Origin of the sequence: Alteromonas sp. CH_MED4-4 (genome assembly GCF_037029575.1) — a bacterium.
In the GTDB taxonomy this organism is placed as follows: domain Bacteria; phylum Pseudomonadota; class Gammaproteobacteria; order Enterobacterales; family Alteromonadaceae; genus Alteromonas; species Alteromonas macleodii.
The window spans coordinates 1-57,671 of the sequence record NZ_JAYMEU010000015.1; the positions used below are offsets into that span (position 1 = coordinate 1).

40 protein-coding genes (1 of these 40 running past the window's edge) are annotated in these 57,671 nt (G+C 44.0%); 10 read left to right on the top strand and 30 right to left on the bottom strand.

Features of this window, described 5'->3' with window-relative positions; translation table 11 throughout:
• Positions 1 to 285: 285 nt before the first annotated feature.
• Positions 286 to 1,128: a DUF6279 family lipoprotein gene (locus tag WA381_RS11770; RefSeq protein WP_156086429.1), complete on the bottom strand. Its 843-nt coding sequence runs from the start codon at positions 1,126 to 1,128 to the stop codon at positions 286 to 288.
• A gap of 177 nt (positions 1,129 to 1,305) precedes the next feature.
• On the opposite strand from WA381_RS11770, the gene WA381_RS11775 reads away from it, so the two are divergent.
• The gene (locus WA381_RS11775; protein ID WP_014949508.1) at positions 1,306 to 2,310 is read left to right on the top strand and encodes an ATP-dependent 6-phosphofructokinase; all 1,005 of its coding nucleotides are present in this window, start codon (positions 1,306 to 1,308) and stop codon (positions 2,308 to 2,310) included.
• Between the two features lie 111 nt (positions 2,311 to 2,421).
• Here the strand turns inward: WA381_RS11775 and WA381_RS11780 are convergent, their stop codons facing one another.
• From WA381_RS11780 to WA381_RS11795, 4 genes are all read right to left on the bottom strand, one after another.
• Positions 2,422 to 3,249 (bottom strand): LytR/AlgR family response regulator transcription factor, encoded by an 828-nt coding sequence (locus tag WA381_RS11780; RefSeq protein WP_014949507.1) that lies wholly within the window; start codon positions 3,247 to 3,249, stop codon positions 2,422 to 2,424.
• Position 3,250: 1 nt separating this feature from the next.
• The gene (locus WA381_RS11785) at positions 3,251 to 4,324 is read right to left on the bottom strand and encodes a sensor histidine kinase (RefSeq protein WP_014949506.1); all 1,074 of its coding nucleotides are present in this window, start codon (positions 4,322 to 4,324) and stop codon (positions 3,251 to 3,253) included.
• Positions 4,325 to 4,471: 147 nt separating this feature from the next.
• Entirely contained in the window at positions 4,472 to 4,933 is a 462-nt protein-coding gene (locus tag WA381_RS11790; protein ID WP_061485882.1) for an Mpo1 family 2-hydroxy fatty acid dioxygenase, read from the bottom strand.
• A gap of 60 nt (positions 4,934 to 4,993) precedes the next feature.
• Positions 4,994 to 5,677, bottom strand: a complete 684-nt coding sequence (locus tag WA381_RS11795) for a PilZ domain-containing protein (RefSeq protein ID WP_014949504.1) — start codon at positions 5,675 to 5,677, stop codon at positions 4,994 to 4,996.
• Positions 5,678 to 5,869: 192 nt separating this feature from the next.
• On the opposite strand from WA381_RS11795, the gene WA381_RS11800 reads away from it, so the two are divergent.
• Complete coding sequence (locus WA381_RS11800; RefSeq protein WP_156086428.1) at positions 5,870 to 7,696, top strand: M61 family metallopeptidase; 1,827 nt, start codon at positions 5,870 to 5,872, stop codon at positions 7,694 to 7,696.
• Positions 7,697 to 7,792: 96 nt separating this feature from the next.
• Here WA381_RS11800 and WA381_RS11805 read toward each other — a convergent pair whose 3' ends face one another.
• From WA381_RS11805 to yejK, 3 genes are all read right to left on the bottom strand, one after another.
• Positions 7,793 to 8,701: a M23 family metallopeptidase gene (locus WA381_RS11805; RefSeq protein WP_061485880.1), complete on the bottom strand. Its 909-nt coding sequence runs from the start codon at positions 8,699 to 8,701 to the stop codon at positions 7,793 to 7,795.
• 38 nt (positions 8,702 to 8,739) lie between these two features.
• Entirely contained in the window at positions 8,740 to 9,615 is an 876-nt protein-coding gene (locus WA381_RS11810) for a 6-carboxytetrahydropterin synthase (RefSeq protein WP_014949501.1), read from the bottom strand.
• A 66-nt stretch (positions 9,616 to 9,681) separates the two neighbouring features.
• Complete coding sequence (gene yejK, locus WA381_RS11815) at positions 9,682 to 10,788, bottom strand: nucleoid-associated protein YejK (RefSeq protein WP_061485879.1); 1,107 nt, start codon at positions 10,786 to 10,788, stop codon at positions 9,682 to 9,684.
• Between the two features lie 159 nt (positions 10,789 to 10,947).
• Between yejK and WA381_RS11820 the strand changes: the two genes are divergently transcribed.
• Both WA381_RS11820 and WA381_RS11825 read left to right on the top strand, forming a co-directional pair.
• Complete coding sequence (locus tag WA381_RS11820) at positions 10,948 to 11,166, top strand: DUF1414 domain-containing protein (RefSeq protein WP_014949499.1); 219 nt, start codon at positions 10,948 to 10,950, stop codon at positions 11,164 to 11,166.
• Positions 11,167 to 11,174: 8 nt separating this feature from the next.
• Entirely contained in the window at positions 11,175 to 12,701 is a 1,527-nt protein-coding gene (locus WA381_RS11825) for a DUF3413 domain-containing protein (protein ID WP_061485878.1), read from the top strand.
• A 535-nt stretch (positions 12,702 to 13,236) separates the two neighbouring features.
• On the opposite strand, the gene WA381_RS11830 is transcribed toward WA381_RS11825, so the two are convergent.
• From WA381_RS11830 to WA381_RS11840, 3 genes are all read right to left on the bottom strand, one after another.
• Positions 13,237 to 14,085, bottom strand: coding sequence for a putative RNA methyltransferase (locus tag WA381_RS11830; RefSeq protein ID WP_069944330.1), 849 nt, complete (start codon positions 14,083 to 14,085; stop codon positions 13,237 to 13,239).
• Positions 14,086 to 14,221: 136 nt separating this feature from the next.
• Positions 14,222 to 15,352 (bottom strand): enoyl-CoA hydratase/isomerase family protein, encoded by a 1,131-nt coding sequence (locus tag WA381_RS11835; protein ID WP_061485876.1) that lies wholly within the window; start codon positions 15,350 to 15,352, stop codon positions 14,222 to 14,224.
• A 59-nt stretch (positions 15,353 to 15,411) separates the two neighbouring features.
• Entirely contained in the window at positions 15,412 to 16,566 is a 1,155-nt protein-coding gene (locus tag WA381_RS11840; RefSeq protein WP_039227752.1) for an acyl-CoA dehydrogenase family protein, read from the bottom strand.
• A gap of 259 nt (positions 16,567 to 16,825) precedes the next feature.
• On the opposite strand from WA381_RS11840, the gene WA381_RS11845 reads away from it, so the two are divergent.
• Complete coding sequence (locus tag WA381_RS11845) at positions 16,826 to 18,409, top strand: response regulator (RefSeq protein WP_081106139.1); 1,584 nt, start codon at positions 16,826 to 16,828, stop codon at positions 18,407 to 18,409.
• A gap of 145 nt (positions 18,410 to 18,554) precedes the next feature.
• Here the strand turns inward: WA381_RS11845 and WA381_RS11850 are convergent, their stop codons facing one another.
• On the bottom strand, positions 18,555 to 19,430 hold the full coding sequence (locus tag WA381_RS11850; protein ID WP_061485873.1) for an NAD(P)-dependent oxidoreductase: 876 nt from the start codon (positions 19,428 to 19,430) through the stop codon (positions 18,555 to 18,557).
• A gap of 88 nt (positions 19,431 to 19,518) precedes the next feature.
• On the opposite strand from WA381_RS11850, the gene WA381_RS11855 reads away from it, so the two are divergent.
• On the top strand, positions 19,519 to 20,004 hold the full coding sequence (locus tag WA381_RS11855) for a glutathione peroxidase (protein ID WP_156086427.1): 486 nt from the start codon (positions 19,519 to 19,521) through the stop codon (positions 20,002 to 20,004).
• Positions 20,005 to 20,178: 174 nt separating this feature from the next.
• Positions 20,179 to 21,219: a 2-hydroxyacid dehydrogenase gene (locus tag WA381_RS11860; RefSeq protein ID WP_061485871.1), complete on the top strand. Its 1,041-nt coding sequence runs from the start codon at positions 20,179 to 20,181 to the stop codon at positions 21,217 to 21,219.
• Between the two features lie 94 nt (positions 21,220 to 21,313).
• Here WA381_RS11860 and WA381_RS11865 read toward each other — a convergent pair whose 3' ends face one another.
• Positions 21,314 to 22,060: a methyltransferase gene (locus WA381_RS11865; RefSeq protein WP_039232909.1), complete on the bottom strand. Its 747-nt coding sequence runs from the start codon at positions 22,058 to 22,060 to the stop codon at positions 21,314 to 21,316.
• 15 nt (positions 22,061 to 22,075) lie between these two features.
• A complete protein-coding gene (locus WA381_RS11870; protein ID WP_061485870.1) occupies positions 22,076 to 22,837 on the bottom strand; it encodes a Nif3-like dinuclear metal center hexameric protein in 762 nt (253 codons plus the stop codon).
• A gap of 230 nt (positions 22,838 to 23,067) precedes the next feature.
• Here WA381_RS11870 and WA381_RS11875 point away from each other — a divergent pair, with 230 nt between their 5' ends.
• Positions 23,068 to 23,415 (top strand): hypothetical protein, encoded by a 348-nt coding sequence (locus WA381_RS11875; RefSeq protein WP_061485869.1) that lies wholly within the window; start codon positions 23,068 to 23,070, stop codon positions 23,413 to 23,415.
• A 175-nt stretch (positions 23,416 to 23,590) separates the two neighbouring features.
• Here the strand turns inward: WA381_RS11875 and WA381_RS11880 are convergent, their stop codons facing one another.
• From WA381_RS11880 to WA381_RS11895, 4 genes are all read right to left on the bottom strand, one after another.
• A complete protein-coding gene (locus WA381_RS11880) occupies positions 23,591 to 24,214 on the bottom strand; it encodes a TetR/AcrR family transcriptional regulator (protein ID WP_014949468.1) in 624 nt (207 codons plus the stop codon).
• Between the two features lie 101 nt (positions 24,215 to 24,315).
• The gene (sohB, locus tag WA381_RS11885) at positions 24,316 to 25,362 is read right to left on the bottom strand and encodes a protease SohB (RefSeq protein WP_039227763.1); all 1,047 of its coding nucleotides are present in this window, start codon (positions 25,360 to 25,362) and stop codon (positions 24,316 to 24,318) included.
• Positions 25,363 to 25,481: 119 nt separating this feature from the next.
• On the bottom strand, positions 25,482 to 28,004 hold the full coding sequence (locus WA381_RS11890) for an acylase (RefSeq protein ID WP_156086426.1): 2,523 nt from the start codon (positions 28,002 to 28,004) through the stop codon (positions 25,482 to 25,484).
• Between the two features lie 239 nt (positions 28,005 to 28,243).
• Entirely contained in the window at positions 28,244 to 30,841 is a 2,598-nt protein-coding gene (locus WA381_RS11895; RefSeq protein ID WP_156086425.1) for a VolA/Pla-1 family phospholipase, read from the bottom strand.
• 320 nt (positions 30,842 to 31,161) lie between these two features.
• On the opposite strand from WA381_RS11895, the gene WA381_RS11900 reads away from it, so the two are divergent.
• Positions 31,162 to 31,905 carry a YciK family oxidoreductase gene (locus tag WA381_RS11900; protein WP_156087342.1) on the top strand — a complete coding sequence of 248 codons (744 nt, stop codon included), beginning with the start codon at positions 31,162 to 31,164 and terminating at the stop codon, positions 31,903 to 31,905.
• 95 nt (positions 31,906 to 32,000) lie between these two features.
• Here the strand turns inward: WA381_RS11900 and glnS are convergent, their stop codons facing one another.
• Positions 32,001 to 33,668 (bottom strand): glutamine--tRNA ligase, encoded by a 1,668-nt coding sequence (gene glnS / locus WA381_RS11905; protein ID WP_156086424.1) that lies wholly within the window; start codon positions 33,666 to 33,668, stop codon positions 32,001 to 32,003.
• Positions 33,669 to 33,963: 295 nt separating this feature from the next.
• Here glnS and WA381_RS11910 point away from each other — a divergent pair, with 295 nt between their 5' ends.
• Positions 33,964 to 34,986 (top strand): LacI family DNA-binding transcriptional regulator, encoded by a 1,023-nt coding sequence (locus WA381_RS11910; protein ID WP_039227862.1) that lies wholly within the window; start codon positions 33,964 to 33,966, stop codon positions 34,984 to 34,986.
• Positions 34,987 to 35,074: 88 nt separating this feature from the next.
• On the opposite strand, the gene WA381_RS11915 is transcribed toward WA381_RS11910, so the two are convergent.
• The 11 genes from WA381_RS11915 to WA381_RS11965 all read right to left on the bottom strand — a co-directional run.
• Entirely contained in the window at positions 35,075 to 36,772 is a 1,698-nt protein-coding gene (locus WA381_RS11915; protein WP_156086423.1) for an alpha-amylase family glycosyl hydrolase, read from the bottom strand.
• Between the two features lies 1 nt (position 36,773).
• Positions 36,774 to 38,255, bottom strand: coding sequence for an MFS transporter (locus WA381_RS11920; RefSeq protein WP_156086422.1), 1,482 nt, complete (start codon positions 38,253 to 38,255; stop codon positions 36,774 to 36,776).
• A gap of 38 nt (positions 38,256 to 38,293) precedes the next feature.
• Positions 38,294 to 40,234 (bottom strand): glycoside hydrolase family 13 protein, encoded by a 1,941-nt coding sequence (locus tag WA381_RS11925; RefSeq protein ID WP_156086421.1) that lies wholly within the window; start codon positions 40,232 to 40,234, stop codon positions 38,294 to 38,296.
• Positions 40,235 to 40,390: 156 nt separating this feature from the next.
• On the bottom strand, positions 40,391 to 42,343 hold the full coding sequence (locus WA381_RS11930) for an alpha-amylase family protein (protein ID WP_156086420.1): 1,953 nt from the start codon (positions 42,341 to 42,343) through the stop codon (positions 40,391 to 40,393).
• A 122-nt stretch (positions 42,344 to 42,465) separates the two neighbouring features.
• A complete protein-coding gene (locus tag WA381_RS11935; protein ID WP_014949457.1) occupies positions 42,466 to 43,362 on the bottom strand; it encodes a PEP-CTERM/exosortase system-associated acyltransferase in 897 nt (298 codons plus the stop codon).
• Positions 43,363 to 43,458: 96 nt separating this feature from the next.
• The gene (locus tag WA381_RS11940) at positions 43,459 to 43,947 is read right to left on the bottom strand and encodes an RNA methyltransferase (protein ID WP_207198495.1); all 489 of its coding nucleotides are present in this window, start codon (positions 43,945 to 43,947) and stop codon (positions 43,459 to 43,461) included.
• Between the two features lie 789 nt (positions 43,948 to 44,736).
• Positions 44,737 to 45,597 carry a patatin-like phospholipase family protein gene (locus WA381_RS11945; RefSeq protein ID WP_014949455.1) on the bottom strand — a complete coding sequence of 287 codons (861 nt, stop codon included), beginning with the start codon at positions 45,595 to 45,597 and terminating at the stop codon, positions 44,737 to 44,739.
• A gap of 166 nt (positions 45,598 to 45,763) precedes the next feature.
• A complete protein-coding gene (locus tag WA381_RS11950; RefSeq protein ID WP_197044406.1) occupies positions 45,764 to 50,095 on the bottom strand; it encodes an alpha-1,6-glucosidase domain-containing protein in 4,332 nt (1,443 codons plus the stop codon).
• Between the two features lie 83 nt (positions 50,096 to 50,178).
• Complete coding sequence (locus WA381_RS11955) at positions 50,179 to 53,238, bottom strand: TonB-dependent receptor (protein ID WP_156086418.1); 3,060 nt, start codon at positions 53,236 to 53,238, stop codon at positions 50,179 to 50,181.
• A gap of 290 nt (positions 53,239 to 53,528) precedes the next feature.
• Positions 53,529 to 55,049, bottom strand: a complete 1,521-nt coding sequence (locus WA381_RS11960; protein ID WP_014949452.1) for a tryptophan halogenase family protein — start codon at positions 55,047 to 55,049, stop codon at positions 53,529 to 53,531.
• Between the two features lie 130 nt (positions 55,050 to 55,179).
• Positions 55,180 to 57,671 carry the 3' portion of a TonB-dependent receptor gene (locus WA381_RS11965; RefSeq protein WP_156086417.1) on the bottom strand. The gene runs 370 nt beyond the window's last position, so only the last 2,492 of its 2,862 coding nucleotides appear in the window; its start codon lies beyond the right edge, outside the window; the stop codon is at positions 55,180 to 55,182.

A 57,671-nucleotide genomic window follows, 5' to 3' on the forward strand; every position in this document is an offset into this window, starting at 1 on the left:
TTTTATTATCGAGTTCGAGGAACGCCTCGAAAAGCATATTAACTAATGGCAGTTACACAGAATCTGTTACAGGCTCAACAAAAAAACACTAAATTGACCGAACTTCCCCTTTTCGTTGCTAACGAAGAAGGTAAAGTTCTTAAAATCGACTGGAAAGAATTATAACTTAATGCCTTATTTAGTACTGAGTTCTACCACCATAAGTCGGAGCTTTCTTCTTGTATTACGAGAAGGCCAGTACTGTATCGACCGAGCTGAATGAGTACTGAGCCAAAGTATTACTAACTAATCCATAAAATTATCAACCGTTTCGATTAGCTCATCCACGTTTTCAATCAGTGTTTGACGCTGTTTCTCTGAAAGAGTTGAAAATATCTCGGCCAGTAGCGTTGCTGTCACAGTCATATTATGAGCACTACTTTGCTTGTACACATCGCTTTTATAATTATCCGGATTTTGCATTAGCGACACCAATTCTTGCTCAAACCTTTCGTTTTGCTTGCGCGAAACGAATAGCTTTCTTGCCGCATTTTGAATGTTTCTGCGATACGTTATCCAAGCGTCACCTGTAGAAATAAATTGTTGTGCGTAGGTGCTAACAATTTGTTTTTGCTCTTTACTTAGATCTCCAATACGCTCACTTATTGTTTCTTGTATTCGCTCAATTCTATCTTTAAGTCTCTCTGCTTCAGACTTTTCCAGCGCCTCTTGTCGCTCTTCCTCTTCTTCTTTATTGTCTTTTTCTAATGCCGCAAATAGGGTGACAACTTGTTCATCATCGAGTGTTTTAGCAATAGCCGCTAATTCAGGACTGACCTCGTCTCGTACGCGCTCCCAATGCGATCTAGCTAGCTCAAGGTTGTTATAAACAATACTCGAATTAAGGGTGTCATTCTGAATCTGCTTTTTTATATCCTCTAATTGCGCTTTATAACGAGTAAGTTCACTCTTCTTGTGCCAGCTCAACCAGTTTTGTAAATGCGCATCAAACTTCTCCTCTTGCTCACCTTTAAGCTCGATGTAGTCGTCCATGTACCAATACACCCACCAATCCAGGTTGTTATAGGCCAGCTTAGAACTGCATGAAGTAAGAAAAATAATAAAGACAACAACCAACAATGAACGCATAGTATTTCCTTTTTTTACGTTAGTTACGTCGTGACAAGCAAAAACGCTTATTGCTGTGTACTGAAAAATTGAATTTTACTTTGATATTACGCAATAAATATCCGCAATAGAGAACTTTACGTTGCACAGCCTTTACTCTACTTTAATGGCATTGCCTGTAAAAAGAAGGACTTTAATGTGTCAAAACGTGTCGCAATTTTAACCTCTGGTGGCGACGCCCCAGGTATGAATGCATGTATACGTGCCGCAATTATTGCGTGTCAGAAAGCTAATTTTACCTTACTTGGCTACAAGCACGGCTACAACGGATTACTACAGCAAGAGTTTATTCCTCTATCTCTTGATTCAACGCACAATCTTATCCAGCAAGGCGGCACCATACTACACAGCGCAAGGTGTAAAGAATTTAAAAATCGTGAAGGGCTTATCAAAGCGGCTGATAACTTGAGACAGGCAGAGATCGACACACTTATTGTAATCGGTGGTGACGGATCTTTTCGCGGCGCAGCAAAGTTGAGCGAACTATGGGATGGCCAGATTCTTGGTATTCCTGGAACAATTGATAACGATATAGCGGGCACTGATGCCACTATAGGCTACTTTACCGCAATAGATACCGCCATGAGTTCTATCGATAAAGTTCGTGATACAGCTGATGCGTTCGAACGTATTTTCCTTGTAGAAGTAATGGGTCGCAATGCTGGCTTTTTAGCATTAAATGGTGCCCTTTCCGCGGCTGCTGACTATGTGGTTGTTCCTGAGTTTTTTGAATCCGCTGAGACTGAAATCAAAAAGATCGTAAACCAGATAAAAGCGCAGCGTGCTTTGAAAGGGCCCGTCAGTTTTATTGTTGTAGTAGCTGAAAACGTTTGGCCTAATGGCTTAACAGGATTAACCGAAGCTTTGCAGTATCACAATATCAACGACGTTAGGCCAGTAACCTTGGGACATGTCCAACGTGGCGGCTCGCCGGTAGCACAGGACCGACTGCTCGCCACTACTCTTGGCGAATTCGCCATAAGCTTAGTAGGAAGCGACGTCACCAACATAATGGTTGGTGAAGTTAATCAACGCCCTATTACCGTACCTCTACCCAAAACTTGGGAAGAAACAAAACCCCTCAATCAAGCCCGGGTTGACGCTATGCGTACCCTAATGAACGAAAGATACAGCTGCGACTAAGTAAGATGGTTCAGACGCTGTTTAACTTGAAACTTTTATAGATTGTAAAAACAAAAAAGGCGGTGCTTTATAATAAAACACCGCCTTTTAGTACTTAATGCTCAAGCTTCTTTACATCTTCATTGCCGCTTTCACTTTATCACGATGACTGCGACTCACTTTAAGTTCTGTATCATTTTGAAGTATTAAATGATATTCGCCACTAATATGGCTCACTAACTTTTTAACAAAACGGATATTAGCAATAGCTGAACGGTGCACTCGAACAAAGAACTGTGGGTTGAGTTCCTGCTCAAGTTCTTTCATGGTTTTGCGCATTATATGCATGCCATCCAGTGCGTGAACGCACATATAATCACCTGCAGCATCAATCCATTGAATGTCTTGAACGTTTACGCGCGTTACTTCTGAGCCATCTTTAATAGCCAATACATCTGGGTATGGATTGGTTTCAACCGGCTCACCATTAGCTAACTTGCGTAAAATCTCTTCGCAATCATCGCCTGTAAGTTCAGCAACAAGGCTTACCAATTTTTGGGACTGCTCATCTTGATGCTGAGTTGAGTAATATTCACGTACTTTGTTTAACGCCGCACCTAAGCGCTCGTCGTCTGCTGGCTTTAACAGATAATCTAAAGCATGCACGTCAAATGCTTTTATTGCGTAGCTGTCATAAGCAGTTACGAAAACGATCATGGGAATGGGCTGTTTCAGTTCGCGCAACTTGTGAATAACCTGAAAGCCGTTTAAGCCAGGCATTTGAATATCTAAAAACACCAAATCTGGACGATGTTGAGAAATGCTACTTACAGCCTCTAGGCCGTTCTGACACTCTGCAAGCACCTGCACATCATCATGACGCTCTAACCTGGCACGAAGGCCCTTGCGTGCTAAAGGTTCGTCGTCCACTACAATGGTTTTAATCACTTGCTTTGTCATGTTATACGTCCTTAACTTCATAGGGAATGCGTATTCTAACTCGCACGCCTGAAGGCTGATTGTGTTCTATAGAGAATGCAAAATTACGATGATAGAGGGATTGCAAACGCTCTTTTATATTGGCTAGGCCTACGCCGTTTTCTCGACTAAGTGTTCCGTCTTTGATATCTGCACCAGGTCCGTTATCGGCAACATCCATTAACAAATCATTGCCAAATGTACGTGCCGTAATCGCTATACGACCACCATTTTCCATCTTAGATATGGCGTGCTTTATTGAGTTTTCAATAATGGGCTGCAAGATCATGCTCGGCACAAGTGCACTTTCACACCCTTCATCGATGTCCCATAGTACTTCTAGACGATCGTCAAAACGTACCTTCTCTATCTCTAGATAGAGTCGTAATGCCTTTATTTCCTGACCTAGCGGTACTCGCTTTATCGGGTCGTTGTCTAATGAATAACGTAGAAAGTCACTCAAACGCGACACCATCGCTTCTGCTGTGTCGTTCTCTTTTAAAAGAATAAGAGTTGAGATAGCGTTAAGCGTATTAAAGAGAAAATGCGGGTTGAGTTGATAGCGCAACATCTTTATGTGAGCTTGGTGCGCCATGGTACTCGCCTTTAACGCGTTCTGCTTCTCTTTTTGAAGCATTTGGAAGTTCTTGATGCCAAAGTACACACCACTCCAACACCCCACCATTATTAGCGAGTTAATGGTGTTGGTAAAATACATATACCATTCGTCTGGGCGATATCCGTGCTTGTAGATTTCCCAGTAGTTAATGTTTTTCACCACGGCCCATAGCAAAGCAATTAAGTAGCACGACACAATCACTATGATGATCATGTTGAGCGGTGATTGCTTTCTTGCCCATCGATAGATGTAGCGAAGCGGAATGGTTAGCAACCATCCTGCATAGGCATTAAGCATGATGATGAAAACCCAAATGGGTCGAACATCATGGAGAAAAGATCCGATGTAATAAATTATTGCGAACCCTGCCCAGCCTGCACTGTGCAATGTCCAAAATAAACGTTCATTACTTTCTATTACACGCTGAAAGCGACTCACAATATTACCAATTTAAAAACTTATAAGAAGATTATACGCAAGCCTTGCCACGACCCAAGCGCCTTGGTCGTGCCCCTTATGCTTCTTGTCGCAGGGCAAAATCTTGAAATTAGACATGTTTTGGCTATATCAATTCGCTGATTAAGCTCAGTAACTGATATTCATTCTTTTCAGCCAGTGCACCCACCACCAGGCTGGGCCAACCAGCAAGAAGCGCAAATCGTCAAAAAACGAAGGCTTTTTGCCCTCGATATGATGGCCAATAAACTGCAAAATCCACATAACGACAAACAGTACAAGAGAAAATAACCATACTGAGATACTGAAGTGGTCTAGGGTATTAACTGCACCGAAACACAGTATAGTTAAGAGGGTCATTGCAGCCCCAATCGGACCAGACAACATAAAATAATAATACAATACGGGAACCGCTATGATATGCGCCCACGTTATATCGAACTGCGCTATCATTTCAGGTACCGGCAAACTCCAAAGCAAACCTATCATTACGAAATAGATGCTGGGTACGGCAATAGCATGGATGATAACGTTGGTCTTGTTTTGGTGGCTTTCACCGTACTGCATTAAAAGTCGCTCAATACTTCTCATGTAGATCCCCTTAGCCTGTTATTTTGATTATTATCTAAAGAGCACCCAACTATTGTTTTCCTACGTTAACAATGTGTGTCGGGACAACAGCGTTTTTATCAATTTTTCTTCACAGGTAAAGGCGAGCCCATAATAAACCACATCACTATCAAGCTTATGATTTTTAACTTTTGCAGTAAGCGCTACTTCTTTACCGTCCAACGAATAGTTTAGCTTAACCTCAGCTTCATCGAGCATTACCGGCCAATTTGGCTTGACCTGTAACGCTACTTTGCACCCTTTTTCACTTAAATCTATGATGATCCCCGTTACGTTTTCGTCACTGGGATAAACGTCAGCTTCTAACGTTACTGAAACGCCAAGTTGAGCACGCTTTACAGCGCGAAGCCCTATACTTTCAATACGTTTTGGGAAGGTTGTAATAAGTAAGCCTGATGGCTTTGAAAGCAATTTGAGTACTTTCACTTTAAACGCAATAACCTGGCCAGTATCGCCCTCAAGCACAGAACGCACCACGATATCGTTGCCAACAGTCAGAGCATCCCTAACGGTAATCCACTTCGCCGATGTTGGAATATGAAAAAGCAAACATTCATCAATAAGCATGCCTATGTAGTCAGTCTTCACACGCTTTGGCGCTGCAGGCATAGCAATTTGTAAATCTACTGTATCGCCGGGTACCAGCGTACGCAACGATTCCAAATTATCTTCGCTTAGTAAATTGCTTTGTATTTTTTCAGCCATTTGTATTTGTTATTGCTGGATTTAATGTCATTTAACTCAATGTACGCATCAAACAAAAACTTATCAATACTACGATTGAAAACCATGTTCAATAAACGTAAAAATTGCCTCTTAGTAGCAGGCAATCTATTGGGATTAACTCAATAGGTTGATATAGTTGAGGGATAGTTTTGCTTATCTTTTCGGACGTTTATGACCTCTGCTCTTCGCTATACGTTAACTATTTCCAATTGGCGTGCCCATCAATTTACTGTCGCGCTGCAAATACCTGAGCATTCTGGCTCATCAATTGAGCTTAGCCTTCCAAGCTGGATCCCGGGAAGCTACATGGTGCGCGATTTTGCAAAAAGCATTATCGAGCTAACTGCAAACACTTCTGAAGGTCATAGTACTGAAAATGTTGGCGATAGAAGCGTTTATAGCCTTTCGGTAACTAAGCTCGATAAACAAACTTGGCGTGTAGACACAGATGGAAAACCATGTACGGTCGTTTACTCGGTTTATGCCAACGACTTATCTATTCGCTCTGCTTTTATGAACGACCAATATGCGTTTATAAATGGAACCAGTGCGTTTCTAAACGTTTCCGGCTTCGAGAATGTGCCGTGTGAGGTGGACATTGAGCTGAACGACAGCGATTCTGCAACCTCGAATTGGAAGGCGTATACGTCAATGCCTTCTCGTTGTGAAAGTACAAGCCCGTCTCGGTGGCACTTCGTTGAAAAAAATTACGATGAGCTCATTGATCATCCCATTTATGTGGGCATTGCAGACACACACAGCTTTGAGGTTGACGGCATTACGTTTACGTTACTTTTCTCAGGTAACAACAATATTGATTATGAGCGCATAGCAAGTGACTTAACGCCAATTTGCAAGCACCACCTAGATTTGTTTGGTGCTCCACAACCTATTAATAACTACCTGTTTATGACGCTGCTTGCCGACAATGGGTTCGGCGGTTTAGAGCATAAGTATTCTACTGCCCTTCTTTACCCTCGCTTCGACCTTCCTCAAGTTGGTGAAAGTGAGAAAAAAACCGACAGCTACATTACGTTCTTAAGTCTGTGCAGCCATGAATTTTTCCACACATGGCATGTTAAGCGCATTAAACCTAGCGTAATGGTGAAACCAGACTTATCTCAAGAAACATACACGAATCAGCTGTGGATTTATGAAGGCTTTACCAGTTTCTATGATGACGTCACCCTTGCTAGAGCCGGCGTTATTGAACCACAGAAATACCTCGATATTGTTGCGCAAAATGTCAGTCGACTTTTGCAAAACGCTGGTCGCTTTAAACAAAGTGCAGCTGAAAGTAGTTTCGACGCATGGACAAAATTCTATAAGCAAGATGCGAGCGCTACTAACAATATCGTAAGTTATTACACCAAGGGAGGCATTATCGCCCTTGGGTTAGATTTACTCCTTCGTAAGCAGTCAAACGAACAAGTGAATTTAGATACCTTGATGCAGTTATTGTGGAAACACTATGGCGTGGATGAAAAAGGTACGCCTGATGACGTGATCCAAAATCTATGTACAACGCATTTTGGCATTGATGTTTCAGAATACTTAAATCGCGTGGTGTATGGCACAGACGATGTAGAATTGGCTTCGTTAGTATCTGAAATGGGCGTTAACTATGCGGTTCGTGCTCGCGTGTCAGGTGAAGATAAAGGCGGTGCCTCCTCGCTGCCTGCTATTAAAAATCAGCTTGGCGCCACGTTAAAGCCAGCTACCTTCGGACTTACGGTAATGCAGGTATTTGAGGGTCTTGCCGCAATGAAGGCAGGTGTTCTTTTAAACGATGTCATCATTGGGTTAGACGGTCATATCGTCAATGCCCAGAAGCTTCAGCGCCTATTAGATAATGCCCAAACGTCGCAGGTGGAGTTAACGCTTATTCGAGACGGGCGGCTTCTAACCCTGCCTCTTGAGATAACTCAGGCAAGAAAAGAAATGGCTTACTTTGAAATCACTGATGAAGAAAAGCTTAATCAGTGGCTGGGGAAATAACTCCGCCCTGTAGCGTAAAAACTAAAAAGGCGCTTTGAGAGTTTACCTGAAAGCGCCTTTTTCTTTATGACTGTTAAAACTAAATCAAATTAATGATTACTCTTCGGGAGACCCCGAAATGATAGTCTGTGGGTCTAAACGAGTGTTGCCCAAATTAATACGCCAATCCAGATGCGGGCCTGTAGAGCGCCCTGTTGAACCTATCGTTCCAATCTGCTCGCCTTGCTTAACGGTTTCACCCACTTCTACCGTTATAGTGTCCATATGAAGAAACGTTGAAAACACGCGCATGCCGTGGTCGAGAATCAAGGTGTTACCCGAATAATAGAGATCATCAGCCATTGTTACCACACCATCAACAGGTGCATACACAGGCGTGCCCGTTTCATTGGCGATGTCCAAACCATAATGCGGCCATTTCGGCACGCCATTTAGAATGCGCTGACTACCGTAAACACCGGAAATAACGCCTTTCGCAGGCCACTCAAACCGGGTGAATAATGCATCTAAATCAGTATTACCGCTTCGCGCGTTAGCTACGTTGATATTGTCTTGCTTAATACGCGCCGTCACTTCTGCTGGCGGAGAAACCATTTTTTGCTCTAGCCCGTCAATTCGCTGAATGTTGTATTCGCGTTTTTCAAGGGTAATGTCTCGCTGCCACTTTTGGCCGTTGTCTAATTTTACAACCAACGTTTGCTGCAGTGGCGCTTCTCGTTCAAAGCCAACAACAAATTTTCCGTCTTTGTTGGTTTGAACAGTTTCGCCATTAAGCGTTACTTTGGCTCCAGCGGGAGCTTGCCCGCGCAGTAAGGCACCTTGCGTAAACTTACCGTTCAACACTACGTTTACTTGCTCTTGACTAGATAACGCTTCTTTTTGGCCGTTTAACTCTACATCTGCATAAGCAAATGGCATAGAGGCAACTGTGCTAATTGCCACTACACAACTCATTACACGAGATAGTGCGCTATGCAATGCGTTTTTTGAAAGCGTGAGTGCCATAGTTGTTTCCTTTCCCTATAACGAGCTGTGGTCAAATGTTAACCCTTTACTGTGGCGCCTTTACCTACGCCCTCATAAGCGATAACTTGGCAAACGCCATCAGGCGTGCGTTTCTTCTGCTCTTCAAGCAGATACTGCGCCAAACACTCAACTGTAGAGTCGGTTTCGATGACTTCACAATCTGACTTAGGAATTAATAGTTCAAAATAGCCTTGTGACGACTCGTAAGCAAAACAGTAGTAATCCGCTTCATTTGAAACTTGACCTTTAAGCTTTCTGTCGCTGTACGCTATTTCGTCTTCACGGGTTGCTATATATATGTCGGCCCAACGGTCAGCCCAATACTGCTGACTTTCAACACACACTTTGCCGTCAAGGATAATATCAATACGCGAACGGTGACCGTGCGCTATGCGCTGACAATTACCGTCGTGCTTTTTAAGCCCGTGGGTATAGTGATAATACGGAGAATTAATGACTTCCTCACGTAAATGCAGCGTGATGTTTTCAACGTTTTCTGGAAGATGAGTCGCCAACACTTCTTTTAAGTAAACGCCGACAGATTCCATGTTTATCTCATCAGAATAAACAAATGCATAAGCTTCAGCGGGGCAATGTAGCATGATACTACGCCCATCAATGCAGGTGAAGCGCGCTTCTACCTGTTCAGAATCGTCGTCGTGAATAACCTCTGAACCACTGTATTCAGCAGGTACAAGCAACTTGTGATCAACATATTCGTCGATTAGTCGCTTTAAGTTCTTTTTCACGTGACCAAAGTCTTGAACCATGCTCTCTTCGTTGAGCTCACCGTCCAAGATCACATCGACAATCCAGCTTTCCCCTACCATGCCGCGTTTTGGGCAAAGGTAAGAGAAGTCCATCACTGTCAAATCATTTACAAATAATTGCATAACACCCTTGAGTCGAGTTTATATTCTACTAACTAGTATACGTTTTTTATCTTTGCTTCGCAGCGACTAGTCCATTGAAGATTGGCGATTAAGCTGATCTTTTAAATTAGGTGGAATTCCACGGATTGTTAGCGTATCAGTAGCTGGGTCGTAAAATACCCGATCGCCCATTAATTTGCGTTCGAAGCTAAGCGATATACCACCGCCCTGACCGGTAAATTTAGCAAGTTGTTTCAGCGCTGCAGGGTCTGGCTGAATTTCTTTTTCAAGCGGTACTTCCATAGACTGTGTAAACGCAGAAAAGTTACTGCTAGTTTCTTCATTTTGTGGAAGTCGGTTAGCCAGTTCATCTACCGATAAACTCTCGCCCGCATCAATCTTTTCTTTAAAGTACGATTTAACTTCTTCTCTATGCTGGTGCTGCTCTTGCGGGTCTAGTGACTCACTGGCTAGGTAGGCATCGACCGTAGAAATCAGTTGTTTATTTTGCTGTTTAACATCAACCAGCTCTTCGCAGCCTACAAACTGCATAAAGAAGTCTGATACCTTACGTCCCATTCTACCTTTAATAAAACTAACGTAACGCTGCTGCTCTGGTTGAATATCCCACTGAGTTAAATCGAACCGCACAGCGAGCTGCATTTTTGCTAAATCCAAGTGTTCACGCGCAGAAAGGTCTAAAGAGTTTGTCACTTCAACGTGCGAGCGGGTATTTAACAATGCAATCATCAAATACTGTGTGGCTAAATACTCATACTGGCAGAAAATAAGAAAACCGGTCTCAACCGTACCCGTTTCTGCCAAAGTGCGAACTAAGCGATTGGTCGCTGATACCGAAAACGCATGGAATGCATCTTCAACGTTATCACCCGCCGCTTTTTGAATATCCATGTATTGCTTAAGGCCTTCCGCGAATTCTTCTACGTTCTCGGTGCTTTTTTGCGTAGTCGCTTCGCCTTCTTCGTTTTCCACGTTTGCTTCACGGGTAACTTCCGTCACGAAGTGGCCAACCCCTTTTCCAGGTTTAGCATTGAAACTGTGGTTTATTTGATGGGCAAGAAGCTCGATTTCCGGAGTAACAGCTAAGCAGTTGTCACGTGGAATTGCTTCAATTTTCTCTTCTTTGTTTACAATCAAACGATGTACAACAAAGTGATGAATCAGTGCACTCATAGAGTATCGGGTGTCCTGTTGCTTAAAAAGTGTCAGAAATATCCAAAGAATTGCGGGATTTTAGAATGAATGATTGTACTCACTCAAACAACGATTATAATCATTTTACGTGTAAAACCATTCTTTTTATCAAAGAAATCATAAAAAAGAGGCGTAGCAATGCCCCAACAGAGCCGCTATAGCAACGACGAATTCGAAACGCTAATGAATAACGTTATTCTAACCCTTGAAGAAGGCGGTGCAAACCGCGATCTTTCACTTATGGTATTAGGAAATGTCATTACGCACATTTTAAATACTCAGGTAGCCCCTGAAAATCGCGAAGCCATGGCAACGCAGTTTGCCGACGTACTCAAGAAAAGCGTTAAAAATAGCTAAGGGATTGCATGATACTTGCCGAATCACCTCGTCGCCAGCGTGTTACTAAACTGGTAAATTGGGGGCATTGGTTTGCCTTGGCGAACATTATCATCGCCATAGTTATTGCCTCGATTTTTGTTTTCTCATCACCTATGCCTGGCACAGGTGTCGGCACCTTGTATCTTCTAGCCAACTGGTTCGGTCATATTGGTTTTATGACCTTTTTTGGCTTTGTTATTTTTATCCTCCCTCTTTGCTATTTGGTTAACAACCCCAGAGTCATAAAGGTCAGCGCGTCTATTATTGCAGCTGTGGGGCTAGCGCTCTTGGCTTTCGATGCGTTGCTATTTAATCGCACAGGCTTCCATATTAGCTTTCACGCCGCGGATTTACTGCGCAGTGAAGCTCAGTCAACAATGGCGATAGAAAGCTGGCAACAGTGGGCATTTTTATTTCTTCTGTTTATCGTTTGGCTTGGCTTCCAGCTGGTCTTAGCCAATGCAATCTGGAAACGTGTTGAACGCTTCACTCGCCATAAAGTGGGCATCCCTGTTACTACATTTTTTGTCAGCTGTTTTGTTACCAGTCACGCTGTACACGTGTGGGCTGATGCCAAGTTGTATCAACCTATCATAAAGCAGGACAACATGTTTCCGCTTTCTTATCCTGCGACTGCTAAAACGACGATGTCGCGTTATGGCTTGCTTGACTTAGCGGCTTATGAAGAAAGAAAACAACTTCAGTTCAACCCTGATATTCACAATATTACTTATCCAGCCGAGCCGGTTTATTGTTCTATTGAAACAAATAGAAACTTAACCGTGGTTGTCCAGACTGATAACGAACAGGCGGTGGACTTAAGTAACATTAAGCGCAACACCTTAAACAAAGTAGCCAATTACTATTCGACGGCCAGCAGCATAGAAGGCTTAATGACTACTACCCTATTTGGTGTTCCCGAAATATACCAAGACGCTTTATCTCAAAAGCGTCCGGTGTTATTAGCACTTCCATTGGGGTCTGGCATGCCGGTCTCTATTCACAGCGATGAAGCGTTGCCGTTGCCTCAATTAGCGGGATATTTGCAACCACTGAGCAACAATCATGATGGTTTGCATATTGCGTTTTTGAAGAGTGCTGATATCGAAAGCTATGTGAAAAACACGTTAGCGCGTAAACACGATGTGATTGTTGCAACTGGCTTTGGTAGCGAAAGTGGCAAAGGCACGCTGTACAGTACCCTTAAACTGAATGCTAGCTTAGCCAGCACGGAAGATTTAGCGCCTACCATTTTAGGAGCATTGGGATGTAACGCCCCTGCTACGTTTTATTCTACTGGCCAAAGCTTACTTTCTCCTTCAAGACCATGGCTAGTTAGCACCTCTGGTGAACGCATTGTTGTGTTCCATGACAATAAGCGTACTGACGTACTTAGTAACGGCAGCTATGAAATAAGCGACATGGCGACCGGCAAGCGCAGTAAAGAAGCGCTAAATGTCGATTTATTAAGTCAGGCTATTAAACACCTATCACGATTCTCAACACAGAATTAAAATTCTGGCGGCAGACTAAGGAAAGTCTGCCGTTAAGCGCTTCTGTGTTATGTACAACCACTCAAGATAAGTTACGCATAACCACCCATCTAATTGTTTTGCATAACTAATATAGAAAACCAGCACTTTACGAAACACCGGCCCAAACGGGTTCTCGCAACACTCTGTGTTAAGGACGCAAACTAATAAAGACTATAGTTTTAGGCCATCTAGCTAGAGGTGTGGATGCCTACCCCCCATTGAATCCGATGGGTAATCCACTATATACCAATCCGCAAAGATAATTGCCCACTCAGAAGGCGCTGGCAAGTTTCCTAGCGAAGCGTGGGAATGCAGGAATGGCTGTTTCCTTTCAAATTCCCAGAATGAAGCTAGGAAGCTTGCCAGACCTTCCCGAAGGGCGAGTTTAAAATGTCCGTACACTTTGTTGTGTTACCTCGATGTAGAACCACTATACCTGCGGTAACACGCCGCGATTACGAACATTTTAACTCTCGCTGAGTGGGTAATGATCTATGCGGACTGGTATTAAATATTACTGTGGTGTTTTTTGCCATAGCTGAATATGGAAGTCTGCGGTTACGCTTTTCAACGTTTCAACAATCTCATCGATTTTGCCGTTTGGCAGTTTCCAGTAAAACGGCGTCATTTTGATAAGTGCCAGCGCATGTTCTTCGCTTTCGAAATGGATAGGAAAGGAAAAACATTCATTGTAAACCCGTGTAAGCCCATCTCGTTCTTGGTTGTCGATTTCATGCTGTCTTGGATTGTCGTACACCTGCTGTTTAAGCTCAAACAGGTGTTCAGGCGCAGGATCGACCGTCACTAAAAGGCCATTGTTTTTAAGAGCCCTCACATATTCTTCATTACTCCCAGGTGCGAAAACCTGAATCATCACGTCTTGCGAGTTACCGCTTAGGGGTAAATCGAAACTGCTAGCAACAACGAACTGTGCTTGTTTGTACGCTTTAGCTGCCAGCTCTACTGCGATTTTGGCGATATCGCTACCTGCTCCTTCAACCTTTAAGCCACTCGCTGAAAGTCCTTGTACCATCGCATCCAAGTAACTCCCCTCACCACAACCCGCGTCATAAACCTTTATGGCATTCTTTGATGCTTCTTCATTGGCTGCCGTTTCATTTAGTACCTTTTTCACCAGCGTCACTAATTTATCTTTCAACGGCTTATAGGCATTTAATTGGTGGAATTCCCTTCTGGCTCTCACCATTGCTTTGTCGTCACCCGGAAGTTTCGATTTTTTAAATTGAACGGGCAAAAGGTTAACGTAACCAGACTTCGCTTTATCGAAGGTATGGTTGTTTTCGCAGCGAATAGGCGTTGTATGTAATGAGATAGGGAGTTTACAAAGTGGACAGTGCCACATGACAGGTTCTTTTTACTGAGAATTTGCCGTAAAGGATATCAAACCCGACACCTTTACGGCAATAAGCGTAACAACTTCACACGCCGAGTTAACACTAATACTGGGCGCTTTCGTGCTTATTTGGAGAACTTTTACACTACAGCTTTGCCAATGGATGTTGCTCTTCAGCCCATGGAGAAGTGAAGAAATGTGCTATTGCGCTTTGCGGCACTTCATCTACTGTTTTGTATTTCCACTGTGGTGACATGTCTTTATCAATCAAAAGCGCTCTTACACCCTCTTGGAACTCTCCACTTTCTCCACATCGACAGGACATATCAGCTTCCATTCTAAAACAGTCAGCCAACGTCATATTCGCACCTTTCTTACATTGCTCGAACACCAAATGCATAGTGATAGGAGAACCTTTGGCTAAAGTGCTTTGCGCTCTCTGTAACCACTTATTCTCACTCATGTCTGCGTTAAGAATGGCATGAACTACATCGGTAACATTGTCAGCCGAACACAAGTCATTAATAAGTGCCATATTCGGCTCAACGTTGCCATTGGGAAGTTCTTCAGGCGTTTTCATTGTGTTGATAATGTGCGAAACACTAGAAGCCAAACTTTCGCTGTCGGTCTTTTCCCACGTGTATTCTACGAGGGTATTAAGCAAAGTGTCTTTTTCGGTACTCGCCAGCAAACTGTCTGCAAGCCCTACAAAGCAAGCATCGGAGCCATTCATTTGGCCGCCAGTTAAACCTAGGAAGAGACCTGCTTTTCCTGGTAAGCGAGGTAGAAAATAGCTTCCGCCTACGTCCGGGTACAAACCTATCGTAATTTCCGGCATAGCAAGACGAGAGGTTTCGGTTACTATTCGATGGCTTGCACCGCATAGAAGCCCCATGCCACCGCCCATAACAATACCACTGCCCCAAACAACAATAGGCTTACTGTAATTGTGAATAGTATAATCTAGCGTGTATTCAGTTTCGAAAAATGTTTCTAAGAAAGCTGGAATTTGCCCATTAGCTTCCACCATCGATTTGTACATAGACACTATGTCACCACCGGCGCAAAATGCCTTCTCGCCAGCAGCATCGATCACAACAGCTACGATATCGTCGCGAGACTGCCATCGCTGAAGCGCGTCAAGCATGATGCCAGCCATTTCCAAATCCAATGCATTTAATGCCTTTGGCTTGTTAAGCGTTAAACGGCCTATTGTGTAGTCATTGCTAGACGTCTTGATTTCATCAACAATGACTACCGATTCCACATCTGTCATTTTCACTCCTTCCCATAGTCCATTAAATCGTGCCTGAATTAGTTCGTTAGCGAAGTGTACTACAGTACACTTCTCTCATCTGACAACAAACGTCTACCAATGATAACGCGCATAATTTCATTGGTGCCTTCCAATATTTGATGTACGCGAACATCTCTGAAGTGACGCTCCAACGGATATTCTTTGATATAACCGTACCCGCCGTGTAGCTGAAGGGCATCGTTACATACATTGAAGCCAACATCTGTCGCAAACCTTTTCGCCATAGCGCAATAGGTGGTTTTGTCTGGGTCGTTATTATCCAGCTTACAAGCCGCCATACGTACCATTTGTCTCGCTGCAACAAGTTCAGTAGCCATATCAGCTAATTTAAACTGTAATGCCTGGAAACCTGCAATAGGTTTACCAAACTGCTCACGTTCATTCATGTAGTCGCGCGCAACGTTTAGCGCCTGCTGTGCAGTTCCTACCGAGCAAGTTGCAATATTGATTCGGCCGCCATCAAGCCCTTGCATGGCCATTTTAAAGCCTTGTCCTTCCTCGCCAAGTAACCAACTAGCATCTAATTTCACGTTATCGAACGTGATCATACGAGTGGGCTGTGCATTCCACCCCATTTTTTCTTCGGCTTTACCGTACTCAATCCCGTCGGCATTAGCCGGAACCGCGAATGCAGATACGCCCTTAGGACCATCTTCCCCTGTACGCGCCATTACAACAAGAACATCCGTACTGCCAGCACCAGAGATAAACACCTTAGACCCGTTAAGGACATACCCACCGTCAGCTTTCGTCGCCTTTGTTTTTAGCGACGCTGCATCAGAACCAGCGCCAGGCTCGGTTAGGCAATATGATGCCAGCTTGTCACCGGTTACCAGTTGGTCACACCACATATCTTTAACTTCACTGGTGCCCCAAGTAGCAATCATCCACGTTGCCATGTTATGTATGGTTAACATAGCTGTAGTCGTGGTACATCCCATTGAAAGCTGCTCGAAGATTATGGAGGAATCGAGCCTGGATAAACCCAGCCCACCTGCACTCTCAGGCGCATACAATCCACAGAAGCCTAATTCACCCGCTTTCTTTATTGCTTCTACTGGGAAGTGATGTTCTCTATCCCACATAGCGGCGTTAGGTGCTAGCTCTTGCTGAGCGAATTGACGGGCGGTGTCTTCAAAGGCTAACTGGTCATCGGTTAATTCAAAATTCATTAGGCATACCCTCAATTGATTTGCTTTTGAACTACAATAACCAATACTTACCCCTTACGTAAACGTAAAGGTAAATTTTTATTTAAAAACATTGAGGGTTAACGTAAATATTTTGTGACGAGAAATGCTGTTTCTTTATAGACTCCAGCACGAAGCAGAAAAAAGTTATCCTTTTTAATAATGCACTTTTATCTCGCCGCTGATAAGCTAGGTTGATGTAAGTAAACCTTGTTTGGTCGCCGTGGAATTCAGAATAGCTATAGTAGAAGACAATGCTACTGCTCGGACTGCGCTTCGAGGACATTTAATGTCAATTGCTAACTTATCGGTAAGTAGCTTTGCATCTGGTGTAGAACTGAAAGCGGCACTTAAAAAGCAAAACTTTGAACTCCTGTTAATGGACTATCACCTAGGTCAAGGCAAAACAGGCGTGGAATGGATCCAGAGTTTAAGAGAGGCAGGCTTTATAAGACCTAGCACAGGCATTATTTTCTTAACGTCTGATCGCTCACCGCAAATTATTGGCCGTATAATGGATTTACAGCCTGACGTTTTGCTTATTAAGCCATACACCATTGCTTCACTAACCCGCCAAATTAACCATTACTTAAGTTATCGAGACTTTGTTAAAAACGTATTGCACGCGCTGGATAACAAACAACTTGACCGAGCAATTAGTGTCGTTAGAGCCAAGATCACCGAAGGCATTCCTCCTCGGCTTGTTGCTGAAATTAGAAAGCTTTATGCGCGTCTTCTTTTCGAGAATGGTGATTTACAACGAGCGTTGAGTATTTATGACGACGTGTTAACCCGCTCTGACAAAGTCCTTTGGGCACAATGGGGAAAAGTAAAGTGCCAGTACGCTTCGGGTCAATGGCCACATTGCAAAAGCCATTTGAGCCAAATGGTTAACTCTAGCTTGGCTCGAGACAAGGCATTTGAATGGCTTGCATCCATATCATTTGAACAAGATTCCTACGATCAAGTAGAAAAATACTTAAATGAAATTAAGTTTAGTGAATTAAGCCTACCAGCTGCAAAGTTAAAAACCATTGCCTATCAAAAGCAGGACAAGGTTGTAGAAGCCATCGATCTCTTACAGAAGAAACGGGCTATGCATCGCAGTGCAAAAGACAGGTTCAATGACTTTACGTTTGAGCTCGCTGAGTTCTATTTGTTTCTTGCAGAAGAGTCGCCTGAAACCAATAGAAAAGAAAGCTTGTCTCAGGCTAGAAAATTAGTAGGCATTGCCGGAAGAAGTCAGGGCGACCCGCAAACTTTACAAAAAAGAGACTACCTTCTGGCTTTCTCGGCTGTGCTGGACGGCGACTTAGAAAAAGCAGCACATTTGCTTGAAAGCGACTACGTCGACAACTACCTTCGCACTGAGCCGTCTATCCTCGTTATTGCCGCAAAAGTACATCACGGTCTTGGAGATGAACGCAAAGCTGGTGAGTTACTCTTGATGGCTAAGCGCAAAAACACAGAGTTACAAGCTATTTCAGAACAGGTTATGAATGACGAGCTGATTTTTTCGGGTGGAGAAAGGTTAGGTTTAAATCACGAACAGGCCATTTCTATAAACGAGGCCGGCACACAACTCTTTATCGAAGGCTTATTCAACAAGGCAATGAGGCATTTTTATGATGCTTTCCAACTCTCCCCCGATACCGCAGCATTTGGCTTAAACCTTCTTCAGTGCATGATTGAGTCAGACACAGGTGTTTACCGAAAATTTAACGTCAGACAGCTACTCGACAAGATAATGTCACTCCCCTTGAATGACGTTAACAAGGCCCGTTTGGAACAGCTTACTCTATCTGCTCAAGAACAGGCGCTGTAATGTTTAATTAGCAAATTACTAAAGCAACATCCATAACCTGCGTTATGGATAACAACGCACCGCTTCCAGAACGCCACTGTATTTCGCTGTTTATTACAACTTATTGTAAACCAGCGGGCCTTTTATTCTTGTTAGTCTGTTAGCGTTATTTTAGTCGGGTAAGTAAACTCGATGTATCCCAACGGCCGCCACCAAGCTTTTGAACATCTGCATAATATTGATCAACGAGTGCCGTAAGCGCCAAAGTCGAACCGTTCTTACGCGCTTCATCCAATGCAATGCTTAAGTCTTTACGCATCCAATCAACAGCAAAACCAAAATCAAAGCTGTTATTTAGCATAGTGCTGGCTCTGTTTTCCATCTGCCACGACTGAGCTGCGCCTTTGCTAATAACATCGACAACCGCATTACAATCAAGCCCAGCACGCTGGCCAAAATGCAATGCTTCGGCCAAGCCTTGTACGATGCCGGCAATACAAATCTGATTCATCATTTTTGCTAGTTGACCGCTGCCACTCTTACCAAGTAGCTGACTGTGTCGTGCATAATGTGCCATTACCGGCTCAACCGTGCTGTATACGTCTTCATCGCCGCCCACCATAATGGTCAGCTGCCCGTTCTCAGCCCCAGCCTGGCCACCAGAAACCGGTGCATCCAAGAAGCCAACTTGCTTATCTTGGCAGCTTTTATATAGTTCTCTGGCAATATCTGCTGATGCAGTCGTATGATCGACCAGCACACTGCCCGTCTTCATCACTGCTAACGCCTGTGTGCCCACATCTCTTACATCGTTGTCGTTACCCACACACATAAATACGATGTCAGCGCCTTCACACGCCTGCGCAACGGTATTGCTAGCACTGACTTTAGCGTCACCAGTGTTATAGGTTGAAAGCCAATCCTGCGCCTTTTGAGAGGTACGATTATAAACAGTGACCGAATAGCCAGCTTTGCTCAAGTGCCCTGCCATAGGATAGCCCATTACACCCAAGCCCAAAAAACTCACTTTCAAATTACTCATACAAAATATACTCTAGATACTTAACAAAGATGGTTGGATTACCTAAGAGTAACAGACTTAACAACAACAAAAATATAGGAAAATAATTTTGGCGCTCTATGAACACGCTATTACGTTGAACAACGGTGAACAAACTACCCTTGAACAATACAAGGGTAAGGTATTAATTATTGTTAATACGGCAAGCAAATGTGGCTTTACTCCTCAATATGAAGGACTAGAGTCGCTCTATAAAAAATACAACGATAAGGGCTTTGAAATTTTAGGGTTTCCCTGCGATCAGTTCGGACATCAAGAGCCAGGTAGCGACGAAGATATTGCGCAATTTTGTAGCCTTAATTTTGGCGTTTCATTCCCATTATTTAAGAAAACAAATGTAAATGGTCCAGATGCCAATCCGCTCTTTGAGGAATTGAAAAACGAAGCCCCCGGTCTTCTTGGCACAAAACGTATAAAATGGAACTTCACTAAGTTCTTAGTTAATGCTCAAGGCAAGGTGCTAAAACGTTATGCGCCTACTGTAAAACCAGAAGCCATTGAGAAAGACATCGCTAAGCTTTTATCAGCGAATTAGTACGCTTTGCAGTTTAGATAGTCGCCGACATGGCGGCAGCGAACGAGCGTTTTGAAATATACCTAATGCGTTAGTGCTCAATACATCCCGCTAGATTTATTGATCTACATCTATGTAGTTTGAATGTGAATGTGGTAATTTTTTGCCGTCTAAGTGACTTAACTGGGTACTAAAATGAATACCTCTGCACGTAAAAAAGCGCACGATAACCTCGGCGACCAACAACACAAAAACATCGCTTTTTTTAGTACTCGCTCTTATGAACACGCTCTGTTTTCTGAATTGCTGGAAACATTAAACGGTGCTAGTGACAAAACCATCAATGCCACATTTTTTGAACACCCACTGAACGCTTCAACCGCAGCGAGTTGCAGTGGATTCAGCGATGTTGTTGTGTTTGTAAATGACGACATTAATAGGAAAACCATTGAAGCTCTAAAACACTGTGGCGTTAAACATATCGCGCTTCGCTGCGCTGGCTTCAACAATGTTGATGTGGATGCAGCAGCAAAGGCAGGTATCACTGTAAGCCGCGTACCCGCTTATAGCCCTGAAACCGTAGCTGAACATACAATTGCGCTAATCCTTACGTTGAACCGAAAAACACATAAAGCATACAACCGAGTACGCGAAGGCAACTTCAATCTTGGAGGATTGATGGGCTTTACGCTTCACGGTAAAACCGTAGGGGTAATTGGCACAGGAAAGATTGGACAAGCGGTTATACGCATACTATTGGGATTTGGATGCCATGTGCTTTGCTTCGATCCGCATCCAAACAATGATGTAACCACAATGGGAGCCCATTATGTAACGCTCAATGAACTACTTGAAAAAAGCGTTATTGTTACCCTGCACTGCCCGCTCAACGAACAGAGTCATCATATAATCAATGCTAAGTGTATTGATAAAATGCCTCAAGGCGTCATGCTAATTAATACGTCAAGAGGCGGGCTTGTCGATGACAATGCCATCATTAAAGGGCTTAAGTCGAAAAAAATTGGATATTTAGGGCTAGATGTCTACGAAAGAGAATCCGAACTGTTTTTTAACGATCATTCGCAAGACATAATTCAGGATGATATTTTTCAGCGCTTAACTACGTTTCCGAACGTTTTAATAACGGGCCACCAAGGGTTCTTCACGCTCGAAGCCTTAGAGGAAATCGCAAAAATCACGGTCAATAATATTATGACGGGTGAGAACGCGCTCTAAGGCGACACTACAACTATCTACGTATTAGCGCGCTCATAACCCTATGTAGTCCGTCACGTAAATATCCCAAGAAACTCTTTTTTACTGGCTTTTTCTATTTCTCTTTTTCTAGAATCAGCTGAAAATATTTTCCTAACCAAAGGTAAGGCGCTTGCCTATGATACTGCCGCTCTAGCGCAAGTAAGTCATCAAATTTGCTGCTTTGATGGGTTATATCTCGCATGTAATCATGGAAACAACGAATGCCTGCTTTTTCGATAATTTTGAAACCCAATGATTCACAATGTTCAACCACGCGGGTTGCACTTAACGGCTGTTTTGGATTCAGTCTAACTTGCTTTTTAACTTTCATCCCTTTCGCGATGTAATCAAAGTTTCCGTAGATAGCATTGGCAAACAAATTCGCATCTTGGTTGAAAAAGCTTAGGCTTAAACGGGACCCTGGCTTCATGTTCTTATACATAAAATCGATAGCATCAAAGGGTGCATCCAGCCACTCTAAAACCGCATGGCAAATCACTAAATCAAAACTGTCTAAATCCTCAATCTGCTGCAAATATTGATGCCTAATTGTAATATTTGGTGCATCTGCAAGCAGTGTCTCAGCTTGTTTAAGTACATCCTTCGACGCGTCAGTTAACACAACAGAATGCCCTTTAGAAGCAATATGCGCTGTCATTACACCTGTCCCCCCGCCTATTTCAATAGCGCGAACAGGCGTGGTTAAATAAGGCTCGAGAACATCACATAATAAGGTGTGCCTGAGCTTTCCCTTAGTAGTGCCATATATATTGCTTGAGAATTTTTCTGCAATACCATCGAAGATACGATCGTTATTCATATACTACAGTCATCGCTAAGCAGGATTGTCAATATCAATAAACTCGACAGGCACGTCGAATTGCTGCCCAATGTGCTCTCCTAAGGATTTCACACCGTAGCGTTCAGTAGCATGATGACCAGCAGCAAAAAAAGTTATCCCCATTTCCCTTGCCGTGTGTACAGTTTGTTCAGACACTTCTCCGGTAATAAATGCATCGACGCCCAGTTCAACCGCTTGTTCGATGAACCCTTGTCCACCTCCCGTGCACCAAGCAAGCTTCGATATAGGTTTTGATACAGGCCCCTCAATCAGCACGTCTCTCCCCAGCAACTTCTGTAATTTAACCTGTAACGCTGCCCCTTCAATTTCTTCTTCAAAATTTCCGTGCATAACAACGCCAACAGGCTTCACACCGCTCACTGCACTTATATTTTGAATGCCTAATAGCGATGCAAGTTGTCGGTTGTTGCCAAATTCAGGGTGTACATCCAGTGGAAGGTGATAAGCAAACAAATTGATATCATTTGACAGTAGCGCTTGAAGGCGGCGCTTTTTCATGCCCGCAATCACTTGTGACTCACCTTTCCAAAAATAACCATGGTGAACAATTAGCGCATCTGCCTTAGCTTCTATGGCGGCATCAACGAGTGCTTGTGACGCAGTTACACCGGTAACTATCTTCTCAATTTTACTTGCGCCCTCTACCTGTAATCCATTGGGGCAATAATCACTGATCTCGCTAACCCTTAACATTCCATCAAGATAATTTTGTAGTTCTAGGCGGGTAATAGACACAAGTCCTCCGGTTGAAAGTTAGACAAATTGTTCAAAAAACGTTATAAAAAGACGCGAACGTTTAGCATTATACCTGTAATTAGACAATTATGAGTGGTGAGTAGATCCAATTTTAGTTTTGCGACACTTGCTGGCTTGGTCGTTACGCTGGGCGAGTTTTTCTCAGCGTTATAGCAATTACATACGTCGCATAGCGTTCGTCATCTTAACAAAATAAAGAGCAAAAAAGCATGGCAAACTTAGACAAAGACGAAGTGATAGCAGCATTTACCGAAGCTTATGAAAAGGCGAACGGCAAAGCACCGTCTATTGAGAGCAAAAGTGGTTGGTACAGTGTAGATGGCGGTAAGAACGTCCGTTTAGCACAGCTTCAAGAAATGACAGCGTCGTTAGCTTCTGGCTCTTCTGACGCCACGAGTGAAAGCGAAGAGAAAAAAGCGCCAAAGAAAGAGGCAAAAGCCGCAGCGAAACCAGCGAAGAAAAAGGCACCTTCATCCAAAAAGTCAGGATTTTCGGTAAAGGATTTCTGGGCAGAAAAGCTCAATGCAGAGGCGCCTGGCGCAACCCTTCCTCGATAATTTTGCATAACCTGATTCAATATCTAGTTTAGCTACTGGTGTAAAAACGCAATAAATGTCGCATACCGTAAGTGTCGTTGAGGCACTTATGTTATGTGACCCCTTCACTATTTATTATGAAATAATAATAGCTTACCACTCTTTCTCAACTGAGTATTTAACGAGCGCGCTTGAATTATTTGCCTGCTAGCCCTTGGGCTACGAATGGAACTAGGTGCTGGATAACTTCTTTTATATCTACATGCTTGTGAAAGTCAGACTCAGCTATTTCTGTTAGCGCTTGGCTCGACGCCATTGAAAATACAAAACTTCCCATCGCAAAATGCAAGCGCCAGAATAGTTCTTCCTCAGGTAGATCAGGAAGACAACGCCTTATAGCGTCGACAAGTGCACGGATACAATCACCGTAATCATTCATTAAGAACTTACGCAAATGCCCCTGAGTTTCGTTGTAGCCTCGTCCTAGCAACTTAACAAACGTAGAAGTACCCTGCTCTGAAATGGTGTTGAGGTTAAGCATAGGAGGGATCAACGAATACAAGAGTTGCTCAACGCCCTTCGCACCTTCCATAGGTGTCAAAGACGCCAAGCAAGACTCTACCTGCGGCATTAGGTGATCAAAGTACCTTTTAAACACGGCTTGAATTAAATTCTTCTTACTGCCGAAGTGATAGTTCACCGACGCCAAATTCACTTCTGCTCTGGCAGTAATCTCGCGCATGGATGTTTGAGTAAACCCGCTTTGAGAAAATAAGTATTCTGCCGCATCTAATATATCGGTTTTAGTATGCCGTGCCATATTCTTTTTATTATCTTTTTGTAGGTTAAAAATTTAACGTATGTCTGTGTTAACAATCGTTTTATCGGTCCTGAATTATCAACACAAACAAATTGTCGCTATTAAAACCAGTGACGCGCTTTGCTCATTGATTTCATAAACACGCGCTCAACAACATTTGCTGCAGACATCCCCAGTTTCTCTGCTACATTTTTCTTCACAGCATACTTAACACTAAATATTTCGCGTGCGGGATAATGAGAAAGAATATAGTCATCTGAGGTTGTGATGTCGTCAATTAAGCCAAGCGACTTAGCTTTAATACCTGGCCAATACTCGCCTGTGGCGACTTTATCGATGTCCATATCTGGACGCTGGCTTTGAACGAAGTCTTTGAACAGTACATGAATCTCTTCAATTTCTTCTTTAAATTTCGCGCGGCCTTCATCGTTGTTCTCACCAAATACGGTTAGAGTACGCTTGAATTCACCAGCGGTGTGTTGTTCAAACTCAATATCATTTTTCTTCAATAGTTTATTGAAGTTAGGCAACTGAGCTAAAACGCCTATGCTGCCAATGTAAGCAAATTGAGACGCCAGTAATTTGTCTGCAACACAAGCCATCATGTAACCACCGCTTGCCGCCACTTTATCTACCGCAATCGTTAGTTTAAGACCCTTTTCCTTGATACGCTGAAGTTGAGACGCTGCAAGTCCATAGCCGTGTACAACACCCCCACCACTTTCAAGTCGAACCAAGACTTCGTCTTCTTTATTCGCTACACATAAGATAGCGGTAATTTCTTCTCGTAAGTGTTCCACTTCATTGGCGTCCATCGAACCTTTAAAGTCGATGACATAAAGACGGGACTTCTCAGACTCTTCGCCCTGTTCTGTGATTTTGGCTTTGTTTTTTGCTTTATTTTTAGCTTTCGCTTCTTTTTTCTGTTCCTTGGCTAATTTCTTTAACGCATTTTTATCTAACAGAACCTGTTTCGCGTAATTTGTAATGTCTTTCAACTGCTCAGAAATAGACACGATTTCAAGTTGCCCTTTCCCATGCTTTTGCTTACTCGCTAAGCCAACAATGGTAGATACAACCACAATAAAAGCGATAACTAGCGTTACTGCCTTGGCAACAAACAAACCGTACTCGTACAAAAACTCCAAACTTTACTCCTAGTAAAATAAACGGGTAAGCGTCGTTGTTTACCCACAACGTAAATAGCGGCCTTGCTTTGTGAAAAGCAACGCCGCTTTGCTAATTACGTTATAATACCAGTCTCATCTTATTCTGACGATAGGGTAACTTGCTCTATCTTGTTAGCCTCTATCTCCTCGTCAGTAAAGAAGATATCTCTTAGCGTAGGCTGCGTAGAATAAAGCTGAGTTTGGTCTAAGAAATGTTCACTGCCATACTTGCGAGATTGTGAGTAGGTCAGAATACCCCGTCCCTTGGGGCCTTCATCAGTGAAGTTAATAACCATAGCCCAACTGGTGCCATAGTTAATATGGTAGCCCTCAGCTTCTGCACTCATTATGGTGTTACTATTCACAGGCTCGTAGTTATGACGTGGAAGCAACGTACCGTTCCTGTTGCTTATAACGTCAAACACGTTAAAGCCACCTTCAATATTGTGTGCACCAGCCCATGGTAGTTTGATACCAGACGCCGTGCCATCTGGCAGGCTTCGCTCAACAAACTGAACGTCCCCTAGCGGCGCGTCAAATGGGACACCAGCTTGCTCAATCACTTGAGTTGCTCTTGCCAATTGTTCAAGAGTAACGTCATTTTGCATCAAGCCAGAAGGCGTAGTGACTGGTGATTCTAGTGAAAACGGCGTCTCCCACTGTGGCGCTTGGTTAAACTGGAATGCAAACTCTCTAAACACGTGTGCACCAGTACTTGTAAGGTTCATGGTGCCATCCCAATCCTCCAACGCAGCACAGGCTTGTGAAACATCAACGCTAATTCCGTCTACATCTACAGGTGTTGAACCTTGCGCGGCGCATAGCGAAAGCAATGAAGGCAAAATATTCTCTGCTAAATAACTTCTGTTATTAAACAGTAAGCCTTCCACTTCGTCTGGCGTAAAGGTTCCGTCACTTCCCGCTTCGTTTTCAATAAACTGTTGACCCATTCTTGAGCGTAGTGTTTGTTGATATTCCACGCTACCAAATAGCGGATTGCTTACAACAATTGGTGAGTTTAAATTCGTTAACCAATAGCTGTCGTTCGAGTTTTGAACTGAATCCGTGCCCTCGTACTTAGGTGCTTCTTCGTATGGAACGGGTCCTTCGAAATCAAACTGCGAAATGTTACCCGGTAATACGGTAAAGCCAGCAGCTGCTTTAGTTTGAATAAGTAACGGGTTTGTAGTTAGTTGCTCAATTGCGGTTTCGGTTAGATTCGGCACGGTTGAATCGTCAATGTAGAAGACTTGACCATCATCAGAGGCAGCCATTGTATTATTGAAAATAACACCGTCGTAATCTTTAAACGCCTGCTTAAACTCGTCCATGGATGTCGCCATATTCATGGCAAGCCAATGGTCTACAATATCGAAGTTAGGCAGGTTTGCGTCTTTTATGGCAAAGGCATTACTACCATTCCAATCAAAGTTACCAGGCACTTCAATCATTGGACCGTAGTTGGTGTAATACGCGGTCTTATTAAGCTTAATGGTTTGCCCTCCACCCACTGCGACATCAATTTGAAGTGGCTTTTCATAGATGGTGCGTCTGTTGCCATCAACCATATGGGTAAGGCCAGATTCATCATTTTCGTCGAGGGTCAGCTGATACACAACAAAATGTTCAGCCGTCGAGAAGGTGTGTGTCCATGCAACGTTTTCGTTAAATCCAATATTTACCGCACCAGGCAATCCCATCAACGAGCCACCTGTTACATTCAAGTGTCCGGGTACTTGAGCATGGAAATTCCAAAAGCGTAGGTTTCCTGTGTGAGGAAAATGCGGATTGCCTAAAACCATACCTTTGCCATTGGTCGTTTTATCGCTGCCTAACCCCCAACCATTAGAGCCCATTTCTTGAGGATTTTTTTCAGGCAGACCTACCGTTGGTGAAATCTTAAAGGTAGAAGCAACGTCACTTGAGGACGCAGCTGGAGTAGGTAGATAACTCTCACCTTCAGGCGCTGCAATAAACATAGGTCCTAAGAAATTAGCGGCCCCAGGTAATAGCGCCACGCCTAATGAGTACGTTAATAGATCCACACTATCAATTTCAGTGACCCATGGTTGGCCAGCACAGCTTTGATCTTGTTCTTCTACAGGAGTTTCAGCTAAGTACCGGTTGTATCCAGCAGTGTAGCCTTGAAACATTGCACGTGAATTAGCAGACAACCGAGGTAAGTTCTCTTCTGCTAACTCTCTAATACCTAGAGTAAGAAAACCGAAATCGTTAATAAGGTGCTCTGAATCACCGCTACCAGGTACAGTATCTGGACCAAAATACTTAGCTCTCTCAGAGTTATACTTAACAATCTGGTCGGCCAGTACGCAAAGGTTATCGCGTGCAAACGCATAACCCACACCGTAAGCCATACTTTCTAGGTTATCGGCTTTCACATGCGGAACGCCATAGGTGGTCCAGGTAACATCCGCGGACAGTGTACCGTCAGGAGAAAATGCTGGAATTGGTGCTGGTGTTGGTTCGGGTGTCGTAGGCGTTGTGGGCGCTGGTTGTTCTACGTTAGAAAAGTCGTTATCGTTATCGCCACACGCACCGAGAAGTGCAGTGAGTGATAACGCAATAAGCGTCCGTTTAGCGTTAAAGGTGTTGTCAATCATCTCAAATGTTCCCTAATGATAAATGAAAAAGGTCAACCACTCTTACCGCACGCGTCTTCAAAGCGGTGTTAATTACAGCAAAAGTAAAACTGATCCGACCTGAATTCACACTACATTAACAAATGAAAACATTCAAACAACATTATAATTTTTCTACAAAAAAGCCGGCAATAACGCCGGCTTTTATTCTATAAAATGTAAGCAGTTGTAAACTGCTCATTGGAGTAAACTACCCGTGGCTAGTTCGCTACAACACTTTCATCAGAAATTGGCAGTACAAGTGCGTCAGACGCAATATAACCCGCCACTTCTTTTTGCATTTCCGTTGTTACCGCTGCGCTCGCCGCTGGACTTAAGCTAGAAGCATGAGCACCACTATTGAACTGTACAATTCCGCTAATTGGATCTGTACCAGGACCTTGCGTGGTTGTCACTTGCTCTAAGCCAATGGTCGCTGCCAGAGGAAGCTGACCTGACAATGGTAACGCTGTTGAAATTGGAATAACTTGATCCGGAAGGTTCGCGTCGCTGCCATCACCCACTACGGTCATCATATGAACTGGCGTATTGCTACCCAGTGTCTGAGCGTAGTTAGTAGGGTCACCAGCATCCATTACCGTTTGCGCAGCAAAAGCAAACTCTGCAAATACTGCATTTACTTGGGCAGCCTGCTCAGCAGTAAGATTTTCTTCAAAAATCGCTACCGCTGCGCGAAGTTGTTCTTCGCTCACATCAGTGGTTTCATACAGTTGATTTAGCAAGGCAACAAACTCTTCAGAAGCCTGAGACAGCAACAGACCTTTGATAAGTGGACCAAACGCGGCTGACTCAATTAGGAACTGAGCAACACCGCCCCCTGGAGACTCAAGAGAAGCTTGCTTGACAGCAAACATGCCATCAAGTGCTGCTAAATCGCCGCCCATCGACGTGTTTGCCACTGAAGCAAAATTACCACCAGTGATAGCGCCTAGAGACACCCCCATAATCGATACACGTGACATATCAAACTTAACATTTTGCGCTGCTGTGGTATCGACAACTGCGTTTAGTCCTAAACGTAGACCAAGTAAATCTGACACGCTTTGGCGTAGATTGTCGCGAGCCGTAGGCAAGCTGGCAAGGTTCATATAGTGAGTTGCGCTAACCGTAGTCGCATTCAGTTCATCTGTACCGTCGCCATTAAGGTCAAAACCGCGGCTACCGTGTAATGGTTGGTCGATTGCTACTGACGCAATACCTGCTAGAGACAGAGTACCTGTGATGGCAAGCATATCTTCTTTTTGGCTGGTAATGCCGTGCGCTAGAATAACCACTGGCCAACCGGCTTCAGGCATGCTGATAGGAAAACCTAAAGCACCTGCAATTGCTGGGTCAGGAATAGTAACCTGAACGTCTAACGTTTCTGTCCCCATGTTTCCGCCAGTAGGCTGTGGATATGGGTTGAATTTAGTAATGTTTCTTGCGCTATCTAACATTTCGCCGTTAATACGAACGTCAGCAAGGCCTAGTGAAGAACACATTGCTGCATTAGGACCTGGCTCTGCGTCTGCAAGTAATTCTTGTGGGGCACCCGCTAAAACAATACCGCTGTCACAGGCCGCTTTCCAAAATTCATTCACTGGCGCAAGTGGGTTCTCTGCACTTGGAACACCCAAGAAATAAGGTAATGCAATATTACCTTCATAACGTTGAGCTGCACAGAATGGACCGGCTTGCGCTAAAATGCCCGTAGAAACACCAACAGCAAATTCGTTCAGCGCACCCCATTGAGCAGAAAGTTGACCAGACGCCGTACCCGCAAGTCCTGCACAAGTTTCTAACAAGCTGAAATCAGTAGCGTCAATCGCTGCTTGAATGTTATCTGGTAGACCTTGTTTACCCTGCTCTACTGCGCCAGCTACAACAGTAGCGTTTACAAGACCAAGTGCTTCCATGGCATTAGGCGCTGCAGATACATCGCTTACCGTAATTGCAGGTAGTGCAGTTGGAGCGGACGGGTCACCGCCAGCAGCCAGTTGTGCAAAACGGCTAATCATGACCTTCTTGATGGTATCAAGCGAGTTGGCAATAGACTGTGTGGTGAAAGCTGACACGTAAGTAATGTCTTCACGGTCGAAACCCGCACCAAGCACTGGATTAACTAACGAATTAACTAAGCCTTGTAATTGAAGCTGTGCTGCACTTGATAGAGGATTAGTGTCGATGTCTTGTCTTACTGAGTCCCACGTAGTTGAGCCCTGAACCGATTTGCCAGAAGAGTCTTTCAAATCAGTGGTCATTACTAACATGTAGCCCTGAGCTGCTTTTAGCGGCTTAAGAGGAACAAAAGTGATTGTGTTGCTATCAGCAAGGCTGAGTACGTAATCAACTCCAAAGGTAAGTTGATCGCCAAGCTTACAACCCGCAGAAGGTGTTGTAACCTGCGCACAGTCAGGATCACTTTGGTCAAGACCTAACGTTGCTTCAAAAAGCAACACGCCAGAAGATAATGTACTTGCATCAAGCGATGCGCCGGCAGGTGTTTCTACATTAATTACAAACGGGTGTTGAGTTGACCAACCGTCTAACACGTTGAGTGCATTTTGCGGGTCAGCAAAATCTGTAGGGTCATCGACCGGAATATTCAGTGTGTAATCAAAGAAACCATCATCGCCTGGGAGCATCAGAAGGTCGTTTGGAATGTTTAAGTTCCCATTAGCTGGGTCAAAAACGATTCGTGAAAATGGTGTTTGGACTTCTGTTTCGGCCTGAATGTCGGAAAGGGTTTCATCGGAGCCACCACAGCCTGCTAGACCCAGCGCAAGGGCCACACTGGAACTTAATACGAGTTTTCTCATCTCTACTCCCTACAAGCATTGTTGTTATTCTGTGTCTAAAACTTAACTCTATTAAAAGTAGCTTGGTCTACCCTGTCTTTACAGGCGTAGATGATAGTTTTAAACATGTTAGACCAGTTGTATCTCCCTCAATCTTATTGACTTTGTTGCAACTTTGCAAAGTTTTGTTAACTACTTTTGTTAACTTTTTTTACGTTTGAAGAAATTTTCATTCATTGTTTTACTTGTGAGTCAGGCTGAGTATGATCTGGGGTTTGATTCTTAATTGGGTCTACAGGCCCCAATCATTGCGATATAAATGAACCTTTTGAAGGAAAATGATGAACGATTACAACGCACCAGCGGATTTATTGCGCGATAAAGTTATTCTTATCACCGGGGCTGGCGATGGAATTGGTGCACAAGCCGCAAAAACGTATGCTGCACATGGCGCTATTTGTATTTTATTAGGCCGCACCGTGTCTAAACTTGAAGCTGTGTACGACGACATTGTCGCAGCAGGTGGTCAAGAACCCGCCATTGTTCCTCTAGATATCAAAGGCGCAACGCCCTCTCATTATCAGCAAATGACGCAAACCATAATTGACCAGTTTGGCCGATTAGATGGTGTTCTTCACAATGCAAGTATTTTAGGTCACCTTAGTGCATTTAAAGATATCGATGCGCAAGAATGGCAAGACGTGATGCAAATTAACCTAAATGGCATGGTTTTCATGACACAAGCGCTTATTCCCGCTCTAGAGAAGGCAGAAAGTGCATCGGTAATTTTCACCACCTCTAGCGTAGGCAGAAATGGTCGCGCATTTTGGGGAACGTACGCCGTATCAAAGTTCGCAACAGAAGGCGTTATGCAAACCCTTGCTGATGAATATCGAAATAAGTCACTGCGCTTTAACTGTATTAATCCAGGTGGTACCCGCACACAAATGCGCGCTCAAGCGTTTCCAGCAGAAAACCCTGAAACACTAAAAACACCTGAAGATATTATGCCTACGTATCTTTATCTTATGGGCGAAGACAGTAAGGGAACAACCGGACAGTCACTTGATTGCCAACCAAAGTAATTGACGAAAGCAATGTTCCATTAAACAAAAAAACCGCTTAAGCAGCACTTAAGCGGTTTTTTGTTTACAGCGCACAAATGGCTAAAAGCCAGTGCCTACTCGCCCATTTTGGCCCATGTATCTCGTAGACCTACTGTGCGGTTAAACACCGGCTTGTCGTCTGTGCTGTCTTTATCTACACAGAAGTAGCCAGTGCGTTCAAACTGCCATGCTCCTGCTTCAGGAACATTGTCTGTCAATCCGGCTTCTACCCAACCGTGTTTTACTTCCAATGAGTCAGGGTTAATCGCATCGGTAAAGTTTTCTTCCGCTGCTGGGTTAGGCACGTTAAACAAGCGGTCATAAAGCCTAAACTCCGCAGCCTGTGCTGTTGCTGCATCCACCCAATGAATAACACCTTTAACTTTGCGGCCATCAGCCGGATCTTTACCTAAAGTATCCGCGTCATAAGTACAGTAAACAGTAGTTACATTGCCGTTTTCATCTTTCTCAACGCGATTAGCTTTAACCACGTAGGCGTTGCGAAGACGAACTTCTTTATCAAGCACTAAGCGCTTGAACTTTTTATTCGCCGACTCTCGAAAGTCTTCTGCTTCTATATACACTTCGCGACTGAAGCCGATGTTACGCGTACCCATACTTTCATCGTTAGGATGATTTGGCGCAACCAGCGTTTCTGTCTGGCCTACCTCATAATTTTCGATAACGAGCTTTATTGGATCTAGTACAGCCATTGCGCGAGGAGCATTTGCATTTAGGTCGTCGCGTATGCACGCTTCTAGCATGGACATTTCAACCATGTTGTCCATCTTGGTCACACCAATGCGTTTACAAAACTCAACGATTGAACCCGGTGTGTAGCCGCGACGGCGTAAACCTGCGATGGTAGGCATGCGTGGGTCGTCCCAGCCATTTACATGGTTTTCGTCGACTAACTGAATAAGACGACGCTTACTTAATACCGTATATTCTAAATTAAGACGTGAAAACTCATACTGTCTCGGCGTGCAGTCGATAGAAATGTTCTCGATAACCCAATCATAAAGACGACGGTTATCCTGGAACTCTAGTGTACACAGGGAGTGCGTTATTCCCTCAATGGCGTCTGAAATACAATGTGTAAAATCGTACATTGGATACACGCACCATTTATCACCAGTTTGATGATGGTGAGCATGCTTAACGCGATAAATTACCGGGTCACGCATACACATAAATGGCGATGCCATATCAATTTTCGCACGCAGACTACACTCACCCTCTTTATATTCGCCTGCCGTCATTTTGGCAAACTCACTGAGGTTAGTTTCAACGTCTGTATCGCGATAAGGGCTATTTTGACCAGGCTCTTTAAGTGTGCCACGCATTTCGCGCATAACGTCTTGCGCTGAAAAATCTACATAGGCTAAGCCTTTTTCAATAAGTTCAACGGCGTATGCGTGTAGTTGGTCAAAGTAATTCGATGAATAGCGCGCTTCTCCGTCCCACGTAAATCCAAGCCATTGCACATCTTCCTTAATTGAATTAACAAAGGTAATGTCTTCTTTTGCAGGGTTGGTATCGTCAAAGCGTAAATTGCACGTACCTGTGTAGTCTTGAGCAATACCAAAATTCAAGCAGATAGACTTGGCGTGGCCAATGTGTAAGAAGCCATTCGGCTCTGGTGGAAACCGTGTTTTAATTGCGTCATGTAGACCACTAGACAGGTCTTTATCAATAATCTGACGGATAAAATTGGTCGGACGGTGTTCAGTCTCGGCCATTCGCTTGTTCCCCTTATGCACGTAATATTTCAAAATCTCGCTGAGTATAACACTCTCGCAATTACTTCAACCATGTTTTATTCAAAGAAGCCTGACAAGTGATTGAATTAAGAGCGATCTGCAAATACCTTCTAAACTAAATGCCGTTGTGACTTCCCAAATATAAATAAGCACTAACGAAATCGTAACTTTGCGTGGCATTTGAGCGACTGCGTCTCAAAATGCGCGCGTCATCAGAAAAATATGGTAATCTAAATTCGCGACAACAAGGTCGTAGCAGCAAATCGTGGTGTTTATGAAAGAAAAAGCAACCTCTTTTGACATTGCCCACTTGGCAGGTGTTTCGCAGTCGACGGTTTCGCGAGCGTTAAATAATAGCCCGCTAGTTAATCAAGAAACTAGAGATCGCGTTCAGCGTATTGCCCGGGAACTCAATTACAAAGTGGATAAAAACGCAAGTAACTTGAGAAAGCAAAAGAGCAGTACAATTGCCCTTCTCTTGTTTGAAGACCCTACGTCCGATGATTCGATGATTAATCCGTTCTTCCTAGCGATGCTCGGCAGTATTACTCGAGCGTGTGCGCAAGCAAACTATGATCTGCTTGTGTCCTTCCAAAATTTAGATGATGACTGGCACGCAGAATATGAAGACTCAAATAAGGCTGACGGCATTATTCTATTAGGATATGGCGACTATACTGATTACCAAAACAAAGTCGCGCAACTTGAATCACAGGGCACCCACTTTGTTCGTTGGGGTGCGCCAGATGAAGCCCACCCAGGGGTTAGTATCGGTTGTGATAACTATCAAGGTGGCCAAAGCATAACGTCACATTTAATAGGCTTGGGTAAAACTTCCTTTGCGTTTATTGGCGACAACGGCGATCACGCCCCTGAATTCAAAGCGCGTTTTAACGGTTATTTTGAAACCCTTCATTCTCATGGGCTCGATCAGTCAAGTGTTCAACGCAATGCTATTTCGACTGAGGACGCGGGGTCAGAAGCGGTGAAATCATTGCTCCAAAGTGGCGAACTTCCCCAAGCAATTGTCTGCGCATCAGACCTTATTGCAATGGGCGTGCTTAGAGCGCTGCGCCAGGCAAAGGTGAATGTGCCTGATGATGTAGCCGTGGTTGGCTATGACAATATTGCAGTTTCAGCCTACACCACGCCTTCGCTCACCACTGTTCAGCAAAATACCAAACTGGCGGGCGAGTTATTGGTAAACACCTTATTAAAAGCCATTAACAACGAAGACGTTCAGGATTATTTAATGCCTGCGGATATTATTATTAGACAGTCATGTGGCAGTGAGTAAGCGTGTGCAAATTACACGCTACAAACTAAACAAAAAGCCCCGGGCGTTAGACAACCACGGGGCTTTTTTATTGTGCGCTAAACACGTTTTATTGGCGGGCCAACTGATGCTTAATTAGAGCAAGTAATGCACTGTTACTTACTTTACCATCGCGCACCCATACCTGAACGCCATTGGGCTTAACCGTTGCGGTTAACGCATCACCGAGTTCTACCGTTTGCGTTTCTCCTGATAATTGTTCTGTCCATTCGCCCGATTGCATAAAGTCACTAACCTCAAAAGATTGTGCGGCATTACCCTTATTAAGTAATACAAGTGCTGTCTGCTGTGTTTCTGCAGTATCAACAACGCGATAAAACGCCGCTTGATGACCGTCAAGTTCAACGTTGACTTGAACACCGCGCTGCAGTGCTACCGTGTTTTTACGCACATTGGCAATCTTTGTAAGCGCCTGTTGAATAGGATGTGTCTTGGCTCGGTCTAGGCGCTCTTGGCCAACATAGTTACGATTGCCAGCATGTTCCGCCGTACCGCGCATGAAGCCAATTTCAGATCCCATGTATACAACCGGAATGCCTCTTACTGTAAACAACCAATTATGCGCATTAATAAAGCCTTCATCAGTGGCATTAATGCGCGCCATATCGTGGTTATCGTAGAACGTAGTTAATTCATACGGATTGTTATATGGCCCGTGCGTAAGATGAAGCACCGTTTCTAAGTCAGCAAAATCACTCTCTAGCGGCTTTTCAAATACATTCACCATGGCCTTTTGCATAGGAAAGTCTAATACACTGACGCCCCCATTTTTCGGTAACGTATGTTGGGCAATGTTGTTCGCCTCATAGTCAAATGCTTCGCCAAACATAAAAAAGTCAGGGTTTTGCTCGCGTATACGATCTGACGCTTCACGCCAAAACGCATGAGGCACATGCCTAATTGTATCTATTCTAAATGCATCAGCACCTTGAGAAATCCAATATAAATAGCTGTTGATGAGATAATCGCGTACGGCGGGGTTTTCGTCGTCTAGATTAGAAAGCTTTACTAAATCTGGATAGTTGTGAAAAAAGCTATGAAGTGGGTTGTTTTCAGGGTCAAGCTCTTCAGGCGCCAAGTTTTGATGATCAGCAACCAGATTTCCATCGCTGTCATATATTTCCCCGTAGCCAGGTAAGTCCTTCTCCATGGTGAAGCTTGGTGTGCCATGATTTGCCACAATATCAAACACGGACTTAAGGCCATGCTGACGCATTTTCGCCGTATAGTCACTAACGCTTAAATTGGCGCTGACCAAATGCTCGTCAGCTTTATAGAAATTAGTTGCCCAATAGCCGTGATAACCCGTTTTACCACCGTCTTTAAAGGCACCGCCATAAGTAATGGGTTCATCGCCGTTAAACGCATAGTCTGGGTTATCGTGGACAGGCGTCATCCATACTGCCGTGAACCCCATTTCTTTAATATAATCGGCGTTGTTTAAGATACCCTGTAAATCACCGCCCATGTAACCCACATAAGCTTTCTTACCTTCAGGACCTTCTAAGGGCAGTTGCCACGTAGGGTGATCGCCTCCCTGCTCTTCATGATTGTTCGAAGGGTCGCCATCTACAAAACGATCTGTCACAACAAAGTACACCGCTTCGCTAGCAAATGGCGTGTTAGTTCCCACGATAGCGTGGCTGTTTTCTTGTATATCGTTAGATGAAGGAACAGATGTACTCGAGCAGGCTGAGCAAAATAAACCAGCTAACGTTAATGCGATTGTTGTACGATTAAATGACATATTAAGCTCCCTGCGCTTCTTCAATCTCTTGCTTATCGGCCTCGTTCACGAAGAAAACTGAAACCGCACCAATTAACATAGAAACTCCGGCAACAACGATAATGTACTTTGCGTCGTTGTCGAAAACAGAACTTAGAATCCAGCCAGCACTTAGCCCCGATACAATTTGAGGGGCGGCAACGGTAAAGTTGAAGATACCCATATAAACACCCGTTTTATTTGCAGGTAACGCACCAGCTAACATAGCGTAAGGCATAGCAAGAATAGCAGCCCACGCAATACCTACGCCTACCATAGGGATTAAGAGCTTAACTGCGCCCAAAGGTACTGTTACTTCAGTAATCAGTAAGTTTACGTTGATCATCGTTAGGTCTTGGAATAACAAGAAGCTTACGTAGCTCAGGCCACCTAGCGCTAAAGACGAAGCGTAAACCGTTTTGCGACCAAACTTGTCAGCAAGTTTTGCCAAGAAAATAGAAAAAATAGCTGCAAATACCGAATACGCAGCAAATAGAATTCCTACCCAATCACCGGCGGCTCCTTTGGCCATGATGATGGTTTCAGGCACCATCGGGGCTGCAGCGATATAAGCTGGGTCAAACCACTGCTTATCTACATTCCATATATGTTGCGTAATAGCAGGTGTGGTATATACCCACATAATAAAGAGCGCAAACCACGAGAAAAACTGCACGACAGCAAGTTGTTTCATCGTCTTTGGCATATCTTTTACTAACGTAAAAAACTCACTTAAGCGTTGCCCTAGCGGTGCTTTAGGCGCTTTTTCATTTGCAGGCTGCTCTTCGGTAAGCCCTTTATAGCGGTTGTATTCATCTGGTGCGTATTCTTTGGTACGAACTACCGTCCAAATGACCGTACCAAGCAGTACTGTAGCGCCAATGTAGAAAGCCCAAACAACAGAAGGTGCAACCTCACCCATTTGTGCCGTATTTTCTAGGCCTACCACGTTGGTTAGAACGAACGGCAATATAGAGCCAATCACTGCGCCGATATTGATAAGAAGAGACTGAACTGAATAACCCACGTTTCGTTGTGACGCAGGCACCATGTCTGATACTAACGAGCGAAACGGCTGAAAACATACGTTAAACGACGCGTCCATCAGTGCAACCATTAACGCGCCCATTACCATAGGTGCCAAGAAGGCAACAAATATCGGCGCATTCGGCAGTAAAATCATACCCAATACTGCGGCGATTGCACCAGCAAGAATGAACGGGCGGCGTCGACCTAATCGATTCCACGTTCTATCAGATGCTGAGCCTACAATTGGTTGAACGATTAACCCCATGATTGGCGCGACCAGCCAAAATAGTGATAGCGAGTGAAGGTCTGCCCCTAAGTCTGAAAGGATCCGACTTACGTTTGCGTTTTGCAGTGCAAAACCGAATTGAACACCTAGAAAGCCAAAGCTGACGTTCCATATTTGCCAGAAAGAAAGGCGTGGTTGAGTTGCTTGCATACTTTGCTCTATTTATTGTTTTACTATAGTTAATACGATTACTGCACAATGAAAACACTAGCAGACATTGCTGGTAAGCTTAAGGTATCCGTCGTCTTAAAAGATGTCCCATCGCTAACTCGTGTTAACGTTTGGTGTGTGCTTAGCACCTCTGCATACTTGTTTAGAGGCAGGTCCACTGGCTTTTTATTTAAGATGACCAATATTTTATCAGACTGATTAGTATTTGATTTATCTGCACCACTGACTGAATCGACATTTGCCTCTCGAATATAGGCATAAACCCCATTCTCCGGTGCAAAATGCTTCAACAGGCCTTTAAACTGCAAAGGGTGTGATTTACGCAGTTGAAGTAAGCCCTTCACACGCTGCTGTGCCCAACGCTCATCATCCGTTAAACCGTGCCCGGTAAAAGCGTTTTTGTCATTGTCAGAAGGCCACCCGCCTGGAAAGTCAGAACGAATAATACCGTGGTCTTCACTGCCTTCGTTACCCATCAAAATTTCTGTACCGTAAAAAACTTGTGGAATACCGCGCGTAGTGAGCAATAGCGTCATAGCCATATTCCATTTGTCTTTATCATGACCGAGCTGAGTAAAAATGCGGCTCATATCGTGGTTATCAGGAAAGATGACCAAATTATTCGGGTCGCCGTACAAAAAGTCAGTAGCTAAGGTTTCGTATACAGAGATGAAGCCAGAATTCCAGCTTTCATCATTGCTCAACGCTTCAACGACTGCGGCTTGAAGCGGGAAATCCATAACCGATGGTAGAGCGCTATCGTAATCATCGTGGCGGTGGCTACCCGCCTGCCAATATGCCGTGATTGCGGGGTTAACTGACCACTCTTCCCCTACTATATTGAAATTCGGGTACTCGTCCATTATGCGGTTTGTCCATTGGCTCAAAAACGCCTTATCAGGATAGGAGTACGTATCCACACGTATTCCACTTAGCCCAGCGCTTTCAACCCACCAAATCGCGTTTTGAATAAGGTAGTTCGCTAAATGCGGATTGCGCTGATTCAAGTCCGGCATGGTTGGCACAAACCAACCATCGCTAAACCCTTTTATATCGCTTGCTATGGCGTGAGGGTCGTGAAGAGCTTCACGCTTGTGGGTTGTCCCTACAAATTTACCGTTGTTATTGATCCAGTCGTGTGACGGCGTATCTTTCATCCATAAATGATTACTGCCTATATGGTTAAGTACCATATCCATTATAATGCCAAGACCCTTTGATTTAGCTTCAGTACTTAATGCAATAAAATCGTCATTGGAACCAAATCTAGGGTCTATTTTGTAGTAATCCGTGGTGGAATAGCCATGATAACTGTATTTATCCATGGCATTTTCGAGCATGGGCATGGTCCATATTTGAGTAAAGCCCATATCCTGAATGTAGTTGAGGTTATCAACAATACCTTGAATGTCACCACCGTGGCGACCACCTTTGAATGAACGGTCTGCGGGATCGCCATAACCCTTAACATTATCATTTTCCTTATTACCATTGGCATATCTGTCGGGGGCAATAAGATAAATAGCATCTTGAGGCCCAAAGCCTTCGCGCGACGCTGAGCCTTGTGCTCTTTTTTCCAGGGTGTAAGTTAAATCACGGGTCGTACCATCGCTGTCAGTAAGCCTGATAACTAGTTCCTGGGCACTAACATTCGACGTGTCTAGCGTTACGAATAAATAGTTTTCACTATCAAGGGCTTGGCTATGCTTAACTCTTACATCGCCTTTCGCTATTGAAACAGTGTCATCGGCAACATCATCACCATAAAGCATCAATTCTGCATTACTGTTTTGCATACCAACCCACCAATTCGGCGGATAAACATTAATGCCACTGTTTGCAGATGATTGAACCGAGAACAAAGGAAATGTAGTGATACAGCTGAGGAGAAGCGGAATTGCGCGCTTTTGGATTTTTTTATGACCACTGTCATTAATTACACGATTACGTTTTGGCACATCAACCCCATGTTAAAAATACGTTAAGTACAAGATGGTGATGAGATACTACCTTGCCCGTCCGATCTGACCAACGCTCTGCATACGTATTCACGAAACACCATGTAAAAAAACATGGTGTTTCGCGTTAACTCAGCAGCATGTGATAAACCCTAATTAGAAGGCGAATACTTTAGTCTCAAGCCCTTCCAATGTGAACGAAGCGTTGTAGTAAATGCCCTCTTTTTCTAGTGTTATGCCTTCATGAGAAAGCATAGACGCTAGCGTGATCCGATCGCTATCTTCACCAAAAACATTTGAAGGAACAACAAGCTTCATTGCACCTGTAGGCTTATCGTTAAAATTAGCCACTACCACAAATCCGTGCTCACCTTGCGCGCGCACAAAAGCAAATTGCTGCTCAGTATAGGCTGAATCTTTCACATCAAGATTGAGCGCGTGCAGGCTTTGATATTCACCTGTAACTGCAGGGTTTGTGGCAGCAATAGCCATCACGTCTTGGTAAAATTGGTGAAGTGCTTTTTCATCTTCGGTAGATTTCCCTGCATCAAACTTACCGTCGTTCATAAAACGCTGATGGGCAGGAACACCTACATAATCGAAAATTGACGTACGTGTTGGATCTCCAAAACCTGTCTCTTCGCTACCGTCTTCACCCACATCTTGACCAAAGTACAACAGCGTAGGCGAACTGCTAATAAGCGCACTCACTGCGAGCGCGGGTTTACCTTTCTGGGCACTACCGGCAAAGTCGGGGCTGGCTATACGTTGTTCGTCGTGATTTTCTAAAAAATGAAGCATATGCGGGGCGATATCATTGATTTCATCATGAATAGTAACCAGTTTGCTTACTTCTCCACTCCCCTGCATAATCGTTTTTAATGTGTCGTAGAAACCCACCTTGTCGTAAAGGTAGTCCATTTTGCCTTGGTGGATATACTCGCGATACTTATCTGGTTGATAAACTTCCGCTAGCAAGAACGCATTGGGTGCCTTTTGTTTAATACTGCTATTTAGAAACGACCAAAACTCGACAGGCACCATTTCGGCCATATCGTAGCGGAAACCGTCGACACCTTTATCTATCCAATAATGTGCAATATCTCTGAATTTATACCACGAATCTGGTACGTCTTTTCCTTGCCAAAATGCGGCATGTTCTTCTAAAGACTTATCACTATACTCTTCAGGTAAAACTGGAAAGTCGTAAGTGCCGTCAGGCTTCACGCCATAGTTCACTTTTACGGTCTCGTACCAGTCGTTTATATCCGGTTTCGAAGCTCTAGCCCCGTTGCCTGTCCATTTTGCTGGAAACTCTTCGAACTTTCCGTCAGATAGTGGATGCTTTTCACCACCTAGAGGTTGATAGTTATCAGCTGTGGGCACTTGAAACGCTTCACCTACTACATAGTAAAAGTTGTTATCACGGGCGTATTCAACAGACGTGTCGTCGTGCGCGCCGAAATCACTTACACCTTCAGGTGCAGAAAGTGAATGGTAATCACGGGCGACATGATTAGGCACAATATCGATAATAACCTTCATTCCCGCTGCGTGAGTCCTGGCAATTAGCGCTTCAAATTCTTCTAAACGCTTGGCTGGATCATCGGCTAGGTCTGGATTAACGTTGTAGTAATCTTTAACTGCGTAGGGAGAGCCCGCTCTGCCTTTCACTACATCTGGGTCGTCGTTTGAAATACCAAAATCAGTGTAGTCATTAATCACCGCATGGTGCGGCACACCGGTATACCAGATATGACTGGTTCCCAAAGATTTTATGGCCTTTAGCGCTTCGGGAGTAAAATCACTAAACTTACCTACCCCATTGTGCTCAATTGTGCCCCAAGGCTGGTTATTTGTATTCGTGTTTCCAAATAAGCGAGTAAAAACTTGATAAACAACAGGTTTACCTTGCCTTTCAGCCGAATCGTTTAGCGTCGAACTTTCGCCGCTTTGACCAAATGGTTTCAGGCTAGCGTCTTTGGTCACCGGTTTTTGATTATTCACTGGAGAGGTCGGCCCTGTACACGCTGTTATTCCAATTGACAGCATAGCAATTGACAAGGGTTTAAGACAAAAACGAAATTGGAAATTTGGCATGGTAATCATTGTGATAAACGTAAATTATGCCAACAGGATACGCGTTAACTGGATGTTAAAAAACATGCATGCGTATTCAAACATAAAAAAACCGCCTGACGAGGCGGCTTAGTATTACAGATAGCATGGTGTCATGCTGCATGAGCTATGCGAAGAGGCTTTCGAGTATGCTCAATGGTGGGAACGGCCACATCGCCAATAGCTTGTAACGCACTATTTAGTTCTGAATGAATCTTTCTGTGAAAACCTTTTAAAGGTTTTGCTAAATCATCAAGCAGTACATGCGGTGACAATCTATATGGCATGCGTTTGCCATTGAATTCAATAGCTTCACCTACTGGATTAAAATGAATACCGAATGCCTTCATTCTTCTTGCTAACTTAGGCTCCATTAGCACATAGGCATGCTTAACGTTTAAATGAAGGCACACACTCGTTGCCATTAAGTACAGCGCAATTGAAAGATAAGGAAAATGCTCAACGTTAAATGGAACATTTTTCTTTTGTTTAACTTTTTCAATTTTTTCAGAGGGTAGGATTTTAGAGCGTAACTGTCGCACTCTAAATTCTCTCGGTATTGCAAGGCGAGAGATTTCACAGACGCTTTGTGGAGACAAGTTTGAAGGTAGCAATGCACCATCGCCAATTACTTCCGCACACTTTTCTTCTAATGGAAGTGCCAAGCCAGCTTCAGTTGGCAAGACCAACCTTATCGTGCCTGCACACTCTCCTGTTGGCAAATGCTTGATGTAGCAATTGATCGCGCGATCATCAAACTTGTCTTTTTCTAATGCAGTGGCATTCTTCTGCTCGAAGTTCATTTCTTCGCAATACACTTTGTGTCGCGTTTTATAACTCACCTGCTTTTCACTTTCTTCGTTAGCAATCACAAGTTCGTAACGGCTAAAGAAGAAATTAGAAATACTCTCTTCGAGTGAGAAACGACTAGGGAGTACCCTAGAAAATGTTTGTGGTAGTCGACTCAGTTTGTTAGACACGGCGCCATTAAACGCTCGAACTGCGCTCATTGTTCTCATCTTCAACGCAAAGCTCCCCTGATTTAATTTATTATTAGGCTTGTGGGTAACTTCCTGTTCGCAACGACAGCCTTAGTTATTTAATTACTATTTAATCTTAGATTTGTTATTCGTATCTCTACTTTGTCTGATAAGTGCATCCCCACTTACGTAATCAGACTTTGACAGACGGTCATACAGCAACACATTTGCTGTGGCCGCTAAATTCATGCATGAAAAAGTAGGAACGTAGACAACATGATCGCACCAAGACAAAACGTCTTCGCCAATACTGCCATCTTCAGGACCTAGCAAGTAAAACGCATTGCTCGGGTGCTCAAACAAAGGTAGTGGTGTAGCACCCTCTACCAGTTCAACCGCTACGACTGACGCACCTTCAGGCACTACTTCTTTTAAGTCGTCGACCCCAATGGTCGGAATGACTTTATGAAACGCTTTCGTATCCGCATTAAAATCTTTAGCAAATCGATAGCGCTGACCAGTATAAAAAACGCTGGCCACACCATAACAACCTGCAGCTCGCAGTATAGAAGCAACATTTACGGGATTTTTCGGGTTTATTAACCCAATTGACATTTTCTGATTCGCAATTTGCACGTTTGTATTTATTTTATTTTTTATTCAGCATTTGATATTGCCACGTTCTTTATCACGCTTCTAGACAGGTTAGCGTAAACTAACCTTAAGTATGATTAAATTTATCTAAAAAGCGGTAGACACAAAACTCGCGATTCAACTATGCCAATAAGCATTTCTGCCAATGAGCACTGGTCTCCTCTTGCTATCGAGAAGCACGTGATATTGCAAAGCGTGGTCGATTATAATTTCTATATTTTAATAACGTGTGACAGTTTGGTCTATTTACTCAATCCCTTTTTTAAGAAGGATTTAATGTTGAGATAAATGAACCACCTGAAATCTTCGCATCGTTAAAAAAACAGCGTTTATTGCCACCTGTTCAGCAAGATGTAGACCAATTTAATGAAAATATTGCACATTCCCTGCAAAGTTTACATAAGAATGCTTCATAAACTCGATAAAATTCATTTTTTTCAAAATGTTACTAAAATAGGAAATATGGCAACTTATGTTCAAACGGGAAGTCAACAGCGCTAGTTATAAGCGGTGTAAGGGAAATAGCGTTGCTAAATTCAACAATTCACGCTGTGTAAGACTGGTACTAGAAGTAAGAACCAGTAACTTAAGCTTAAACTGTTGCCAAATTGAAACAGGGTAAGATACTGAAAATTAGAGTTTTATTGGAGATAAAAAAAAGCTTGGAAAAAAAACCAAGCTATATAAGCCTTTTGTTGCGATTTGCATACAGGCTTTGTACAGAAAGAAGAAATCAGTCTGGTAGGGTAGCTATGCGCTTTTGCGCTGTCTTTCCACTGAATTCTCATAGCAATGTTTAAGATAGCGTCTTGCCATGCGCCGCCCTTGACCGTAGCCTCGCAATAACTTCTTCTTATCCATAGTTAAACGCTTAACGCAAAAAGCTTCATCAGGCGCTATCACACGGATTGTGCAGTCGTCGGGTGGATTATTGAGAAAAGCTAACGTTTCGTTATAAATGGCTGCACGCTGCAACATCTTATCGAGTAGCGCAGGCTGGTTGCCATACATCTTTTGCATTAGCCAAACAGACTTTACTTCTGGTTTTGTAAAACCTAACGGTTGAGAAAGAATAACCGTGATATCCTTCGCACCCATTTTGTATGCTTGGATAGCAGGTATTGCATCTGCCACTCCCCCGTCCAAGTATCGCGTACCATTTATTGAAATTTCGTCTCGGTATGCAGTTGGCAACGCACAGGAAGCTACCATTAAATCATCAACATTATCTTTGGTGGCTTGTATATATTCACATTCACCTGACTCTGCATTAGTAATCCCAACATACAGTGGCATGCTGCTTTTTTCACCTGGTGCAGGAATATTCATGGACTGTTTAGAGTGATGCCATAGCCAATGAACATCTGTCATGTGCCCACCTTTTATGAAACGAAGCGGGCTAAAAAACTCCCTCTTTGTGGCGTATTGCGTGATGATGGTTTTACTAAGCCCATGCATTTTCGATACGTAGGTTGAAAGATTAGTTGCGCCAGCTGAAACACCAATCGCGAAGTCGAACGAATGGTAGTCATGCTCCATGAATTTGTCTAACACGCCTGCTGCAAAAACTCCGCGCATAGCGCCACCTTCAACAACGAGTGCACGTTTCATTTTCATCTCCTTTTGAATAAATTCAACCACTCTGGTACGACCACTATTTTCTTGGTGATACTACTAGAGAATCAAGAGATATGCCAAAAACAAAAAACCGCGAACTACGTCGCGGTTTTTAAATCTTGGTTTATTAGAAATTTACCAAGTTAGCATCTGTTCGGTCTTACTTTTTCGTAACCGTTAACGTAGGTGCATTTCCATCAGGGCCAGATACCTTAAACTCGTATAGACCAGACTCTGCAACTTCAATCATTAGATTATTGTTACTTGCGCCAAGTGTTTTCGGCTCGCTAGGCGTTACTACGTTGCTTGCTGCATCGTTCGGGTTGCCAAGGTTTACTGTCGACCAGTCTTCAGAAGCGACTTTGAATTCAATACTACCTGCGCTCAACTCAATGTCTGCGGTATAAACACCTTCTCCTTGATACTCAAACATATCGACCGCTCCCCAGCCGTTCATACCACCACGGATATAAACTTGATTGTCGCCCCAAAACGCTTCTTTAAATACACCAATGGTTGGCGCATTTAAATCAGTGACATTGAATACGAACACATAGCGGTCTGCGGTTTCAATGTTCAAAATAAGATTGTCGTTAGTGGCGGCGAGTCCCAGTGTCTGACCAGGCGCAAGGTTGCGATCTGAATCATCGGCTGATATCGCACCGAAGTTCACGGTACTCCAATCTTCTGAAGAAACCTTAAACTCGTAAGTCCCTGGCTCAACATCACGAGAGAAAGTGTAAATACGTCCGCCTTGGTACGCAAACTCCTCTGCCGTACCCCAGTCGTTCATTGCACCACGAAGATACACTGGTGTGCCAACATAGGGCTCTTCGTTCTCAACCTTAAGGATTGGTGCTTCGCTATCAGTCGCATCAATAGTAAACAGATAGGTCGCGCTCGTCGCTGGTGTAAATGAAAGGTTGGTATTAGTACGTGCAAGAACCTTTTCTTCGCCCGCTATCACTGTACCTTCTTCACCATCCGCTGCGCCAAAGTTCACTGTACTCCAATCTTCAGATGCGAATTTGAATCCATATGTAACGCCACCTTCAAGTATAGCTATTACGGTGTACTTACCGTCACCCTGATAGGTAAATGCATCATCCGTTGACCAACCATTCATATCTCCACGCAGGTAAGCGATGGTGTCGCCGTAAGGAACAACATCAGGCGCACCAGACGTGGCATACGCTGATAGACCATAACCTTGCGCTCCAGACTGTGGTTTTACGAACACAGCAATAGTTAGTGCAGGAACGGTAAAGGTTCCATTACCATCTTCACCTTCTACAAATGTGGCGCCGCGTACCGCTGCATCGACAGAATTCATTTGTGTGGCGTGAAGCGAAAAGCCTGTTGCTGTGTTTACCGTGATAGACTTATCTTCATACCCTGTATTCACTAGCACCATAACCGCATCATTCATTATGTCTAAATCTTGGCGAGGTACTTCGCTGTTTTCAGATATGCCGTCATCAATACTCATCGCTATAAGACCACGCTGCTGGCGTTCACCAATATTGTGGAAACCTATACGGTCGATGATGTCTTCAGCGGTGGTTAATCTAAACAGCGGACTTGTCATTCGAATATTAAGCAATTCTGCAAACACATCAGAGGCAAACATAATATCTGCCATTGAGGCCGTGCGATTTGGATTGTAAATGAATTCACCCATTTCTTCCCAACGGGCTTCGTTGTCTTGTGCCAACGGTAAACCTACGTTCCAGTTGTTCGTTTCGTAGGTGAAGTCGACGTAGTTAAACCAGTCGCCCGCATCATAGGTATTTCTATCCATTGATTTTGAGCGAAGCATGTCGCCGCCCATTTGTAAAAATGGAATACCTTGAGACACAAGATTAATACCCATTGCCACATTTTGGGCACGAACCCGCTGTTCTAGAGTAATATCTTGTGGAAGCGTGTAGTTTAACTGATCCCACAGTGTTTCATTATCGTGCTTCGACACGTAGTTAATGATATCCGCAGGATCTTCTGCATAGCCGCCTAAGTTACTGGTAGCGCCTGCACTTCCTGAAGACGTCTCCAAAACATAGTCTTTTAACGTTCCGATCATGCCCATTTTTACACGGTCTTGCGCGCTTAATAGCCCTTCATCTTCCGGCCTAAAGATAGCGCCCTGGCGAATAGCTTCGCGAATACGGTCGTTATAGGTACCAATCTCAGTACCGGCCATATTGAGCTGGCTCGCTTGCTCGTAACCGCGGTCTATTTTAGTCCAGCCTTCACCGTAGAAATAGTTGTCAGCATCGATAGCTTGGACTGCATCACGCAAGCGTACCATAGTGTCTTTTGTAGCTTGGCTCATGATGTCGAAACGGAATGAATCATACTTATAATGCTCAGTCCACATCAGCAGCGAATCTTCCATGAACTTTTCCATCATGACATTGCGAGGCTCTGTGTCATCACAGCACGTTTCACGAACAATCGCACCCGTATCCACTTCATAACGGTGATAGTAGCCCGGTACCGCTTTGTCTAATACTGACTTACTGAAAACACCAGACGCATTGGTATGGTTATAGACTACATCAAGTGCAACACGTAGCCCCATCTCGTGAAGTGCTTGGATCATGGCGCGCATTTCTACAATGCGTTCTACTCCCTCTGCACTCGACGCATAGCTGCCTTCCGGCGCGTTAAAGTGATGAGGATCATAGCCCCAGTTGAATGTATCTAGATTGCGTAAATCATTAGTAAGCTGCTGGGCTTTACCCGCTTGAGATAAAGGATCGTAACCGTTATAAACGTCAATTAGCAATGCATCAGCGCTTTCTTCTTCACATACCGCAGCACTGCTATTTAAGCGACACAGTTTGCCTACCGTATCGTATAAATCTACCGTTTTTGTTGGATCCTCATCGATGGTTGCAATGTCATTTGCTGGAAGTATATGGAAGTAAGTAAGCCCTGCATCAACAAGCTTTTTAAGGTGCTCAACCGGTGCTGTGCCCTCTTCAGTAAAGGCAAGGTATTTACCTCGATTTTCTTCAGAAGTAGACATATCACGCACACTGAAATCACGAATGTGACCTTGGTAAATAACTGCGTCTTCGTAATTTTCAACCGTAGGGATGGTGTGAGAATCCCACCCTTCAGGTTTTAAATCATCATCAGCTAGATTTACGAAGCGAGAGAAACGGCCGTTTGTGCTTAGTGACACAGAATATGGGTCTGTAACAAGCAGCGTTTCTACATTCCCCGAAATAGGGTGATAGACGGTAACTTCATAACGGTAAAGCTGACGGTCAAGGGACATATCGCCTTCATGACGCCAGACACCAGACGTATCATCGCGAACCATATCAATACGTTGGCTTAATGTCTTGTTGTCGTTATAAATCAGAAGATCAACATTTGAAGCAGTAGGCGCCCACAATGCGGCAGTAATACCTGTATCAGAGTAGATACCACCAAGTTGAGCTTCGTCGGCATCGTCTTCACCGAGCGTATATAGTGCGTCTATTCCGTTAGCCAGTTGGATCCCGGTCGCAACAACAAGCGCACCGTCAGCATCGTAACCCCCTACTACGGCTTGTGTCGTCAACACGGTTTTAGCATCTTCAACCGACCAGTCGCCTTCCCAAGCCTGCATAGCAGATAAGTGCGGCGCACGGGCAGATTGCTCTTCGGTAAGTGTTGTACTCATTAACGTTACTTGAGTACCGTTAATACCCTCTTCCAGCGTACTCTCTAAGTCAGCCTGTGCTGAATAGTGAAGTTTCACCTCTGAAACGGTTTCAGGTACGTCCCATAAAATAGTGTTGGCATCTAACCAATGCGCGCCAAAACCCTCGATATCAACAGGCTGAGGACCAAGAGACATGATAGGAAACTCGAATATGGTTGCCTCGCCAGAGAGGGTAAAATTCATGCGTACAAATGTTTCATCATCTTGTACTAAAGAACCCTGGAAGTTTCCGCCCCCCATTTCTTTTCCGGCATCGTCAGTGCCTTTGTGGATGATGAAATTGTGACAGCTCCCATACCCTTCTTTAAGGTCTAGAATCCAATACGCACCATAGTTAGGATCGATACCGCTATGAATGCGACCGTTGGCCCAATCCGTGTCTGCGTCAGCATAAGCATCACACTCGTCATTGTTCCAAGTATGTAGTCTCCAGCCTTCATAAGCTGCATCGTTACTTGAGTTATCAGCGTCAACAGCAGCCCGATTATAATAAAGTACAGCTTGATTAGATGAAGGGGTAAATACAGGTGCAGGTAAACTTGGATCAGCACCGGCTTCACATGCATCGTTCGCTTCATTAGGTACGAGCGGCGCATCGCATTGAATAGGTGGTGGCGGTTCACAAGCCGTACCGGTTGAATTAGGTACATTTGGCACCTCACAGGTAAGCAGATCGTTCGTGCCCGACTCTACGCCCGAGCCACCGCAACCTGCAAGTGTATATGCGCCTACTACGAGTAACGCAGCGCGCACTACTCTTTTTTTAGTAAACATAGAATTCTCCTGAATTTTTTCGCTACTTTTGGCAACCGAATATTCCTTCGTGTTGCTAAATAAATTACCTAAGATGCTGTTTTTCATAGTTGATATGTCATCCCTAGGTAATATTGCGTACCAAAGTATTGGATAGTGCCGGTTTGCTCTTCTGATGAGAAATAGCTCTTCGTTGGCTCGTCTGTTAGGTTGTTAACTTGAAATAGTACGCTCCAATTGTCGTTAATCTCGTACGACGCTTGGTAATCAATAACCAATTCTTCATCAAAATTAACCACCTGATCGTTTACCGCTACTTGCTGCGAAACAAATGCGTCGCGATATCGGCTAGACAAGCGAGTTTCAAAACCTTCGTATTCCCAAAACACGGTTAGCGTAGCAACGTTTTCAGAAAGACCTGGTAAGTTAGCGGCATACACGTCATCACCTAGCGTGCGTTGAATTTCACTTTCGGTGTAAGAGTAACTTGCGCTAACGCCTAAGCCTGACCACATACCAGGCAGCATGCTATAAATTTGCGTATAGGCGATTTCTAAACCGCGAATATAGCCACCTTCGGCATTGTTTACGGCTGTGCTGTAGCTACCATTTTCAGTAGGGACGGTAATAAAGATGGGGTCGCCATTTTCATCAAGCGCTAGTTCGGCTTCCTGTCCTGCAAACTCTGGCGTCAAGTAAACCGGCACACTTACGTTATCAGGAATTACAATGCCGTTTGCTTCAAAATCATAAGGCTCTATTTCAATGTCTTCTACGAACGATTCAATGTCTTTATAAAAGCCAGCGACAACTAATGCACCTTCCGTATCTGAGAAATAATACTCCCACGAAACGTCGTATTGAGTTGCATAGAACGGCTCTAGATAGGGGCTGTTGCGGGCGTTACCGCTAACCCTCGCCGTAGGGTTTGAAAGCGTAATTTCGCCCGAATCTCTGTCTTGGAAAGCAGTAACCGGTTCAATAGTCGTTGACGCATTCGCGGCAAAACGGTTTATCGGCGCTCTACCCATCACCTTTGCGGCGGCTACACGAAGTTGTGTGTCGTCTGTAAGTTTAAAGTTGAGGTTAATTGAAGGTAAAACGTCAGAATATTCGTGACTTATCAACGCTGGGCGATAAAAGTTATTGATTAACCCTACGTCGTCGGTAATGTTTTGTGCTCCAGCCGTAGGATCACTAACTTCAACCGATGTTCCGGTCTCTAAATCTTCAATAAACCGAGTAGCACGCTGTAGCGTCGTTGAACTCTGTTTACTTTTAACGTAACGAACACCAACATTACCTGTAACAGGAATACTGCCAATTTCTGTATTAATGTTTGCCATCAAGTAAGCAGAATTCACAGTTTCAAATACATCCCCACTTTCTTGTAGTGTCCATGCTGTTGAAGCAGTGCCTGTTTCTGGAGCGTTAATTACACCGGCAGCACCTGGCCCCCACGTTTGAACAGGCTGTGGCCTACCGTTTGGAAACCAAGCATTAAGTGCACTGTCTAGATCAACGGAAAGATAACTTGGAAAATAACCAAAATCACCGCTCCAATTTACCTCTTCGACCATATCAGAAGTTAACTGAAGTGGCGGTTCGCTGACTGAAAATGCACTGTCATTGCCGTATTCAAACACAGAGCGGTCATTGTTATATTCCCGGTCTGAATAACGATAGCCAAATTCAAAGCCTGAAATGATTGGCACATCGACATAATATTGGAAGTCTACGCGATAGGCGTCTAACTCATCTTTGTTTTCATACGGATAAATGCCGTATTTACTTACCATTACACGGTCTAAGTCTGTAAAAGCATCACTTTGATTAAAACCGATATCAGGTAAGTTTAGTCCGTTGAGCAAATAAGAAATTTGAACGTTTTCGTCGAACACGGGGTTTGCCACTGTCGCGTCTTCGTCAACAAGCGACCACAGTAAACCGTTTCTGAAGTCGCTTTCAGCACTTGAACGGGAGACGTCAAACTGAACCGCTAAATCTGGCGATATCTCCCAATTAGCATTCACGCCTAAGTTGGTAACACTGTCGAAATCTTGATTGTCGTCGTTTACCAACTCAACACGGGTAAAGCTATTGTCTGTACGAGAAAATGTGCCGCCAATTACGCTCCTGTTAACTACAACAGGGTTAGTTATACCGGCATTTATTCCGCCTAGCTTAACGCGAAAGCCACGGGCAAAGGCTTCGGAATCAAATTTAGAAATGAAAGCATCAGCTTTAAGTGTAAAGGTATCGATAGGTGCCCATTCAAACGCCGCAACGTAACCATCACGAGTCTCTTCCCCGCCCTTGTGCTGCATTTCAAAACCCTCTGAAATGAGTTCACAGTTAGGCGCTATTTCCTCTTCGGTACACTCAGAATTTGTGTAAATCCCGTCTACGTCCGTTACACCATTGTAGGCAAGACCAATGAATTGAGTCGAAACACTCGGTTGGAATAAACGAGCATAACCTAGTGATACACCTAGCGTATCATCAAGGAATTTACCTTGATATGAAAAACTCAGTCTATGTCCATACTCTGTAGCATCACTCACCTCTGACGCTCTATCGTTGTACATGCCACGCATGTTGGCGCTGAATTTATGCTGCTCTTCAATGGCAAGTGGTGATGCAGTTTTAAGTTCTACCGTACCCGCTATCCCCCCCTCAATAAGCGATGCCTTGGGAGATTTATAAACCGCCGCCTCACTAATAAGCTCTGAAGGATACTGATCAAACTCAATTGCCCGGCTTCCGCTGGTCGATACCTGCTCTCTACCGTTTAATGTAGAAAACACAAAGTCACCGGATAGACCACGAATGTTTATCTGCGCGGCTTGCCCCCCGGTTCTTACCGCAGAGATACCCGGCAAGCGGGTCAGTGCATCCGCCATCGACACATCGGGAAGTCCGCCCAAATCGTCTGCAGATATTTGTTCAGAAACCGTATCGGAGAAGCGTTTCTGGTTTAGTGATTGGATCAAGCTGGTACTAAAACCACGTACTTCAATACGCTCTAGGGTATCTTCTTGTGGTCGTTCAACTTCGTCTATTGAGGTGTCTGGTGACTCTTGGGCATAAAGAGGAGCTGCGCTAAACGCGACCCCACTACTTATCAAGGCCGCCATGATAGTGCTGGGTTTGAATGTTTTCATTGGTGTCCCATTCCTTGTTTATTATCGACACTTTTAGGACTACCACACCCAAAAATGCCTCTTATGGTTCAACACCAAATACTACTGTTTTGTATAAAAAGGGAGCAATGCTATGCATACGTATTCATTTACATCGGCGCAACATATTTTTAATTTACCAGTAAAAAACCAGCATAATTGTAACAATTCATCCTTAAAAACGAACAAAGCAGCCTTTTGGCTGCTTTATCCTTTACCTGTTTAGTTAGCTAATGCGTTCGTTCGCAGCACTTCTAACCATATGAAATTATTCAACTCATTGCGCGCTTATACTTTGCAACCATCCCATTTATATACTCGTCATGTGTCGGCAACTTAGCAATAGGCTCTTTTTTGATTTCCAACAACCTTGTTAACATTTGATTTAACTGAACTTCAGGCACACTGTTTACCAAACCGTGATAATCCTTAGGAGTAATCCCCTGACCGTACAAGACCTGTAGCCATGAGCTTTCAAGGAATAGATCATTTTGTTCTCGTAGCAGATTTCCGCTTTCTTTAAACAACGCAATTTTATGTGCTAAGGAATCGGGCAAAGTAATATTTCGCATATCATTGAAAAAGGCGCTATCGGTTCGCTCATTTACGGTGTAATGCAAAACAAGAAAATCTCTGATTTGTTCAAACTCTAATTCAGACTGCTTGTTATATTCCGTTTCCAAGCTCGGTGCAAAGCCGTTGTGGGGAAACAGCTGAATTAAGCGAACAATTGCAGATTGAATGAGGTGAATACTAGTAGATTCAAGTGGCTCTAAGAATCCACTTGATAGACCTACTGCTACTACGTTTTTGTACCACTGCTTACGTCGTCTGCCCGTCGTAAACTTTATCAGTTTAGGGTCACCCAATGGTTTGGTATCTAAGTTTGACAACAAGGTGTCACAGGCCTGATCATCACTGATATAGCGTGAACTATATACGTGGCCATTACCATTTCTGTGTTGCAGTGGGATCCTCCATTGCCACCCCGCATCGTGGGCAATAGAGCGCGTGTAAGGCGCGGTTTTTTCATGTCGCTCAGACGGTACAGCAATGGCACTATCACAAGGAAGTAAGTGAGACCAATCGTCGTAACCAGCGCCCAGCGCTTCCTCTATCAATAGCCCCTTAAAGCCCGTGCAATCAACAAATAGGTCCCCTTCAACCACGTCCCCACTTTCTAAGTGAAGTGCTTGAATAAAACCGCTGTCGGTAAAACGTTGAACACGTGAAATTTTACCTTCTTTGCGTACAACCCCCATATTTTCGCTCAGCTTTCGTAAATACTGAGCGTATAAACTGGCGTCAAAATGATAGGCGAAAGGTAGCTCAACGACTGGGTCTTTGGCATTTATCTGCGCAAATCGTCCCGCTTCAGCGGCATGGTAATTTAGGTCAAAATCCCACAGGTCGTCTTTTAGGCCTTGCTGGCGCGCCTTTACCCAATAGTGATGAAAATGACAAAACGCCATGCTTTTGCCCGGCGCACCAAAGGTGTGATAGTAGCTTTCACCCTTCGTTTTCCAATTTTCGAACCGTATAGCAAGTTTTATCGTTGCTTTAGTATCATGAAGAAACTGTGCTTCGTCGATACCTAACACTTGGTTTACTAGGCGTATTGGGGGGATGGTAGCTTCGCCAACACCGACCGTACCAATCGCTTCAGATTCAACCAGAGTAATATCAACTGCTTTACCCAACACCTTTTTCATTAATGAGGCAGCTAACCAACCTGCCGTTCCACCGCCGGCAATCACTACACGCTTTATCGGTTTATTATGAGGATCTTGCATAAACTTCTCGCAATTCGTACCAAAAATTTTGAAGGGTTCCTTTCATACAAAAAGAAAAGCCACCATTTGCTCTCTCTTTTAGCACAAGCTAAAACAAAAAGCAGCAGGTGGCTTTACACACACGAAGAAATTAGAACTTGTAGTTAAATCCTAGCAAGTAGTTCGTTCCATAAGTTTGGAACTGCGTGATTTGACGGCCGTCAGCCGCTGACGCTTGAATATCATCTTCATCGGTCAGGTTCTGTGCTTGTAAAGTAACACGTAGGCCTTCTAGATATTCGATACCAGACTCGCTAAAGTCATAGCCAATTTGCGCATCAACAAGCGTACCGCCTTGCTTCGTTGCATCAACTAACGCCAAACTAACACCACGTTCTTCAGTTAGGTACTGATCGCGTTTTGTTGCCGCAAGACGGAATTCGAAACCAGCATTCTCATAGAAGAAAGTCATACTGTAAGACTCTTCAGATAGTCCCGGAATACGTGTTTCAGTTTGACCTGGAGCCGCGTCAACTTCACCATCCATAAAGGTTGCACTTGCGAACAAACCGAAGCCTTCAAGTGAATCATGGATCATGTCAAATGGAAGTGAACCTTGTAATTCGTAACCGCGAACAAAGCCTTCGAACCCATCTAGTACACTGCTTACTTGACCTGTGAACAATACAGGAGTTTGACCTTCAGAGCCCTGATGTAGCTCAGGAATATAAAACTCTGTGAAATCAGCCACAATTGACGTGCTGCGGTGCCAGTTTTTAATGTCTTTATAGAAGAACGACACAGCTACATAACCTGTATCTGCAAAGTAGTTCTCATAAGCTAGGTCAAACTGGTTTGCTTCAAGCGGACGCAATTCAGGGTTACCAGCACTACCACCCCATGGACCATTTTCAATGTCAGGGCTAGTGATTTGGTTATCGTTGAATGAGAACGTAACCTGAGTATTTGGACGCATGTCATCCATACGCGGACGAGAAATAACTTTGCTCAAGCCCAAGCGCACAAACTGGCCCTCAGCCACTTCTGCTGAAAGGTTAAGTGTTGGAAGAACATCTGTGTAGTCTGCGCCACCTGTTACAGGGCTAGCAATGGTGTAACCTTCGCGATCAGACGTTGCAGAGAAACCTGTCGATTCTTGATCTGCACTTACTACTTGAAGGCCTACGTTACCGCGAACCCAAATATCGCCAACTTCCATTTCCAAATCTAGTTTGGTGTAAAGGGTAAGTAGCTCTTCATCAACGGTGTAAGTATCACCTAAGCGATCGTTTTGAACGCGGCTTGCATCGCTTTCAATGTAATAACCACTTTCGAAAAGGCCTAGCGAGTCGTACGCTAACACGCCGTCAATTCCAATAAAGTTAAGGTTCGTTACGCCTAGCACTTCAGGAATAGCAGCATTTCCAGGATATGAAGGCGCTGTTAGGTAAGCACCGTTATTGTCTTTAGATTTAGAGCGGTCAGAATATACAACACCAGCAGATAGGCCAGTTACCACACCCCAATCTACATAGCCTTTAACGTCGAAACGAAGGGTATCAAGCTCTTCTTCGAAAAGCGGCTGGTTTACGAAACCATCCTGTGCATCAGACTCAAGTAACGGACGTGCTCCCCATGCTTGCGGACCTGCAAGGCTAATAAGTGTTGGGTCGGTAAGGTCAACCGGTGCAATAGTTGGGTGGTCAGAGAACATTACACCAGAAGATGTCATTTCCCAGCTACGTGCAGTAATTGGACGGCCTTCAGTACCAGCACGACCTACACCTGAGTAGCTTTCTACATCGACAATTTCTTTTTCAACTTTACCGGTAGAGTAATCAAGCTCTAGTGTCCAAGAGTCGTTGATTTGGTATTCAGCATTAATGCCTACTGTGGTTAGGTCTGCTTCTTGACGACGCGCATCGTTACGTACAACGCTATAGAAACCATCAGAGTAACCGCTGGTTACAAGACCGTTTTCAACACCAGTGATAGTGTAAGCGCTTGTACCCCACTCTGCACCGCCTTCTTCAAGACCACGACGTACGTCGTCTTCAACGAAATCGATATAAAGTGCATCAAGTTGGATATTGAGCTTGTCGGTAGGCGCCCATTCAACAACAGCGGCAATTGAGTCACGTTCTAGCATTGCTGAACGCTGGAATGAATCGTGACCGCCCAATACAACAGTACCATCAGGAACGTCTACAGTGTCTTGACCATCGTATCGACGAGGGTTCCAAAGAGGATTTCCGTTATCGTCGAACGTGTTTTCTGGTGTAGTGTTTACTGTGGCGTAACCCCAACCGCGGAAGTGTTGCTCCTGACGTGGAGACTCCATGCTCGCAACAGTTAGCGCTAAACCAATCGTATCGTCGGCAAATTGATCGACAAAGTTTAAAGAAATGCGGTGACCGTCGTTGTCAAAATCTGGGTTTGGAGAGTCTTCAGCATTTTTTTCGAACGTGCCGTTTACGGTAAACGTGCTTTCTGCCGTTAAAGGCTTAACCGTTTGAAGGTCAATTGAACCACCGATATTTTGGGTAGTCATGCCCGCTTCTGGTGTTTTGTATACCAGAATGTTTGAAATGATTTCCGTTGGATAAAGGTCAAACTCAACCCCACGGTTATCACCCATACCTA

What these genes read in the sequence shown, in the direction of transcription:
- WA381_RS11770 (WP_156086429.1), bottom strand. Translation starts at nt 1,128, where the DNA reads ATGCGTTCATTGTTGGTTGTTGTCTTTATTATTTTTCTTACTTCATGC.
- WA381_RS11780 (WP_014949507.1), bottom strand. Translation starts at nt 3,249, where the DNA reads ATGACAAAGCAAGTGATTAAAACCATTGTAGTGGACGACGAACCTTTA.
- WA381_RS11790 (WP_061485882.1), bottom strand. Translation starts at nt 4,933, where the DNA reads ATGAGAAGTATTGAGCGACTTTTAATGCAGTACGGTGAAAGCCACCAA.
- WA381_RS11795 (WP_014949504.1), bottom strand. Translation starts at nt 5,677, where the DNA reads ATGGCTGAAAAAATACAAAGCAATTTACTAAGCGAAGATAATTTGGAA.
- WA381_RS11800 (WP_156086428.1), top strand. Translation starts at nt 5,870, where the DNA reads ATGACCTCTGCTCTTCGCTATACGTTAACTATTTCCAATTGGCGTGCC.
- WA381_RS11805 (WP_061485880.1), bottom strand. Translation starts at nt 8,701, where the DNA reads ATGGCACTCACGCTTTCAAAAAACGCATTGCATAGCGCACTATCTCGT.
- WA381_RS11810 (WP_014949501.1), bottom strand. Translation starts at nt 9,615, where the DNA reads ATGCAATTATTTGTAAATGATTTGACAGTGATGGACTTCTCTTACCTT.
- yejK (WP_061485879.1), bottom strand. Translation starts at nt 10,788, where the DNA reads ATGAGTGCACTGATTCATCACTTTGTTGTACATCGTTTGATTGTAAAC.
- WA381_RS11820 (WP_014949499.1), top strand. Translation starts at nt 10,948, where the DNA reads ATGCCCCAACAGAGCCGCTATAGCAACGACGAATTCGAAACGCTAATG.
- WA381_RS11825 (WP_061485878.1), top strand. Translation starts at nt 11,175, where the DNA reads ATGATACTTGCCGAATCACCTCGTCGCCAGCGTGTTACTAAACTGGTA.
- WA381_RS11830 (WP_069944330.1), bottom strand. Translation starts at nt 14,085, where the DNA reads ATGTGGCACTGTCCACTTTGTAAACTCCCTATCTCATTACATACAACG.
- WA381_RS11835 (WP_061485876.1), bottom strand. Translation starts at nt 15,352, where the DNA reads ATGACAGATGTGGAATCGGTAGTCATTGTTGATGAAATCAAGACGTCT.
- WA381_RS11840 (WP_039227752.1), bottom strand. Translation starts at nt 16,566, where the DNA reads ATGAATTTTGAATTAACCGATGACCAGTTAGCCTTTGAAGACACCGCC.
- WA381_RS11850 (WP_061485873.1), bottom strand. Translation starts at nt 19,430, where the DNA reads ATGAGTAATTTGAAAGTGAGTTTTTTGGGCTTGGGTGTAATGGGCTAT.
- WA381_RS11860 (WP_061485871.1), top strand. Translation starts at nt 20,179, where the DNA reads ATGAATACCTCTGCACGTAAAAAAGCGCACGATAACCTCGGCGACCAA.
- WA381_RS11865 (WP_039232909.1), bottom strand. Translation starts at nt 22,060, where the DNA reads ATGAATAACGATCGTATCTTCGATGGTATTGCAGAAAAATTCTCAAGC.
- WA381_RS11875 (WP_061485869.1), top strand. Translation starts at nt 23,068, where the DNA reads ATGGCAAACTTAGACAAAGACGAAGTGATAGCAGCATTTACCGAAGCT.
- WA381_RS11880 (WP_014949468.1), bottom strand. Translation starts at nt 24,214, where the DNA reads ATGGCACGGCATACTAAAACCGATATATTAGATGCGGCAGAATACTTA.
- WA381_RS11890 (WP_156086426.1), bottom strand. Translation starts at nt 28,004, where the DNA reads ATGATTGACAACACCTTTAACGCTAAACGGACGCTTATTGCGTTATCA.
- WA381_RS11895 (WP_156086425.1), bottom strand. Translation starts at nt 30,841, where the DNA reads ATGAGAAAACTCGTATTAAGTTCCAGTGTGGCCCTTGCGCTGGGTCTA.
- WA381_RS11900 (WP_156087342.1), top strand. Translation starts at nt 31,162, where the DNA reads ATGAACGATTACAACGCACCAGCGGATTTATTGCGCGATAAAGTTATT.
- glnS (WP_156086424.1), bottom strand. Translation starts at nt 33,668, where the DNA reads ATGGCCGAGACTGAACACCGTCCGACCAATTTTATCCGTCAGATTATT.
- WA381_RS11910 (WP_039227862.1), top strand. Translation starts at nt 33,964, where the DNA reads ATGAAAGAAAAAGCAACCTCTTTTGACATTGCCCACTTGGCAGGTGTT.
- WA381_RS11915 (WP_156086423.1), bottom strand. Translation starts at nt 36,772, where the DNA reads ATGTCATTTAATCGTACAACAATCGCATTAACGTTAGCTGGTTTATTT.
- WA381_RS11920 (WP_156086422.1), bottom strand. Translation starts at nt 38,255, where the DNA reads ATGCAAGCAACTCAACCACGCCTTTCTTTCTGGCAAATATGGAACGTC.
- WA381_RS11930 (WP_156086420.1), bottom strand. Translation starts at nt 42,343, where the DNA reads ATGATTACCATGCCAAATTTCCAATTTCGTTTTTGTCTTAAACCCTTG.
- WA381_RS11935 (WP_014949457.1), bottom strand. Translation starts at nt 43,362, where the DNA reads ATGAGCGCAGTTCGAGCGTTTAATGGCGCCGTGTCTAACAAACTGAGT.
- WA381_RS11940 (WP_207198495.1), bottom strand. Translation starts at nt 43,947, where the DNA reads ATGTCAATTGGGTTAATAAACCCGAAAAATCCCGTAAATGTTGCTTCT.
- WA381_RS11945 (WP_014949455.1), bottom strand. Translation starts at nt 45,597, where the DNA reads ATGAAACGTGCACTCGTTGTTGAAGGTGGCGCTATGCGCGGAGTTTTT.
- WA381_RS11950 (WP_197044406.1), bottom strand. Translation starts at nt 50,095, where the DNA reads ATGTTTACTAAAAAAAGAGTAGTGCGCGCTGCGTTACTCGTAGTAGGC.
- WA381_RS11955 (WP_156086418.1), bottom strand. Translation starts at nt 53,238, where the DNA reads ATGAAAACATTCAAACCCAGCACTATCATGGCGGCCTTGATAAGTAGT.
- WA381_RS11960 (WP_014949452.1), bottom strand. Translation starts at nt 55,049, where the DNA reads ATGCAAGATCCTCATAATAAACCGATAAAGCGTGTAGTGATTGCCGGC.